Source organism: Flavobacteriales bacterium (genome assembly GCA_016779935.1).
GTDB lineage: Bacteria > Bacteroidota > Bacteroidia > Flavobacteriales > UBA7312.
Genome location: JADHMQ010000012.1, coordinates 1 through 57,548 on the forward strand (window position 1 = coordinate 1; position 57,548 = coordinate 57,548).

General features: G+C 36.3%; 46 protein-coding genes and 2 tRNA genes. 32 read left to right on the plus strand and 16 right to left on the minus strand.

All coding sequences use genetic code 11. The features are described 5' to 3' along the window. Positions 1 to 328 precede the first annotated feature (328 nt). The 4 genes from ISP73_06555 to ISP73_06570 all read left to right on the plus strand — a co-directional run bounded on the left by ISP73_06555 (position 329) and on the right by ISP73_06570 (position 5,556). The gene (locus ISP73_06555; GenBank protein ID MBL6658243.1) at positions 329 to 556 is read left to right on the plus strand and encodes a c-type cytochrome; all 228 of its coding nucleotides are present in this window, start codon (positions 329 to 331) and stop codon (positions 554 to 556) included. 976 nt (positions 557 to 1,532) lie between these two features. Continuing rightward, positions 1,533 to 3,653, plus strand: coding sequence for a ribonuclease R (gene rnr / locus ISP73_06560; protein ID MBL6658244.1), 2,121 nt, complete (start codon positions 1,533 to 1,535; stop codon positions 3,651 to 3,653). Positions 3,654 to 4,097: 444 nt separating this feature from the next. Then, on the plus strand, positions 4,098 to 4,532 hold the full coding sequence (gene rpiB, locus ISP73_06565; GenBank protein MBL6658245.1) for a ribose 5-phosphate isomerase B: 435 nt from the start codon (positions 4,098 to 4,100) through the stop codon (positions 4,530 to 4,532). Positions 4,533 to 4,542: 10 nt separating this feature from the next. Continuing rightward, positions 4,543 to 5,556 carry a M28 family peptidase gene (locus ISP73_06570; GenBank protein ID MBL6658246.1) on the plus strand — a complete coding sequence of 338 codons (1,014 nt, stop codon included), beginning with the start codon at positions 4,543 to 4,545 and terminating at the stop codon, positions 5,554 to 5,556. On the opposite strand, the gene ISP73_06575 is transcribed toward ISP73_06570, so the two are convergent. The 10 genes from ISP73_06575 to ISP73_06620 form a co-directional block, all read right to left on the minus strand. After that, positions 5,553 to 6,725 (minus strand): hypothetical protein, encoded by a 1,173-nt coding sequence (locus ISP73_06575; protein ID MBL6658247.1) that lies wholly within the window; start codon positions 6,723 to 6,725, stop codon positions 5,553 to 5,555. The genes ISP73_06570 and ISP73_06575 overlap by 4 nt on opposite strands. After that, positions 6,712 to 8,907 carry a T9SS type A sorting domain-containing protein gene (locus ISP73_06580; protein MBL6658248.1) on the minus strand — a complete coding sequence of 732 codons (2,196 nt, stop codon included), beginning with the start codon at positions 8,905 to 8,907 and terminating at the stop codon, positions 6,712 to 6,714. The genes ISP73_06575 and ISP73_06580 overlap by 14 nt, the downstream gene beginning before the upstream one ends. 87 nt (positions 8,908 to 8,994) lie before the next feature. Further along, on the minus strand, positions 8,995 to 9,774 hold the full coding sequence (locus ISP73_06585; protein MBL6658249.1) for a hypothetical protein: 780 nt from the start codon (positions 9,772 to 9,774) through the stop codon (positions 8,995 to 8,997). 13 nt (positions 9,775 to 9,787) lie between these two features. Beyond that, positions 9,788 to 10,627, minus strand: coding sequence for a hypothetical protein (locus ISP73_06590; protein ID MBL6658250.1), 840 nt, complete (start codon positions 10,625 to 10,627; stop codon positions 9,788 to 9,790). A gap of 23 nt (positions 10,628 to 10,650) precedes the next feature. Beyond that, on the minus strand, positions 10,651 to 11,037 hold the full coding sequence (locus ISP73_06595; protein ID MBL6658251.1) for a cytochrome c: 387 nt from the start codon (positions 11,035 to 11,037) through the stop codon (positions 10,651 to 10,653). A gap of 36 nt (positions 11,038 to 11,073) precedes the next feature. Then, positions 11,074 to 12,618 (minus strand): aldehyde dehydrogenase family protein, encoded by a 1,545-nt coding sequence (locus ISP73_06600; GenBank protein ID MBL6658252.1) that lies wholly within the window; start codon positions 12,616 to 12,618, stop codon positions 11,074 to 11,076. A 19-nt stretch (positions 12,619 to 12,637) separates the two neighbouring features. Next, on the minus strand, positions 12,638 to 13,963 hold the full coding sequence (gene rseP / locus ISP73_06605; protein MBL6658253.1) for an RIP metalloprotease RseP: 1,326 nt from the start codon (positions 13,961 to 13,963) through the stop codon (positions 12,638 to 12,640). Continuing rightward, the gene (locus ISP73_06610; GenBank protein MBL6658254.1) at positions 13,964 to 15,124 is read right to left on the minus strand and encodes a 1-deoxy-D-xylulose-5-phosphate reductoisomerase; all 1,161 of its coding nucleotides are present in this window, start codon (positions 15,122 to 15,124) and stop codon (positions 13,964 to 13,966) included. Then, a complete protein-coding gene (locus ISP73_06615; GenBank protein ID MBL6658255.1) occupies positions 15,117 to 16,616 on the minus strand; it encodes a GH3 auxin-responsive promoter family protein in 1,500 nt (499 codons plus the stop codon). The genes ISP73_06610 and ISP73_06615 overlap by 8 nt, the downstream gene beginning before the upstream one ends. 4 nt (positions 16,617 to 16,620) lie before the next feature. Next, a complete protein-coding gene (locus tag ISP73_06620; GenBank protein ID MBL6658256.1) occupies positions 16,621 to 17,487 on the minus strand; it encodes a M23 family metallopeptidase in 867 nt (288 codons plus the stop codon). 78 nt (positions 17,488 to 17,565) lie between these two features. Between ISP73_06620 and ISP73_06625 the strand changes: the two genes are divergently transcribed. From ISP73_06625 to ISP73_06715, 19 genes are all read left to right on the plus strand, one after another. Next, positions 17,566 to 20,163, plus strand: coding sequence for a tetratricopeptide repeat protein (locus tag ISP73_06625; GenBank protein MBL6658257.1), 2,598 nt, complete (start codon positions 17,566 to 17,568; stop codon positions 20,161 to 20,163). Positions 20,164 to 20,236: 73 nt separating this feature from the next. Continuing rightward, a complete protein-coding gene (locus ISP73_06630) occupies positions 20,237 to 20,629 on the plus strand; it encodes a polymer-forming cytoskeletal protein (GenBank protein ID MBL6658258.1) in 393 nt (130 codons plus the stop codon). Then, positions 20,592 to 20,828 carry an AtpZ/AtpI family protein gene (locus ISP73_06635; GenBank protein MBL6658259.1) on the plus strand — a complete coding sequence of 79 codons (237 nt, stop codon included), beginning with the start codon at positions 20,592 to 20,594 and terminating at the stop codon, positions 20,826 to 20,828. Before ISP73_06630 ends, ISP73_06635 begins: the two co-directional genes overlap by 38 nt. 498 nt (positions 20,829 to 21,326) lie before the next feature. After that, positions 21,327 to 22,493 (plus strand): F0F1 ATP synthase subunit A, encoded by a 1,167-nt coding sequence (gene atpB, locus ISP73_06640; GenBank protein MBL6658260.1) that lies wholly within the window; start codon positions 21,327 to 21,329, stop codon positions 22,491 to 22,493. Positions 22,494 to 22,528: 35 nt separating this feature from the next. After that, a complete protein-coding gene (atpE, locus tag ISP73_06645) occupies positions 22,529 to 22,720 on the plus strand; it encodes an ATP synthase F0 subunit C (GenBank protein MBL6658261.1) in 192 nt (63 codons plus the stop codon). Between the two features lie 79 nt (positions 22,721 to 22,799). Beyond that, entirely contained in the window at positions 22,800 to 23,297 is a 498-nt protein-coding gene (locus ISP73_06650; GenBank protein MBL6658262.1) for a F0F1 ATP synthase subunit B, read from the plus strand. 1 nt (position 23,298) lies between these two features. Continuing rightward, positions 23,299 to 23,853 (plus strand): ATP synthase F1 subunit delta, encoded by a 555-nt coding sequence (gene atpH / locus ISP73_06655; GenBank protein MBL6658263.1) that lies wholly within the window; start codon positions 23,299 to 23,301, stop codon positions 23,851 to 23,853. Positions 23,854 to 23,863: 10 nt separating this feature from the next. Then, positions 23,864 to 25,444, plus strand: a complete 1,581-nt coding sequence (locus ISP73_06660; GenBank protein ID MBL6658264.1) for a F0F1 ATP synthase subunit alpha — start codon at positions 23,864 to 23,866, stop codon at positions 25,442 to 25,444. Positions 25,445 to 25,447: 3 nt separating this feature from the next. Then, positions 25,448 to 26,302 (plus strand): ATP synthase F1 subunit gamma, encoded by an 855-nt coding sequence (gene atpG / locus ISP73_06665; protein ID MBL6658265.1) that lies wholly within the window; start codon positions 25,448 to 25,450, stop codon positions 26,300 to 26,302. 116 nt (positions 26,303 to 26,418) lie between these two features. Next, positions 26,419 to 27,195: an enoyl-CoA hydratase/isomerase family protein gene (locus ISP73_06670; GenBank protein MBL6658266.1), complete on the plus strand. Its 777-nt coding sequence runs from the start codon at positions 26,419 to 26,421 to the stop codon at positions 27,193 to 27,195. 3 nt (positions 27,196 to 27,198) lie between these two features. Beyond that, on the plus strand, positions 27,199 to 28,662 hold the full coding sequence (locus ISP73_06675; protein ID MBL6658267.1) for a polysaccharide biosynthesis protein: 1,464 nt from the start codon (positions 27,199 to 27,201) through the stop codon (positions 28,660 to 28,662). Positions 28,663 to 28,669: 7 nt separating this feature from the next. Continuing rightward, positions 28,670 to 29,104 carry a dUTP diphosphatase gene (dut, locus tag ISP73_06680; GenBank protein MBL6658268.1) on the plus strand — a complete coding sequence of 145 codons (435 nt, stop codon included), beginning with the start codon at positions 28,670 to 28,672 and terminating at the stop codon, positions 29,102 to 29,104. Positions 29,105 to 29,108: 4 nt separating this feature from the next. Continuing rightward, positions 29,109 to 30,842 (plus strand): tetratricopeptide repeat protein, encoded by a 1,734-nt coding sequence (locus ISP73_06685; GenBank protein MBL6658269.1) that lies wholly within the window; start codon positions 29,109 to 29,111, stop codon positions 30,840 to 30,842. Then, entirely contained in the window at positions 30,835 to 31,569 is a 735-nt protein-coding gene (locus ISP73_06690) for a DUF4292 domain-containing protein (GenBank protein ID MBL6658270.1), read from the plus strand. Before ISP73_06685 ends, ISP73_06690 begins: the two co-directional genes overlap by 8 nt. Then, positions 31,556 to 32,815 carry a peptidoglycan DD-metalloendopeptidase family protein gene (locus ISP73_06695; protein ID MBL6658271.1) on the plus strand — a complete coding sequence of 420 codons (1,260 nt, stop codon included), beginning with the start codon at positions 31,556 to 31,558 and terminating at the stop codon, positions 32,813 to 32,815. Before ISP73_06690 ends, ISP73_06695 begins: the two co-directional genes overlap by 14 nt. Before the next feature lie 44 nt (positions 32,816 to 32,859). Then, positions 32,860 to 33,039: a twin-arginine translocase TatA/TatE family subunit gene (gene tatA, locus ISP73_06700; GenBank protein ID MBL6658272.1), complete on the plus strand. Its 180-nt coding sequence runs from the start codon at positions 32,860 to 32,862 to the stop codon at positions 33,037 to 33,039. A 20-nt stretch (positions 33,040 to 33,059) separates the two neighbouring features. Next, positions 33,060 to 34,475: an Asp-tRNA(Asn)/Glu-tRNA(Gln) amidotransferase subunit GatA gene (gene gatA, locus ISP73_06705; GenBank protein MBL6658273.1), complete on the plus strand. Its 1,416-nt coding sequence runs from the start codon at positions 33,060 to 33,062 to the stop codon at positions 34,473 to 34,475. Between the two features lie 62 nt (positions 34,476 to 34,537). Then, a complete protein-coding gene (locus ISP73_06710; protein ID MBL6658274.1) occupies positions 34,538 to 35,995 on the plus strand; it encodes a LysM peptidoglycan-binding domain-containing protein in 1,458 nt (485 codons plus the stop codon). Continuing rightward, positions 35,996 to 36,958, plus strand: coding sequence for a DUF4837 family protein (locus tag ISP73_06715; protein MBL6658275.1), 963 nt, complete (start codon positions 35,996 to 35,998; stop codon positions 36,956 to 36,958). On the opposite strand, the gene ISP73_06720 is transcribed toward ISP73_06715, so the two are convergent. The 3 genes from ISP73_06720 to ISP73_06730 are packed head-to-tail and all read right to left on the minus strand — an operon-like array spanning position 36,930 to position 42,007. After that, complete coding sequence (locus ISP73_06720; GenBank protein ID MBL6658276.1) at positions 36,930 to 39,035, minus strand: TonB-dependent receptor; 2,106 nt, start codon at positions 39,033 to 39,035, stop codon at positions 36,930 to 36,932. The genes ISP73_06715 and ISP73_06720 overlap by 29 nt on opposite strands. Next, positions 39,032 to 39,715, minus strand: a complete 684-nt coding sequence (gene recO, locus ISP73_06725; protein ID MBL6658277.1) for a DNA repair protein RecO — start codon at positions 39,713 to 39,715, stop codon at positions 39,032 to 39,034. The genes ISP73_06720 and recO overlap by 4 nt, the downstream gene beginning before the upstream one ends. Next, positions 39,716 to 42,007 carry a hypothetical protein gene (locus ISP73_06730; protein MBL6658278.1) on the minus strand — a complete coding sequence of 764 codons (2,292 nt, stop codon included), beginning with the start codon at positions 42,005 to 42,007 and terminating at the stop codon, positions 39,716 to 39,718. It abuts the gene before it with no gap. Between the two features lie 80 nt (positions 42,008 to 42,087). On the opposite strand from ISP73_06730, the gene ISP73_06735 reads away from it, so the two are divergent. Beyond that, positions 42,088 to 42,161 (plus strand) — tRNA-Arg (locus ISP73_06735). Positions 42,162 to 42,635: 474 nt separating this feature from the next. Here the strand turns inward: ISP73_06735 and mnmG are convergent. From mnmG to ISP73_06750, 3 genes are read right to left on the minus strand one after another with little or no spacing between them, the layout of a single operon-like run. After that, the gene (gene mnmG, locus ISP73_06740; GenBank protein MBL6658279.1) at positions 42,636 to 44,498 is read right to left on the minus strand and encodes a tRNA uridine-5-carboxymethylaminomethyl(34) synthesis enzyme MnmG; all 1,863 of its coding nucleotides are present in this window, start codon (positions 44,496 to 44,498) and stop codon (positions 42,636 to 42,638) included. Between the two features lie 19 nt (positions 44,499 to 44,517). Next, positions 44,518 to 44,946 (minus strand): rRNA maturation RNase YbeY, encoded by a 429-nt coding sequence (ybeY, locus tag ISP73_06745; protein MBL6658280.1) that lies wholly within the window; start codon positions 44,944 to 44,946, stop codon positions 44,518 to 44,520. After that, positions 44,930 to 48,214 carry a hypothetical protein gene (locus tag ISP73_06750; GenBank protein ID MBL6658281.1) on the minus strand — a complete coding sequence of 1,095 codons (3,285 nt, stop codon included), beginning with the start codon at positions 48,212 to 48,214 and terminating at the stop codon, positions 44,930 to 44,932. Before ISP73_06750 ends, ybeY begins: the two co-directional genes overlap by 17 nt. 77 nt (positions 48,215 to 48,291) lie before the next feature. Here ISP73_06750 and ISP73_06755 point away from each other — a divergent pair, with 77 nt between their 5' ends. The 8 genes from ISP73_06755 to ISP73_06790 all read left to right on the plus strand — a co-directional run. Beyond that, the gene (locus tag ISP73_06755) at positions 48,292 to 49,815 is read left to right on the plus strand and encodes a glutamate--tRNA ligase (protein MBL6658282.1); all 1,524 of its coding nucleotides are present in this window, start codon (positions 48,292 to 48,294) and stop codon (positions 49,813 to 49,815) included. A 2-nt stretch (positions 49,816 to 49,817) separates the two neighbouring features. Next, positions 49,818 to 50,177: a dihydroneopterin aldolase gene (gene folB, locus ISP73_06760; protein ID MBL6658283.1), complete on the plus strand. Its 360-nt coding sequence runs from the start codon at positions 49,818 to 49,820 to the stop codon at positions 50,175 to 50,177. A 36-nt stretch (positions 50,178 to 50,213) separates the two neighbouring features. After that, positions 50,214 to 50,284, plus strand: a tRNA-Cys gene (locus ISP73_06765). Between the two features lie 106 nt (positions 50,285 to 50,390). Then, positions 50,391 to 53,954: a gliding motility-associated C-terminal domain-containing protein gene (locus ISP73_06770; protein ID MBL6658284.1), complete on the plus strand. Its 3,564-nt coding sequence runs from the start codon at positions 50,391 to 50,393 to the stop codon at positions 53,952 to 53,954. A gap of 9 nt (positions 53,955 to 53,963) precedes the next feature. Continuing rightward, positions 53,964 to 54,878: a type IX secretion system membrane protein PorP/SprF gene (locus tag ISP73_06775; protein ID MBL6658285.1), complete on the plus strand. Its 915-nt coding sequence runs from the start codon at positions 53,964 to 53,966 to the stop codon at positions 54,876 to 54,878. A gap of 42 nt (positions 54,879 to 54,920) precedes the next feature. After that, on the plus strand, positions 54,921 to 55,976 hold the full coding sequence (locus ISP73_06780; protein MBL6658286.1) for an FAD-binding oxidoreductase: 1,056 nt from the start codon (positions 54,921 to 54,923) through the stop codon (positions 55,974 to 55,976). Between the two features lie 129 nt (positions 55,977 to 56,105). Next, positions 56,106 to 57,158: a hypothetical protein gene (locus ISP73_06785; GenBank protein MBL6658287.1), complete on the plus strand. Its 1,053-nt coding sequence runs from the start codon at positions 56,106 to 56,108 to the stop codon at positions 57,156 to 57,158. 65 nt (positions 57,159 to 57,223) lie between these two features. After that, positions 57,224 to 57,548, plus strand: a 325-nt coding sequence (locus ISP73_06790) for a VOC family protein (GenBank protein MBL6658288.1), incomplete at its 3' end; no start/stop codon positions are given.

Genomic DNA, 57,548 nt, shown 5'->3' on the forward strand with positions numbered 1-57,548 from the left:
CCCGCAAGAGTTACTTGAAAATATAGGAAAATACGGACTCAATTGAGAGAGGTGATAGTTTCAACCCTCAATAAAATGGGTTCAGTTATGGTCCTGAAAATCCTGTTAATCAGAGGGTCCTTGGTTCGAGCCCAAGAGGAGGAGCAAAAGATAAAGCATCTACGAAAGTAGGTGCTTTTTTTGCTTTTAGCCATATCTCTTCAAAACCAAGCTCATTAATAAAGCTCATTTATCTTGTTACTAAAAGTATGAGCCAAATCATTTTTTATCCATCAAACTGTCACGATACTTGTAACGAGAAAAATGTATAGTAATAAAACGGTTGTTCATGAAAAAATTTGGTTCACCTTGGTTTACGGTAGTTTTTATGTTCTCTTCCCTGCTTTTTGTAAAAGGTCAAGATGGAGAGGTTATTTACAAACAAAACTGTACTGCATGTCACAAATTCGGACAAAAGCTAATTGGTCCTGATTTAACTGGGGTCAATGAAAAAAGAAGTGAGGGTTTTACAAGTTCATTGCCTGTTACTACTATTGAAATTATTGGTTTTTTATAAACCTCTACTTCTGTAACTCCTAAAGCTGAAAGAAAACCTATAGCTGCAGCATTTAGAGTTGTTCCTTTTTGTAATGCTCTTTGTTCTTTTTCTATTTGTTCACCAATTGGTCTTATATTCTGTTTTGGCTTTGGTAATGAATCAATTATAATTTTATTTCCATTAACACTTACATTTTCTTGCATTACAACAGCTATGGTCTTGCGTGGTATCATTGCTCCAGTAAAAATTCTAAAACACTCTCCATTTTGAAGTGTATGGTTGTGACTATCTCCTGTTTTTATTTCTCCAACTATGTTGAGCTCTGTGTGTTCTTCCGATTCTGAGAAATTAAGAGCATAACCATCCATAGCGGATTGGTTAAAGGATGGTAGGTTTATGGTACTGTAAATGTCCTGAGCTAAAGTATAACCTAAAGCCTTATTAATATCACACTTCGTTTTATTAAGAAAAGAGGTGTTGTTAATAATTATATTTTTTGCTTCTTCAATGGATGTCATAAATAAGTTTTTAAAGAATAGTTGGCTTTAAGGTATTTGGTTTTTAATTCTCTTTTTGGTCTTTTGTTTTACTCTTTCTAAGAAGTTTGTCTACACCAATCCAAATAAAAATTATTGGCCAGTACACTCGTATTAATTCTCCTATTGAAACTTGAATTAAATTGAGGTTGTTAGCTTAAAATAATAAGCCTAAGAGAATAAATAAAATACCGATACTTTTTCCTTTTTCCATAGTTTTCTGTTTTTATAAAATCCCTTTTTTGAATAGTCCTTGCTTGGGTTTTTTGTGTTTTTTCTTTAGTTGAGTTTTAGTAAAAAAACTTTCTTTCTTCTTTATTTTACTATCGGGTGTACATCCAACAGAGGTACAATTATACTGGCTTTTACACGATGTTAATATTACTATTAACAATAAATATTTAAAAGCTCTTTTCATGTCATACAAATTAAGTACAATAAATTCATACTTTCGTGAAATGCCAAAAAAAAAGAAAAGAAGGAAAGTAACTAAGCATAGTTTACAGTCTCAAACTTTGAATATTCTTAGAAAGAATCCTAAAAATTCTTTTAACTACAAACAGATTTCTAAACAATTAGGGTTAGGCGATGAATCCTCCAAATTATTGATACAAGTTGTGCTTAAAGAACTTGAAGAAAATGAAAAGATTATTTCTGTTAATAGAGGAAAATATAAATTAAAATCACAGTCTTCAGTAGTTGAAGGTATTGTAGATATTACAGCTTCTGGAAATGCATATGTGGCTATTGAAAATTTAAACGATGATATTTTTGTACACGGAAAATATCTTCCAAATATAGTTAGTGGAGATAGGGTAGAAGTTTTTGTTTTTTCTTCTTTTAACTCGAGACGATCAGAGGGTGAAATAATAGGAATTATCGAACGAAATACCCATCAATTTGTGGGTAAATTAGAAATATCTAAAAATTTTGCTTTCGTTAATATTAAAAATCCTAAAATACATTTTGATATTTATATAAATTCAAAAGAAATTACAAACCACAACTTAAAAAATGGTCAATTAGTGGTTTGTAATATTGATGATTGGGGCGATAAGCGAAACAATCCAAGTGGTACCATAAAAGAGGTGTTGGGTTATCCTGGAGAGCATCATGCCGAAATATATTCTATACTGGCAGAACATAATATTGATAAAACTTTTGATAAAAGTATAGAAGAAAAAGCTAAAAGTATTTCTCAAACTATTACAAAAGAAGAAATAAAAAATAGAAGAGATTTTAGATCTATCACTACATTTACTATAGACCCTTTTGATGCAAAAGATTTTGATGATGCCTTATCAATTCAAAAATTAGAAAATGGTAACTACGAAATTGGAATACATATAGCTGATGTTAGTCATTATGTATTAGAAAATGATAGTATTGATAAAGAAGCTCAAGAAAGAGCAACATCCGTATATCTTGTGGATAGAGTTATTCCTATGCTTCCAGAAATATTATCAAATAATTTATGTTCTCTCAGACCTAATGAGGAAAAATTATGTTTTTCTGCAGTTTTTGAAATAAGTATTGAAGGAAAAATTAAAAATGAATGGTTTGGTAAAACAGTTATACTATCTGATAGAAGATTTAACTATGAAGAGGCTCAGGAACGTATAGAAACTAAAGAAGGTGACTATTCTTCAGAGTTGTTAATATTAAACAACATAGCCAAACTATTTAGAAAAGAGAGAAAAAATAAAGGAGCTATATCATTCCATAAAGTAGAAACAAAATTTAAATTAGATGATGATAAAAATCCTATCTCTCTATTTATTAAAGAAAGTAAAGATGCTCATAAATTGATAGAAGAATTTATGCTTTTAGCTAACCGAAAAGTAGCTGAATTTATAGGTAAAAAATCACTTCCATTTGTTTATAGAATACACGATACTCCTAACCCAGAAAAATTAGAAACACTTAGTTTTTTCCTTAAGAGCTTTGGATATAAATTACAAACCGAAAACAAAAATAGCATTGCACAATCCATGAATAAAATACTTATGGATGTAAAAGGAAAAGATGAAGCCAGTATGATAGAAACTTTAACTATTAGAACAATGGCTAAAGCTATATATTCTACAGAAAATATTGGTCATTACGGATTAGCTTTTAATCATTATACCCATTTTACTTCACCAATTAGACGTTATCCAGATATATTGATTCATAGATTACTTTATCATTATCTAAATAATAACAGTAGAGTGGATAAAGAACGCATAGAAAAATTATGTAAACACTCTTCAGAAATGGAAATTATAGCTTCCAAAGCAGAACGTGATTCTATTAAGTATATGCAAACTGTATATATATCAAAGTTTGTTGGTGAAAAATTAGATGGTATAATATCTGGTGTAACAGACTTTGGAATTTTTGTAGAGGTCAGTAATACTAACTGTGAAGGATTAATACGACTAAAAGATATTCAAAGCGACTTTTACACTTACGATGAACAAAACTATTGCATAAAAGGTAATCAAACCAACACAGTTTATAGAATAGGAGATAAAGTAAATGTTAAAATAAGAAAAGTAAATATTGAGAAAAGAGAAATCAATCTTATATTATTATAATATATTTTATTAATTTAATTGTATATAATTATATATATAGTCTGTTAGTTTAGTTAACAATATTTTTGATAAAAATTTTACTTTCTACATTATTAATACTTTATAACAATCAATTAACAAAATAAATAGTTTATATAATTAATAATCAAATCTTTACAAAGATATTAACACGTAATATATTTTACAATTAACAAAATTTATTTGATAAAAATAGTTGATTAAAAAGCAAAATTTTTGTTAAAAACACTGACATAAAATATTCATATATTTAATAACAAATAGTTGCATAGATAATTGATTTACATAACAGAAAATAATAATTAAAAAGTCAATTAAAACTTATTAAAGTTTTTAACTCATTTTAACAAAAAATCAATTTTGTTTGTTAATTAAATATCTGTTATAGAAATTAGTATTTAAATATTATAAACATACCAATGATTTATGGATAAAAAAATAGGAATAGCATGTGATCATGCAGGTTTTGAATACAAAGAAAAGCTAGTTAAATTATTAGAAAATAAAGGATATTCAGTTACAGATTACGGCTGTTTTAATGAAGAAAGTGTAGATTATCCAGACTATGCTCACAGTCTAGCAAAATCACTAGAAAATAATGAAAATACAATAGGTATTCAATTTTGTGGTAGTGGAAATGGAATAAATATGAGTGCTAATAAACACCAAGCTATTCGCTCAGCTTTATGTTGGGAAACCGAAATAGCAGAACTTGCCCGCTTACATAATGATGCTAATGTATGTACTATGCCCGCTCGATTTATATCATATCAAAAAGCAGTAGAAATTGTTGAAGTATTTTTATCCACTGAATTCGAAGGCGGAAGACACCAAAGAAGAGTAGATAAAATAAGCTGTTAAATAAAAACAAATGAAAAAACTATTACTATTATTATTACCTATTAGTCTATTTGCTCAAACACCTACACTATTAAATGATTCTTCAAAGCTCAATTATGCTAATAGTATAACTGTAGAAGATTTAAAGGATTATTTATACGTCTTAGCTAGTGACTCTATGAAAGGTAGAGAAACCGGAACTATTGGACAAAGAAAAGCTGCAAACTATATTGCTGATTTTTTTAAAGAAATAGGAATACCTCCTTATAGATACAATACATACTTTCAAAAATTTAAAGTTAGGATTGTCAAGCGTTATGGAAAATGGAAAAAATCTTCTAATAAAAAGTACTTAAAGGGAGAAAATATAATAGGCTTTATAGAAGGAAGCGACTTAAAAGATGAAATAGTGGTTATTACTGCTCATTATGATCATTTAGGCATAAAAGAAGATTCACTTATTTATAACGGTGCAGATGATAATGGTTCAGGAACAAGTTCCATTATGGAAATAGCTCAAGCATTTATGTTGGCAAAAAAAGAAGGAAAAGGACCTAGAAGAAGTGTGTTAATAATGCCCGTTTCAGGAGAAGAGAAAGGCTTATTAGGATCAAAATACTATGCAGACAACCCAATTTATCCATTAGAAAATACCATAGCAAATTTAAATGTTGATATGATAGGCAGGATAGATGATTATCATGATAATGCAAACTATGTTTATTTAATAGGTTCAGATAGATTAAGCACTGAATTACATCAAATTAGTGAGGAAGTCAACCAAAAATACATCAATCTAGAATTAGATTATAAGTTTAATGAGGAAGATGATCCAAACAGATATTATTACCGTTCAGACCATTATAATTTTGCTAAAAATAATATTCCAGTCATTTTTTATTTTAATGGAGTACACGCTGATTATCACAAAGCTTCAGACACTGTAGAGAAAATAAATTTTGAAAAGATTGAGAAAATATCTAGGTATATATTCCTAACGGCTTGGGAGTTAGCCAATAGAGATGAACGACCAAAACTAGATTAAGGTTTTAGAATTAGAGAGCGTTCGTTATCTATAGAAGCTACATAAAAGCCTTTTGAAAAACCATCAAAAGAAAGCTTACTACAGCTGTCTTTACTTAACAGTTTTTTACCATCTATTGAAAAAATAATAATACTTGAAGGCTTTTCAGTTCTTAAAATAGTTCCATCGAAAGAAAATACAGATTTTATTTTATAATTATCTACGCTGGAAGTTTCGCCCCAATAAACTAAGCCGCCTTCTGTTCCTATCCAAAAACCCTCATTTTCTTTTCTAATACACAGAACACCATTATTAATTAAACCGCTGTTAGATGTATTATAAATGGTTGTGTTTTGAACACCATTTTCATAGTTTAAACTAAACATTCCAGCCTCATTAGTCCCTATATAATATAAACCATCATCTTCAATTATACAGTTTAAACTATTACTTGGCCAGCTTTCAAAAAAACCAGTGTTAAAGACTATAAATGAGCCTGTATTCAAATGAGTAATTAAGCCGCCATATGGAGCTGTAATCCATACATTTTCATCAGAAACCAATAAATCTGTGGCACTATTATCAACCAATCCATTACTACCGTTATACCATGAAATACTGTCGTTATAATAATAAGCCAACCCCCCATTTACAGTACCAATACACAGCGAATCACCCTTCATTTCTAAACACCTTACATTAATGAATGTTGGCTCTAAAGAAGAAGAATCTAAAACAAGACTAATCGTTTCATCATCAAGCTTATAAAGTCCATCAATAGTGCCTATATAAGCTATATTATCACTATTGAATACAATTGCATTTATATGTCCAGGCAAGATGCTTTTATCAGGGGTTATTGTATACCAATCATTCCCATCAAAAACAGCAATACCGTTTAATGTGCCAACATATAAAACCCCATTATTATCTAATGTAAGCGAGCGAACTTGAGGATTGGGTAAGTGTTCAGAATAATCTATCCAAGTAGAATTATCATATGTATATAATCCCCAGCTCGTACCAATCCACTTTACCCCATCAACAATCAAAATATCATTGATTTGATTATCAACCAGAATAGTATTTTCGGTAGTATAGCTTATCCAATTATCTTGTGCAAAAAGAGCCCCTAAGGGCCCTAATTGAAATAAAATTACCGATATGAGGGCTATTCTATTGTAAAACAATTTTTTCAAATGTTTTTTGATTATTAATTTCTAAACAAACGGTGTATATACCTTTTGGTAGCAACGACCAATCGTATGTATTATTAAACGAACTAGTAGTACCAATAGTTTCACTGTACATAACTTGACCAAGCGAATTGGTTAACGATAACGCTATAAAGCTTTCTTTTTCTAAAGAAGCCGTTACATAAATAAGACCCTCTGTTGGATTAGGATATACAGCCATTTCTATAAGAAGCTCATCTATTGAGCTACAATCTTCAACGATAATTGGCACAGGAACAACCCCGCAATCAACAGTGTCAGCACTAACTACCCAATCATACAAATAGTAGTAGTAAGTGGTGTAATCGTCACCACCGGAATCGTCAAGACCATTTCCATAATAAACCGCCTTATTGATAGAGGCTTTGCCGTCTAAAACATAAGGATAAGATAAGTTGCCGTTTGTGCCAGTTCTTTTAAGCAGAGGGTTTTGACCACCCACATTATTTTCGTTTACAGAAGCGTCAGTTCCTAATAAATAATCGTTTCCTTGAGGAACATTGAAGTTCAACATTATTGTTTGTGGCTCATCATCAGCAAAACCAACAAATTCGGTGTGCTCAGCGATTACATTACCATCAGAGTTCATAAGAATAAACGATCTCTCAGCGGGTTCGTTGGTGTAAACATTTACACTAAAAAGAGTGAAATCATTAATAGCATCAAAAGATAAAAACCCAATAGAATTTTCACCCCCGCTATAGTTAGAATCGCCATTATGCTCTTCTGGGCCTACCTTATTGTCTATAAAGCTGTTTGACACATAATAAGTAGTACTCACATCCAGATTTGGGGTAGAGTAAGAATTACCACCACCAACGGCATTCATATTTTCATCATACCATGTTACAGAGTAGTCGGATTCAATAGAAAGTTCAGCAGGGTTGTTTTTACATATAATTACCTCATCAACTACAGGAGCATCAATTCCGCTTAATGTTATATTTCTTGTCGCCGGACATTCCGAATCAGGCGTGTTAACAGTAACAGAGTACGTACCTAGGCTATTTACTGTAATAATTTCATCTGATGAGCCGTTTGACCACAATACAGTAGCGTTTTCAGGAGCTTCTATAGATAAACTAATTTCATCGCCTTCACAAACCAAACCTTCAATAGAAGAAGTAATGTTTGGAACGTTAGGTGTTTCGGTTTGCATCGTTAATGTAATTGGAAACCAAGTATAGTTGTTGTCAAGATTAGCCTCAACCATTACCTGAGGAACCTCTAATACCACCGCATATTCGCCATTACATGTGCCTAGAGGAATATTTAAAAACATTCCATCTAAATAAGAACCATAAGTATCATTGTATCCTGAAGATATTCCTTGTTCAACCGGACTACAGCCGTACGAACCCCCACCAAGACCGTAGTTTGGAAAATCATCTTCACTTAATAAGTTACCCTCATTATAAACACTTTCATCGTCTCTACAACCAGCGTTTTCACTACTGCAGTTACCCAAGTCCATTACACAAAAACCAACCTTAGCCCCATCACCAATAGTTTCCCATTCTAATGGATTATCCATATTATTTGGATCTGGAATTCTTAAAGTCATTATTGTCCACTCATCAAAGTGCATATGGCCGTGTGTTGGGTGATATTCCATGGTTCCCACCATCTCTTCGTAAAAGCTCATAGACCCGTCAGAATTCTTATGATAAATTCTTTGCCATGAAATATGTTTAGGGTTTGTGCCGTCAGGACATACATCCGTAGAAATTTGCCATTCAGGGTCATACACAGTAAAAGTATCCGCCACACCATCATTATAGCACACCATATGGCGGTAACCATATTGGTCAGCACCCCTTAGCGTTAAAGGACCAACACCAATATTTGGTGTTCTTGCAGAAATACGAATTCTTCCCATTTCTTGTACTTCGGGGGTAATCTCAAACCAATTTTCAGGATAGTTTATTTCACCATTTTGTAAACCTTCACCAGGAGCATATTCCTGAGAGCCGTTTATACCTGTTTGCCAGCAAACTGTAATATCAGGCAAAAGATCGCAATCGTTTTGATCTGAATCAGCACATTCACAATCAATCGCATTGTCTACCGTACACTGTGCGTTAGCGACAGCATAAGAAAATAAACCAAGGATAAAAAAGATACCGAATTTCTTCATAAATAAAGGTTGTTTAGGTTTTAGTGGGAACAAAAATAGCAAAATTCTTGCAATGGAACTAATGTGTACGTATACGAGTCTTAGATATTAATTGTTCTGTGCCCCTTGAGCAATCCATAATAGGATGGTTTCAATTTCGAAAGGAGTGAGTTCCGAGTTAGGCGGCATAGCGTATTCAACATTGTCGTTTGTAATTAGCCTGTATAGATAGCTTTCTTCAGCTTGAACTGTATTGATGTACGTTACGCCACCATCGTTATTACTCACACCATTGATAAGCTCACTATAAGCCAAACTAGAAGGGACAAGTAGCATTTGACCCCCATCATCGTTATGACAAGGCATACATCTACCCTCTCCATTGTTGTAAAAAATAGGCTCGTAAATATCGTTTTTAAAACTAACCATTGGAGCTTCCGCATTAATGTCCAAAAGCTGATAATAATCCCTGTACTCTCTTAGGTATTCACCATTAAGTATAGAGGTTTCTAAAACTAACAGAGAATCTTCTTTTACTACAACCCTATGTTTTAAGGTGTCAACATCATATAAATACAAGCTATCCGTATCAAAAGAAAAAGTGCCAGCTGTAGAACCAAGGCTCGCACTACCTTTGTTTTCTTCTAAAAAAGTAAGTTCAAAAGAGTTTGTTTCATAAGTTAGGGTAAGAGTATCAGGGGAAGCAATACCATAGGCTGTTACTTGTCTATTAAGCTTAATACCTCCTTGATAAAGGGTATACACTAGAGAATCTTTTTTCCAATACTCAATCGGGTAAACAATAGGGGTTATATCTATTATTCTATCTTTTGTGCAAGACAGAAAAAAGAACGTTAAAACCAGAAGAAACAAGCTATATTTTCTCATAAATTATTAGTTTCTAAAACCACCAAACACGCCTAATGTTAAAACCTAAAACAAAATCATTAGGGGAATTTAAAAAATCATACGGTTCTTCAGTGTAAATGTTCGCTTCTCTCAAGTAATAGCTATTACTCATAAAAACCTGAAAAACGTGACCGGCAGTACCAAACTCAAAACCCAAAGAAAACGGGTTATTCAAGGTTGACTCTGAACGGTTGTTAAGTTTGTGTGCATATTCGAACAGAATAGCACTACCAAATGAATATTGGTATCGTCCGCTAAATGGTAAGACAAATGTAAAGTGATCCTCATCTACACCGAGCACAAGGTTTTTGTAGATAAATGTTGGACTAAGTTGAAGCGATATTCTTTCGCTAAACTTTTTTGATAAAATGAGTTCAGTTGTATATGTAATTCGGTGTGCAAACTTACTTTTATAAGGGCTAAGACTATCACCAAAAAAGGCATTAGGCCCATAGTTTTTGTCTTCCTCAGTGTTTATGCCAGTATTATTAAATAAAGCAATACTTAACGGGTTTGAGTTGTCGCTAGTTTGTTTTAGAAGAATGTATTTACCTTCTACATCAATAGTTTTTCCAATTTTTGTTCTTCCAACCCCAACATAGGCTCTATCGTTTAGTTTGTAAGAAAGCGAAAAACGAACATTTGCCGGACTATCAAAACCTAAAAAATCCTTATAAATTCTATCGTCAAGTCCAATTTTACCAAAACGGTGCATGATAGTAAAATCAAAACCTTCGGGTATTACAGCCGTTTGGGCATTTATAAGTTGTTTGTTTTTAAAAGCATTGACGTACTCTTTCTCTTGAGCGTTTAAGCCAAGAAAACAAACCATCAAACATAAAAGTGTGATACACCTCATTTTTCTGCTTTTAATGTTCTAATATAATTGATGAGTTGCCAACGCTTCTCTTTATCTAACGAATGCTTGTAAGGAACCATCATCCCTTTGCCGTTTGACAGTTTCCAGAACAACTCTCCGTCTGTTTGGTTTTGCACGCCCTTATCAGAAAAACTCTTAGGTTTTGGGTTTAAGCCTGCGCCCGCAGGACCATCGCCTAATCCACCTTTACCATGACACGTCCAGCACAATTTAGAGTATAATGCTTGACCTTTTTGTGTGGCAATATTATTTCCTTCGTAAGGGTTAAGCACTTCCTTAGCTTCGGCTGGAGCCACCCAAACTTCTTGAGCATAGCTAACGTTTACGATTAAAAATAGAACAAGCAAAGCAAAGACTCTCATAAGAAAAGGTTAAAGTGCAAAGATACGACCTAAATACTATAAATCGAATTTAATTCCTTGAGCAAGAGGAAGTTCATCCGAATAATTTATAGTATTAGTTTGTCTACGCATATATATTTTCCATGCATCAGAGCCAGATTCTCTACCGCCTCCAGTTTCTTTTTCTCCACCAAAAGCACCGCCAATTTCCGCTCCGGACGTACCAATATTTACATTAGCAATACCGCAGTCAGAACCAGCATATGACAAGAATTTTTCAGCATCTTTAATGGTTGAGGTCATAATTGATGATGACAAACCTTGTGGAACATCGTTTTGTATTTCAATTGCATTTTCAACATCACCCTTGTATTTTATAAGGTATAATATAGGCGCAAATGTTTCGTGTTGAACAATTTCAAAACTGTTTTTTGCCTCTACAATAGCAGGTTTAACGTAACAACCGCTTTCATATTCGTTGCCTTTTAAGACCTCGCCTTCAACCAAGACTTTACCACCCTCTTTAATAGCGTGTTCAAGCGCGGACAAATACATGTTTACAGCATCCTTATCAATTAACGGACCAACGTGATTATTTTCATCTAAGGGGTTACCAATTTTAATCTGTTCGTAAGCACCCACAACAGCGTCTTTGACTTTATCATATACGGATTCATGAATAATCAAACGACGCGTTGATGTGCATCTTTGACCACACGTTCCAACAGCACCAAATACAGCGCCAGGAACAACAATTTTAAGGTCAGCAGTTGGCGTAATTATTATTGCGTTGTTTCCGCCAAGCTCTAAGAGTGATTTTCCAAATCGCTCTGCTACTCTAGACCCTACAATTTTACCCATTCTAGAAGAGCCTGTTGCAGAAACAAGAGGTATACGTTTGTCTGAGGTCATCATTTCACCAACCTTATTGTCTCCAGTAACGATACACGAAATACCCTCTGGTAAATCATTTTTTTCTAGCACTTCGGCTATTAAATTTTGACAAGCTACCGAGCAAAGCGGGGTTTTTTCAGACCCTTTCCACACGCAAACATCTCCACATATCCAGGCTAAAGCCGTATTCCAACACCATACCGCAACAGGAAAGTTAAATGCAGAAATTATACCAACAACCCCAAGCGGGTGATATTGTTCGTACATTCTGTGGTTTGGACGTTCTGAATGCATTGTAAGGCCATGAAGCTGTCGTGAAAGACCAACAGCAAAGTCACAAATGTCAATCATCTCTTGAACCTCACCCAACCCCTCTTGATAGGATTTTCCCATTTCGAAAGAAACCAGCTTTCCCAAAGCCTCTTTATGTTCTCTTAATTTATCTCCAAATTGACGAACTATTTCACCTCTTTTTGGGGCAGGAATAGTTCTCCAATACTTAAAGGCAGATGTGGCAGACGCCATTACCCTTTCATAATCGCTTTCTGAAGTGCATTTCACACTCCCGATAAGCTCACCAGTAACGGGTGAATAAGATTTAATCACATCACCATTTGAAAAGCAGTTTTTTCCAGTTGAGCTTCCCTCATTAATCTCGTTTAATCCTAACTCTTTTAAAGCCTTAGTTATTCCAAAAGTATCGTTCATAAATTTGTTTGTCAATTAGTTATGATAAAAGTTTAAAAATATCGTTTCCGTTAGCGTAGAGAACAAGCCCAAGCAATAAAATAATACCTACCGTTTGAGCATATTCCATTACCTTTTCATTTGGTTGGCGACCTGTTAACACTTCGTACAGAAGGAAAACTACATGACCACCGTCTAATGCGGGTATTGGAAGTAAATTAAGTACGGCCAACATAATAGATAAAAAAGCCGTTAGACTCCAAAAACGCTGCCAATCCCATACAGAAGGGAAAATATTTCCTATAGAAATAAAACCCCCTACAGATTCTGGAGATTGTTTTATTAACTTAAACTGTTTTAAGTAATTAGCGATTTCATCTCCTGTTTTTGTTAGTGCAGCCGGAATTACACTTATAGCGTTATATTGCTCTTTCTCAAGCTCGTAAAGGGCGGAAAAAGGCCTTAATTGAACCCCCATTACTCCCTCCTCAAGAAAAACGTTAAATGAAACTTCTTCTCCACCTCTGTCCACCACAATAGTGGCGCTATCACCTTTTAAAGTTGGGGTGTATTGCATTACATCTCCAGCATAACCCATATTCTCATTATTAATTCTAAGGATTTTATCCCCAACCTCAGCGCCAGCCAATTGCATTACTGATGTTTCTGAAAAACCATCAATGATGAAAGGGATGTTTGGTGTAAATAATTTTGTTTTTGCCAATACTAAGCTTTTAACCTCTTCGGTAAAAGGAACATCTACTTTAACGCCCCCTCTAGTTACGGTAACCAATTTAGCATCATCTAGTATTAATCGTTCAATAACCTCTGGATGAAGAGCACCGCTTTCGCTTGCAAATCGATTTACAAGCATATTGTCAATGGAGTAAATCATATCTCCCTCTTGAAAACCAGCCGCTAAAGCTAAAGAGTCGCAATGAATTCCGTATGTAGCTTTTTCGCTTGGCAAGTATTTTTCACCCCAAATAACCAAACTAAAAGAATATATAACGAAAGCTAAAATGACATTTACAGTAACACCGCCAAGCATAATAATAAGCCTTTGCCAAGCAGGCTTAGAACGAAACTCCCATGGCTGTGGTTCTTTTTTCATTTGCTCCTTGTCCATTGATTCATCAATCATACCAGAGATTTTCACATAGCCACCAAGGGGTAACCAGCCGACACCATATTCGGTACCGCCAACTTTCTTTTTAAACAAAGAAAACCAGGGGTCAAAAAACAAGTAAAACTTCTCTACTCTTGTTTTAAATAGTTTTGCAGGAATAAAGTGACCTAACTCATGTAAAATCACAAGGATTGATAAACTCAAAAGAAGTTGACCAGCTTTTACTAGTATTTCCATTTATTTTATTAATTCATTAGCAAACATTCGACTTTGCTCGTTTGTTGACACAAAATCATCGTATGTAGGAGTGGCCACAAAAGTACTCTTTTCCATACAATTTTCTATGACATCTGACATTTCTAAAAAACCAATTTTGTCTTTCAAGAAGGCATCTACCACAACTTCGTTAGCGGCATTTAAAATACAAGCCATATTACCTCCTTTTGCCATTGCCTTATAAGCTAAAGATAAGTTTCTAAAGGTTTCAACATCAGGCTTTTCAAAAGTCAAACTCGGGTACTCCATGAAATCGAAACGCGGGAAGCTTGATTTTATTCTTTGTGGGTAACCCAAAGCGTATTGAATGGGCAACTTCATGTCTGGCAGACCCATTTGTGCTTTCATAGAGCCGTCTTCAAACTGCACTATTGAGTGAATTATAGATTGGGGGTGAACAACAACATCAATTTGCTCTTCTTTTAGTCCAAACAGCCATTTTGCTTCAATTACTTCTAACCCTTTATTCATTAAACTAGCAGAGTCAACAGTTATTTTTGCTCCCATTTCCCAGTTTGGATGTTTCAAGGCTTGCTGTTTGCTCACTCTAGTGAGCCTATCTTTTTCCCATCCTCTAAACGGACCGCCAGAAGCGGTGAGATATATTTTTTCAATAGGGTTGTGAAATTCACCTACTAAACATTGAAATATGGCAGAGTGCTCAGAGTCTACAGGATAAATATTTACCCCATTTTCTTTAGCCAAAGCGGTTATTAAAGAGCCAGCAACGACTAAGGTTTCTTTGTTGGCAAGCGCAATGTTTTTCTTAGCTTTTATGGCGTTAATGGTTGGCTTCAAGCCAGAATAACCTACTAATGCTGTTAGAACAACATCTATTGTTTCCATTTCAACAACTTGAGATAAAGATTCAACACCAGCATAAACTTTTATCTTTGCAGACGCCAACGCGTCTTTAACCTCATCATACTTATGCTCATTGGCAATTACCACTGCGTTTGGCTTATATTTTAAAGCTTGTTGAATGAGTAGCTCACTATTAGAATTAGCGGTAAGAACCTCAACTTCAAATAAATGCTGATTAGCTTCGATTACATCAAGCGCTTGTGTTCCAATTGAGCCGGTTGAGCCTAATATCGCCACGTGTTTTTTTGTTTTATCCATTTTTAAAATCGGTTAAACCGTCTGCAAGTTTACGATTATTTGACAAACGAGGGGGTTTGTTTTGACCACCCAATTTACCAATAGATTTCATGTAGTTATAAAATCCACCTTCACATATTTTGCTTATAAATAAAGGCCTTAAGACATTACCCCTGACTAAGTCGCTATAGTAGCTGTTCTGTGAGCACATAAAATCGTCAAGGTTTTTACTGAAACTCTCCATGTCTTTTGGCTCTGATTTAAACTCTATAAACCACTCATGATAAGGCAACCCTTCTTCAGGGTTCACTTGAGGGGCAACATGAAACTCATTTATTATTGTTTCAGGGTGCATCTCTAATGTTTGCTGAACCGCTTTTTCAACCTCTTTTCCTATAACGTGTTCACCAAAAGCTGAGGTGAAGTGTTTGATACGCCCACTTACAACTATTCTGTACGGCTTTTTAGAAACAAATTGTACTGTATCACCAATATTATAACCCCAAAGACCCGCGTTCGTATTTAATATAACCACATAATCCTTTCCAAGCTTAACCTCTTTTAAGGATATTCGCCTTCTGTTTTCTTCAAAAAACTGACTTGCCTCAATGAACTCAAAAAAGATACCGTGGTTAACACATAAAAGCAAACCCTCTTCTTTTTGACTGTCTTGATAAGCGATAAACCCCTCAGATGATGGGTACGTTTCAACACTTGGCAGCTGTTTGCCAACCAACTCCAAGAACTTGCTTTTGTAGGGGTCGAAATTAACGCCGCCAAACACAAACAAAGAAAATTTAGGAAAGACCTCAGAAATAGTCCTGCCAGTTTTTTTATGAATCCTTTCGAAATACATTTGAACCCAGGGAGGTATACCACTAATTAAACTCATTGGTTGCTCAATAGTTTCATCTACAATACCATCTATTTTTTTCTCCCAATCCTCAACACAGTTGGTTTTAAACGACGGTAGATTATTGAGTTTCAAGTACCACGGCATGTGATGTGCCACAATTCCAGAGAGCCTACCTGTTGGTATTCCACTAATATAATCTAAGTGCGGGCTTCCTTGAATAAAGATCGTTTTACCCTCTAAAAAGGAGGCGTCTTTCGTTTCCTTGATGTAGCATAACAAGGCTTCTCTTGCCCCCTTTAAATGATAAGGCATAGATGATTTGGAAATGGGTATATATTTTGTACCTGAGGTTGTTCCAGATGTTTTTGTGAAATAAAGCGGTTTACCACTCCATAAGACGTTTTTTTCTCCATCAAGAACCCTATTTATATAGGGTTTTAGTGCTTCATAATCCCTTATAGGCACCTGATTTTTGAAGTCATTATAAGAGTTTATTTTATCAAAAGAATGGTCTATTCCAAAGCGAGTGTTCTTGGCTGATTTTAAGAGCGAACGCAGTATTTTTTCTTGATGTTCAACGGGGTTTTCAATCCATTTTTTATTCCTTTTACTAACCCATTTTGCATAAGGAAGACTTAAAAAAGAAAGAATGCTCATACTATTAAAAAAGAATGTAATTTTCTGGATTTACGGCTTGGTTGTTGTGCCACAACTCAAAGTGAAGGTGAGGGCCGCTTGACCACTTTCCTGAGTTTCCAATAATAGCTATTGACTCGCCAACCTCAACCATTTCCCCTTGTTGTTTTAATAATGCTGAATTATGCTTATATACGGAAACGAAATTATTGGCGTGTTGAATAGCAATGACGTTTCCAGTCTCTGAGGTCCAAGAGGAAAAAACAACTATTCCGCTCAAAGTGCTTTTTATTAATTCATTTTCTTTAGAAACCACATCAACACCATAGTGTTCTTCATCAGCGTTAAATGACTGGGTAACCAAGCCATCTACAGGCTTAAAAAACAAAAGTTTTTCAACGGATAAGTTTTCTGTGTTTTCAGAACTAAAGAAATTAAAACGATCTTCAGATTCAATTCGTTCCCTCAACAAAGAGTCTTCATACACTCTACCTACCGCCCCATCGTTTTGAACGCTTATTTTTTCAGGAATATAAAACGTGCTTGTGTCAACAGGAACACCCTCAATTATATTTCTAATGTTTTGTAAGTAGCGCCCCCTACTGTCAAGTTCTGATTTTAAGGAGTCGGACAACTGATTAAGAGACACCATTTGACGCCTAATATTTGTACTAGTATAACCAGGAATATATTCTCGTAACGGGCTAAACGCTATTATTAAGGTTGTACCGCCAATTAGCAAGGTTATGGAAACACAAGTCAATAAAAAAACGTTTAACCGTGACATATTAAATGATAAACGCTCTTCAAAGGTTTCGCTATTTAAAATAACGAAACGGTATTTAAAGCGCCACTTTTTCCAAAACGATTGTTTTTTATTTCCAATTGACATAATCGCTGCAAATATCCTAAATTTTTAACTTACATCACTTAAATACTATTATTCAGAAAATTAAAATAATTTTGCCGATTGAAAGTTATTGCAATAATGTTTAACAAAGGTGTTCATTCTGTTCGATTAATTGTGCTGGTGTTTTTGCTAGTACTGCTGGGCTCATGCAAAACCACCAAAAACACCTTTCTCAATAGAAACTTTCACAATACCACAACAAGATACAATTGGTATTTTAACGCTAATGAAAGTTACAAATCGGGGGTTAAAAAATTACAAGAGCAAAACAAGGACGACTTCAATCAACTGCTAAGTGTGTATCCGTTAGGCACTAAAAAAGAAGCCCAAAGCGTATCGCCACAGATGGATAAAGCACTAAAAAAGTGTGCCACAGCCATTAATAAGCACTCGATGTTAATCAAGGGAAAAGAATATAACCGTTGGATTGACAACTCCTATCTGCTTATTGGAAAATCGTATTTCTATAAGCGGGAATACATCAAAGCAGTTGAAGCTTTTCGTTTAGTAAGCCGTCAATTTCTAGGTGATATTACCTCTTATGAAGCCTTTATTTGGCTCATCAACACCTACGTTGAAATGAAGGACTACGGTTCAGCAGACTTAGTTATCGAAAACGTTTTAATGGACGAAACATTTCCTCAAGAGCTTAGCCAACAACTTTCGCTAGCTCTTGCCCATTACCATATTGCCATTGAGGATTATGATTTAGCCATTGAGGAGTTGAACACTGCTGTTTCTTTGACAAAAAAGAAAAGAGAAAAATCTAGATACCTATATATTTTAGCTCAACTGTATTCCATGCAGGATAACTACAGCTTTGCAACAGACTACCTCACCAAGGTTATTCGTACCAGTCCCGATTATGAAATGGTCTTTAACGCAAAAATTAATAGAGCGCGTTCTTTCGACACATCTACAGGGGGGTCGGATGTCATTATTGCCGAACTTCAAAAAATGCTGAAGGACGACAAAAACAAAGAGTTTTTAGACGTTATTTATTTTGGTTTGGCGGAACTTAGTAGTCGACAGAACAAGCTTAATGAAGCCATCCCCCTTTACAAACTGTCTGTTTCAGCAAGTGTAAAAAACGATGCTCAAAAAGCCCTTTCAAGTGTAACCTTAGCAGATATTTATTACGACAAGCAAAACTACCGACCAGCTCAAGCGTATTACGATACAACTGTAGCCTTCATGAACACAAACCACCAAAGCTTTAAAAATGCTCAACAAAAACAACTAACTCTAACTGAGCTTATTTCAAATCTAGACATCATTTCAAATCAAGATAGCCTTCAACGTGTAGCACTTATGCCGGAAAAAGAAAGGCTAGCCTTTATTGATGATTTGATAAAAAAAATTGAGGAGGAAGAACGTCAAGAAAAAGAGTTAGAAAATCAAAGACGCTCTGAAAATAGTTTCTTTACAGACCGTTCACAAACATTAAACAAGTTTAACACCAATCAAAATCGAGGTGGAGGTTGGTATTTTGATAATCCAAACACATTAAGTTTTGGTTTTTCTGAATTTAAAAGAAAGTGGGGGAAAAGAAAATTAGAAGATAATTGGCGACGTTCAAACAAGAAAACATTAAGTGTTGAAGAGGCTTTGGCAGATACAATAGACGAAGATGTTTTTGACCCTAAAAATAGAGATTCATACGTCAAAAACCTTCCGTTAACCATAGAGGCTATAAAAGAGTCAAACAATATGATTATTGAGGCGTATTTTGACGCTGGGGTTATCTACAAAGAGCAATTAGAAGACATTCCACAAGCGATTAAAACCTTCGAAACGCTCAACGATAGATTTCCTTACAGTGAAAACAGAGTAATGGTTTTGTATTTCTTACATCGCCTTCACGATGAAAAAGGAAATATTGACTTTGCTGATGATTATAGAGACATGCTTGTTAAAGAGTTTCCAAATAGCGACTACGCAAAACTAGTTATGGACGCTTCTTATATGGAAGAGTTGTCAGAAGCGAACTCTAGTCTTCAATCACAATATGAACAGGCGTTTAATTTATACAATCGTTCAAAATATAAAGAGTGTTCCGCCATATGTAAGCGCGTTAATACCAAGAACCCAAACAACCTGTTGTATCCAAACTTTGACTTTTTAAACACACAGGCAAGCGCACACAAATCCAATAAAACCACATACATGGCGAAGTTGGAGCAAATCATTAAAAAGTATCCAAAACACAGTGTTGCAGAGTCTGCTAAACAAATATTATCTCTACTCAAATTGGAGGCTGAATCTGAAGAGACGCCATCTTTAATGGGCGACAGCCCGTATGTGGTAAAGCCTGAAGCAGCACATTATTTTATCTTGCTTTTTAATGACTATGACCTTGAGTTAAGCATTGCTAAATCAACACTATCGGATTATCATTCTGAGTATTATAGGCTAAGCAGACTAAACATTAGCAGCCTATTGTTTAAAGAGCACACCCACCTTATAACAATTAGAGAATTTAGCAATCAAGCAAAAGCAATGGAATATTTTCAAGCCTTCCAAACTGGAGATGTTCGTGGAGTGTTTGGCGGCGACTATACGGCATTTGTAATAGCAGGACCAAATTTCCCCTATTTTTTCAAGAATAAAGACATAGAAGGATACACCGAAATGTTTAAGGAGAATTACAAAAACTAATCTAGATTAGTTTTTATATATTTGTTGAACCAAAAACAAATTCAAAATGTTTTCAAATAATAAAGACAAAAGCATGGCAAAACAATTAGACAACACAGGAGTAGTTAACTTAATCGGAGTAGGAACAACTATTGACGGAGAAGTAACATCTTCTGGCGACATTCGAGTTGACGGTAGACTGTCTGGCTCAATTAATACTAAAGGAAAAGTTGTAATAGGTTCAACTGGAATTGTTGAGGGTAATGTTATTGCCTCAAATGCTGATATTTCTGGAGAGTTAAAAGGAGCAATCTCTGTTGCCGAATTATTATCTCTTAAATCTACAGCTAAACTAGATGGAGATATTGTCACTAACAAATTAGCCATAGAGCCAGGGGCAGCCTTCACGGGTTCTTGTAGCATGGGTGCAGTAATTAAAGATATTAGCCATGCCGGAAAACAAGAAAAACAAGAGAAAACAGCCTAACCGACTACTTACTCTAACTATGGTTGCCACCCAAATGGGTGTCACCATTTTTTTAGGAGCCTCACTCGGAAAATATCTAGACCAAAGGTATTCTACACCAAAACCGTGGTTTACTATATCTTTAACCCTATTTTCTTTGCTCGTTTCCCTATATTCAGTCCTCAAGCAAGTCAATAAGTTAAATGATGACGAGCATTAAGTTTATTATCAACTTTAGTTGGAGCTTAGCATTGGCGCTTGCTGTTACCTTTGCCCTACAAGCCTTCGTTTACCATCAATTAGAGCTTATCTTGTATTTTAACGCTCTTCTATTCTCCAATATATTTAACTTTTTTATGGCGATGTTTGCTGTGATTTTGATATACCAACTTCGTCATTCTCACACCCAAAGTTTGGGATATATATTTTTACTTTCAACTCTATTCAAATTTTTAGGTTTTTATTTATTGCTTTACCCTCTATTGAGCGAATTCTATTCTGAAGCTAATAAGTTAAGTGGTTTTATGTTGTTTTTCATCTCATACGTAGTGGCTTTAATAATGGAAGTTCGGTGTTTATTAAAGCTTTTAAACAGCTTTTAAATCGAAGATTTTACCCTCCAAAAAAAAGACGAAAATTATTTCTCAATTTTATTTTTAGAATAAACATTAATATTTAGTTTTGCAGCGAACTCTTTAACAGCAATTTGTTGCCTACAATGAGAAGAAAATTAAGTTTAATAGCCTTACTTTTTACACTTTCAATTGGAAGTGTAGCATTTGCTCACGACGACCACTCTCATGCAGGCGAGCATTCTGAGGCTCACACAAAAAAGGACACTCCTGAAAAAGTAAAAAGCTTTATCAAGCACCACCTAAAAGACGCCCATTATTTCGAGCTCTTTCATGGTGCAAAAATGCCCCTACCAATTATCATATGGGATGAGGGTATTAAAGTCTTTTCGTCAGGCGACTTTAAGAAAGTTGAAGTGAAAGAGATAAGTGCTGCCGATTCAACGATTACCTTTGAAAAACTTAATGCAACCGATTCTGTCGACAAAGACGCTAAAGATTATCTGTACGAGTCTGTAAATTCAGAATACTCCATATTTCATGGAAAAATTTTAGCAGCTAAACATGCTGACATTCAACTTAAACGTAACAAAGAGGGCAAGAAAAAGCTAATCAGCCATTCTGCTCTAATTGACTTTTCCGTTACAAAAACCGTCTTAATGACGTTTTTAATTTGTGTTTTGTTGTTCTTGGCCTTTAGAGGTTTGTCAAGCTCTTACAGAAAAGGACCGATTCCAAGCGGTTTTGGTAGACTACTAGAGCCTTTGGTTTTATTTATTAGAGATGACATTGCTATTCCTAACATTGGAGAAAAGCACTATAAAAAATACATGAGCTATTTACTAACCGTATTCTTTTTCATATGGTTTGTAAATCTAGCGGGAATGACTCCTCTAGGAATTAATATAACAGGTAATATAGCCATCACGCTTTCATTGGCTTTGATTACTTATTTGATTACACAATTTACAGCTAACAAAAACTATTGGGGACACATCTTTTGGATGCCAGGCGTGCCTGTACCCATGAAGTTTGTTCTAATGCCAATAGAGCTTTTAGGAACTATTATTAAGCCTTTCTCACTAATGATTCGTTTGTATGCAAACATTACAGCGGGTCACGTGGTGTTGATGTCTCTTATTGGTTTAGTATTTTTTGCTTCTAATCTATTTTCATTTGGAGCGTTTTTTGGATTAACATTATTCTTAGGGGTAATAGAACTGCTTGTAGCATTTTTACAAGCATACATATTTACGATGCTAACGGCTTTATATTTTGGAGCTGCAGTAGAAGAGCATCACGATGAACATTAATATATTAACTGAGTATTAACTTTAAATTTTTTATTATGACTATTCCAAATATTGTAGGAGCGGGATTAATTGTAATCGGAGCAGGTTTAGGTATTGGTAAAATCGGTGGTTCTGCCATGGATGCTATCGCTAGACAGCCTGAAGCGACTTCAAAAATCCAAACAGCAATGATTATTGCTGCTGCACTTATTGAAGGTATTGGATTTGCTGCATTATTTGCTGCATAATCTATAAACAACAATCAAAACTGTAAGGGTTGCTTACAGTTTTGATTTTAGCATTTTAAAAGAAAAATGAAGATATAATATGGATTTATTTAACGATTTTTCAATTGGTCTGTTTGTTTGGCAAACCGTTTTGTTTTTGGCCTTATTGTTTTTACTAAGAAAGTACGCTTGGAAGCCCATTCTCAGTGCAGTAGAAGAAAGAGAAGAAGGCATCAAAAGCGCTTTAGACGCTGCGGACAACGCCAAGAAAGAAATGGAAACCCTTAATGCAGACAACGAGCGCATTTTACGCGAAGCAAAAGCAGAAAGAGATTCTATACTAAAAGAAGCAAGAGAAATAAAAGACGGCATTATTGCTGAGGCTAAAACCCAAGCTACGGAAGAAGCAGATAAGGTTTTAGCGTCCGCAAGAGAGCAAATCAACAATGAGAAAATGGCAGCTATTACTGAGCTAAAAAATCAAGTAGCTTCATTATCAGTCGATATTGCAGAAAAAATATTGAAGTCAGAATTGAAGGACGACAATAAGCAAAAAGAAATGGTGAACAGTGCTTTAGAAGAAGCAAGCATAAACTAATATGAAAAACACCAGAGCAACATACAGATACGCCAAGGCGCTATTAGAATTAGCCAAAGAGCAAGGTACCTTAGAGGTTTGCAAAACCGATATGGAAACCGTTGTTTCTATTTGTAAAGACTCTAGAGAATTAATGCTTTTATTAAAAAGCCCGGTAGTTAAGACGGATAAAAAACAAGCCATTTTTTCTGAAATATTTAATTCTTGTTCAGCATTAACAATGAGTTTTATTCAACTCATCACTAAAAAGAAAAGAGAGTCATTATTATTTGATATAGCCGAACGTTTTCTATTGGTTTACAAAGAAAGCTTAGGCATTGGAACTGCTGTTCTTACAACAGCCACATCCATCGATGAAGATACAAGACAAAATGTTCTTGACTTCATTAAAAAACAAGGTATTAGTCAAGTAGACTTAACCGAAAAAGTAGATATAAGCCTAATAGGTGGAGCAGTTCTTCGACTTGGCGACAAACAACTTGACGTAAGTGTAGCGCGTCAGATTAAAGACTTAAAACAATCGTTTAATAAAAACCTTTATATAAAGGACTTCTAAATTAATAAACATGGCAGAAGTAAAACCAGCTGAGGTATCAGCAATTTTAAGACAACAACTAGCAGGTTTCAAATCAGAATCGGATTTACAAGAAGTAGGAACCGTATTACAAGTAGGTGATGGTATCGCTCGTATATATGGACTTACCAACGTACAGTCTGGTGAGCTTATTGAATTCGAAAGTGGACTGCAAGGTATCGTTCTTAACCTAGAGGAAGATAATATTGGTGCAGTACTATTAGGGCCATCAAAAGGTATCAAAGAAGGAGATGTTGTAAAAAGAACTAACCGCATTGCCTCAATTAATGTTGGGGAAGGTATGTTGGGTCGTGTTGTAGATACTTTAGGAAACCCTATTGATGGTAAAGGACCTATTCAAGGCGAAACATTTGAGATGCCAATTGAAAGAAAAGCTCCTGGTGTAATATATCGTCAGCCAGTAAACGAGCCATTACAAACAGGCATTAAGGCTATTGACGCTATGATTCCTGTAGGTAGAGGACAAAGAGAGCTTATTATTGGTGACCGTCAGACAGGAAAAACAGCTGTAGCGATTGATACTATTATTAACCAGAAAGAGTTTTACGATAAAGGCGAGCCAGTATTTTGTATTTACGTTGCTGTAGGTCAAAAAGGATCAACAGTAGCTTCTATTGCAAAAACGTTAGAAGATGCAGGAGCACTAGCTTATACGGTTATTGTTGCCTCAAACGCTTCTGATCCAGCTCCTATGCAGTTCTACGCTCCATTAGCCGGTGCAGCGATTGGTGAATACTTTAGAGATACAGGTAGACCAGCACTTATCGTATTTGATGATTTATCAAAACAAGCGGTAGCATATCGTGAGGTATCCTTGTTATTAAGAAGACCTCCAGGTCGTGAGGCTTACCCGGGAGATGTATTCTACCTTCACTCAAGATTACTAGAAAGAGCAGCAAAAGTGATTAATGATGATGCTATTGCGTCTCAAATGAACGATTTGCCAGACTCTTTAAAAGGAAAAGTAAAAGGCGGTGGTTCATTAACGGCATTGCCAATTATTGAAACGCAAGCAGGTGATGTATCGGCTTATATTCCAACAAATGTAATTTCAATTACAGATGGACAGATTTTCCTTGATGGTGACTTATTCAACTCGGGTGTTCGTCCAGCGATTAATGTAGGTATTTCAGTATCTCGTGTGGGCGGTTCTGCTCAGATTAAATCAATGAAAAAGATTTCAGGTACATTAAAGCTTGACCAAGCACAGTACCGTGAACTTGAAGCCTTTGCTAAGTTTGGTTCTGACCTTGATGCAGCAACAACTGCTGTAATTGAGAAAGGACAACGAAACGTGGAAATTTTGAAGCAAGGTCAATATTCACCTCTAAGAGTAGAAGAGCAAGCCGCTATCATTTTCTGTGGTACTAACGGATTATTGATGGATGTTCCTACCAATAAGGTTAAAGAATTTGAGCAAGAGTTTATCGCTTTCTTACACAACAAACACCAAGATACTCTCGACGCTTTAGCAGCAGGTAAATTGAACGACGATATCACAGACACACTACGCTCTGTATGTGCAGATCTATCTAAAAAATACGCAGCATAAAGGATGGCTAACTTAAAAGAAATACGGGCAAGAATTACTTCTGTAGGTTCTACTATGCAAATCACTAGTGCCATGAAAATGGTATCGGCGGCTAAACTCAAAAGAGCTCAGGATGCCATTACTCAGATGCGTCCGTATGCCAATAAGTTGCGTGAATTATTAGTTAACCTAAGCTCTACATTAGAGTCTTCGGATGGCGGTGCGTATTCAGATGCTCGTCCAGTGAAGAAACAATTAGTAGTTGCTATTACCTCAAATAGAGGTTTGTGTGGTGCCTTCAACAACAATGTTATCAAACAAGCTAAAGTACTAGCTAAGGACTGTGATAACACCTCATTTCTGACTATTGGTAAAAAAGCCTCAGAGCACTTTACTAAAAATGGTTTTGATGTTGTCTCTACACATGATGAGCTTTATTCTGATTTAACTTTTGCCAACACTTCAGCAATTGCTCAAGATTTAATGAATCATTTTACTGAGGGAAGATACGACAAGGTCGTATTGGTATATAATCAGTTCAAAAATGCAGCTTCGCAGATTTTAATGTCTGAACCCTTCTTACCAGTAGAAACACCTTCTGATGATTCGGCAACCATTGGGGACTACATATTTGAACCAGAAAAAGAGGAGATTGTAGCAGACCTTATCCCTAAATCATTGAAAATACAATTGTTTAAGGCTGTTTTAGACTCTCAAGCTTCAGAACATGGCGCTAGGATGACTGCTATGCATAAAGCTACAGATAACGCAGGAGAACTCAAAAGAGAACTAACCCTTACCTATAACAAAGCTAGACAAGCAGCTATTACTGGTGAAATTCTAGAAATTGTAGGCGGAGCAGAGGCGTTAAACTCTTAACTAATCATATAAATAGAAATTTGAAAAGACCGATTAATTCGGTCTTTTTTCATTTAGAAAGCGTTAATTCTCTCTAATAGAAAAAACTATCTTTGTCCAAATAACAAATTACAAAGATGTCCTACCAACTTATTTTATCAGAACACCTTAATGGTTTAGCAAGAATAACTATAAATCGACCACAACAACTTAATGCCTTAAATAAGGAGACAATTGAGGAGTTAAACGATGCCATTTTAAAAGCAGATAGAGATAGTGGCGTGAGGTGTATCCTCATTACAGGCTCAGGAACAAAAGCGTTTGTGGCAGGTGCTGATATCAAAGAGTTTGCTCACTTCAACGCTGAAGAAGGCACAAACTTATCAACTGATGGACAGTACATGTTGTTTGATTTATTGGACAACTTATCTACACCAAGTATTGCAGCAATCAATGGTTTTGCTCTTGGCGGAGGATTAGAGTTAGCCATGTCTTGTCATATTCGAGTAGCATCTACTAATGCCAAAATGGGTTTACCCGAAGTGTCTTTAGGGGTTATTCCTGGCTATGGAGGCACCCAACGTTTGCGAGAGCTTGTAGGCAAAGGAAAGGCTTTGGAAATGATTACCACCGCAGCTATGCTAAGCGCTGAAGAAGCTAAAGAATGGGGTTTAGTTAATCACGTTTGTGAACAAGACGAACTAATAGCTTTCTGTGAAAAGATTGCTGGTCGAATAATTAAAAACTCTCCCATAGCCATAGCCAAAGCAATAAAATCCGTTAATGCCGGTTGTAATACAGACGGTTATGAAGTAGAGAAACAATCCTTCGGCGAATGCTGTTCTACCGACGACTTTAAAGAAGGAACAAGTGCTTTTATGGAAAAAAGAAAACCAAATTTCACAGGCAAATAAACAGTGAACCCTCTCAAAAAACTACTAGGACAAACGGCTATTTATGGGCTGAGTAGTATTGTTGGGCGTTTACTCAACTACCTATTAGTACCCCTTTATACTCGTTATTTTACAACATCAGAATATGGAGACGTTACCCTTCTATACGCCTATGTTGCCTTCCTGCTTATTGTTCTTACCTATGGAATGGAGACTGCTTTTTTTAGATTCTCACAGCGCCACCCCAATAAAAGCGCAGTATATAGCACCTCATTAATCTCTTTACTTATCAGTTCTGTTGTATTTGTGGTGCTAATGTTCAGCAACGCTCAGTCTATCGCCGACTTTCTTTCTTTTTCTTCCAAACCTGAATATGTTCAGTATTTTGCGTTAATCCTTGGCTTAGACGCTTTAAGCGCCATTAGTTTTGCCAAACTAAGAGAACAAAACCGAGCCGTTCGTTTTGCCAGTATTCGACTCTTCAACATTTTCGTAAATATTGGTCTAAATCTCTTTTTCATAGTGTATTGTCCTCTAGCGCTATCAAATAACCTTCTGGGTGCAGAATTTATACAAACCATCTATTCAGAAGATATAGGAATCGGTTATATATTTATAGCAAACCTAGTTGCTAGCGTCCTTACATTGTTGTTATTCGTTCCTGAAATGGTAAAATCTACCTGGCGATTTGATGTAGCACTATGGCGAAAAATGATGATTTATGCCCTACCACTAATGCTTGCTGGTCTAGCGGGAATTACTAATGAAACGATTGATAGAATTCTTTTAAAACACCTTTTACCAGCTGATATCTCAGCCTCGGAAATAGGTTTATATAGCGCATTTTATAAATTATCTATCATAATGACGCTTTTTGTTCAAACCTTTCGATTTGCTGCAGAGCCTTTCTTTTTTGCTCAAGAAAAAGAACAAAATGCTAAAGAAGTCTATGCATTGGTAATGAAATACTTTACCATTGTTACCGCCTTAATATTCTTGACTGTAACCATATACTACGATATTGTAAAGCAATTTATAGGCTCAGATTTTCATGACGATAGAGGAGCAATCATTGTGCCTATCTTGTTGCTAGCAAATCTATTTTTGGGGCTGTATTATAATTTATCAGTATGGTATAAGCTCACCGAAAAAACACTTTTTGGAGCCTACATGTCTCTTTTTGGAGCAGGAGTTACTATTGTTTTAAATCTTCTTTTAATACCAAAACTAGGCTTCGTTGGTTCTGCATGGGCAACCTTATGTTGTTATTTACTTATGGTATTATGCTCATATTTCTTGGGAAGAAAGTACTACCCTATCCCTTATCCATTACAAAGAATGGGGCTTTATTTTGTCCTTATGTTCGCCTTATATTTTCTCAGCATAAATTGGTCTTTAGGGATGCTAAATAATACCCTTTATCTTCTTATATTTATAGCGGTAGCTTTTGTACTAGAGCGACCTAAAAAATCAAGTCTTAATATTTGATAAAACGATGCAAGTAAACGTAATAAACCGCTCAAAACACCCTTTGCCTCAATACGAAACTATAGCGTCAGCAGGTATGGATGTACGCGCCAATATTGATGAACCTATAGAGCTTGCTCCCTTACAACGCCAACTGATAAAAACTGGATTGTTTGTGGAAATACCCGTTGGTTACGAAATACAAGTTCGTCCTCGAAGCGGACTAGCTTACAAAAAAGGAATAACGGTTTTAAATAGCCCTGGCACTATCGATGCAGACTATAGGGGTGAAATCGGCGTTCTATTAGTGAACCTGTCCTCCGAAACCTTTGTGGTGAATGATGGTGAGCGAATAGCACAGCTTGTATTAGCCGCACACGAACAAGCCCAATGGCAAGAGGTCAGCGCTTTAGAAGAATCAAATCGAGGTCAAGGAGGCTTCGGTAGTACTGGAACAAAATAAACTCATGAGAATAGCCATTATTTTTTGTTTATCATTTGTGTTGCTTGAAACAAAGGCACAAGACCACCCGTTTTATTCTGCTGATGACCCCATCATTAAAAAAGCACTTAATGCAGTAGACCCAGTAGAATATCAAAACGCCTACTTTAGGGGGCTCAAGTATAAAATATTGGGCGATAATGAAAAAGCGTTAGAGGCCTTCAAGAATTGCATACGACTAGATGGAAGCGAGCCTACACCTATGTACGAATCGGCACTAATTTATTTTGATGCAGGACAACTTGACCAAGCCTTATTTTTCATAGAAAGTGCTTGCGAAATAGAAAAGGATAATAAATGGTTTCAACAGCTACTCGCAACAACCTATCTAGAGATAGGTAAATACAGTAAAGCCATCATAGCGTTTAAAAAACTATTGGAAATTGAGCCTGGAAATGAAGACTGGCATTTTGAATTAGCATCAGCTTACCTAATGAATAATCAAGGTAGAAGCGCTATAAAAGTATACGATGACCTTGAAAAATATATTGGTCCATATAGCATGTTGTACCAACAAAAAAAGCGGATTTACAATGAAATTGGTGACAAAAATTCAGCTATTTCCGAAATAGAAAAATGGGTAAAGTCTGAGCCAGGAAATATTGAAGCCCTAAACGAATTAGCAGAACTTTATCTTCTTAGTGGTAAACAAGAAAAAGCGATTTCTACACTTGAAAAGGTCTTTGAAATCAATGAAAATGATGCTAGAGCTTTTATCATTTTATCAGAACTCTATCGCAACATCAAACAAGCAGACAAGTCCTTCGAATACACTAAAAAAGCCTTTGCTTCACAAGATTTAAGCATTGACACAAAGATGCGCACCCTCCTTACTTATTACGATTTCACTGATAAGGACACTATGCTTTTATCAAAAACATATGAGCTCATAGAGGTTCTGAAGCTTGCGCATCCCGACAATGCAAAACCCTACACTATTGCAGGTGACTTTTATTATAGAGACGGGAAAATTGACCAAGCACAATCAAACTTTAGAGCCGCTGTAGAACTTGACGCAAGCCGTTACCCCATCTGGCAGCAACTTATGATTATTGCTTTTGATAAAAAAGAGTATGAAGAGGTGGTTCAATTAGGAGAAGCATCACAAGAGTTATTTCCAAGTCAGCCTACAAGCTATTATTTTTCTGGGCTTGCCTATTTGCAACAAAAGAAATATTCCTCAGCAATAGATCAATTCAATACTGGTAAACTCATGGTCATTGCCAACGACAATTTATTAGCTCAGTTTTATGCTTCTTTAGGCGATGCTTACCATGCTATTGAAAACTATAAGGATTCCGATAAGGCTTATGACAGATCGTTGGAGCTGTTCCCAGAGAACACCTATGTTTTAAATAATTTCAGCTACTATTTGTCGCTTAGAAATACCAAGCTTGATCAGGCCGAAGATATGATGAGTTCTTGCGTAAAATTACAGCCGAACCAATCCTCATACGAAGATACTTATGCTTGGATTTTCTACCAGAAGGGAGACTATAAAAACGCTTTATTATGGTTAGAAAAATCCATTAAAAACGGCGGGGGCTCTAGCGCTACTATTATTGAACATTATGGCGATGTTCTCTTTCAACTTGGCAGAAACAGCGAAGCCCTGGAGCAGTGGATGAAAGCTAAGGAGCTTGGCTCTGACTCGGAGTGGATTGATAAAAAAATAGCAGACAAAACTCTTTATGAATAGATTAAGCCTTTTCATAGTTATATTGTTTTTGTCATCATGTGTGGGTACTAAATGGGCAACTAAAACAACCACTCAGTCCGCAAAATCAGTATTAAAAAAAGCGGAATACAACACAAACGATATTCAATGGTTCACCACAAACATTAAAGGCAAAGCCGATTTTGATAAAACAAGCGTGCCTATTAGCGCTCAATTACGCATGAGAAAAGACAGTGTTATTTGGATGTCTATGTCTGCCCTAATGGGTATTGAAGCAGTGCGCGTTCACATAACCCCTGATAGTGTAAAATTTATTAATCGATTGAATTCCACTTATTTTGTAGGTGGGATAGAGTCTCTTTCTGTAAAATACAATTTACCCCTTTCCTTTTATGAGTTACAAGACGTTTTACTAGCGTCTATCAGTCCAAAAGAAAATAGTTCATACACTTTAGATGTTACGCCAGAGGCATATACCCTGTTTTCTTCTAGTAATCAAAACGTTATTAAGCTAAACACAAGCTATTTGCCTGTGGAGGTTTTTCATAGCCGTTCGGATAGTCAGTTTGTCAAAATTAATTATCAAAACTACCTTCAAACAGACTCTATTTGGCTACCTAAATCAGTAAGTATTGACGCACAATCTTCTGAAAAGACGGCTAAAGCAACGCTTAACTATTCTAAAGCGACTGTAAATAGACCCAAAAAAGTAAAATTCTCCATACCTTCGTCATATGCACCGATGTAGTTCATACCTCCTGACTATAGTATTTGTTTTTGGAATTTGCTTATTTGCCCATTCGCAATCCAAAGAGGTTTTACAATCCAAGAAAGCACAAATACAAAAGGAGATTCAATTGACTAATAAGTTGATTAAAAAGGCAAAAAAGGAAAAGAATCAATCCATAAATATTTTATCTACACTCAATAAGCAGATAGAATCTCGAAGCGAAATCGTTAAAACTTTAGACTTAGAAATTAAGATGACTATTATTCAAATAGACAATCTTAAGTCCGAAATAAAAGATACTAAGCAGTCCATACAAGACCAGCAAAACTTACTTGACACACTCAAAAAAGAATATGCTTTAATGATTCGCCACGCCTATCACAATCGAAATTCTTACGACCGCTTAGCGTTTGTTTTTTCAGCACAAAGCTATAATCAAGCCTTCAAGAGAATAAGATACTTACAAGAATATAGCCGTTTTAGACAAAAGCAAGTAGAAGAAATAAAACAAGTAGAACAACAATTATCAGAAGAGTTGTTAAGTTTAAAACGTCAAAAAGCCTTACTTACCGTAGCCATGAACGAACGGAACGCTATGCTTGGAGAATCCCAAATAGAAATAAATCTTCTTACAACAGAAAAGCAATCGCAAAACACCTTCTTATCTAGCCTCAGGAAAAAAGAAAAGAAATTAAAGAAAGACTTATCCAAACAGCAACAACTTGCCAAAACACTTGATGATAAAATCAAAAAAATTATTGCTGAAGAAATTCGTAAGGCCAAAGAAAAAGCCAATACTGCAGGTGGGGTGAAATTGTCACTAACCCCTGAAGAACAACTATTATCCGATAATTTCAGTTCAAACAAAGGTAAACTCCCTTGGCCGGTTGAACGTGGGGTTATAATTGAGCGTTTTGGAATACAGCCCCATCCGGTTTTAAGAGGCATAGAAACACTTAACAACGGTGTAAAAATTACCACTGAAGAGGGCTCTTTCGTTCGAGCAATTTTTGAAGGAAAGGTTTCGCGAATTATTGATATTCCAGGCTCAGGAAAAGCAGTCATTATAAGTCATGGCGATTATTTTACAGTTTATTCAAACCTTATAGAGGTTTTTGTAAAGCGAGGTCAGACTGTAGCTTTAAAAGAAGATATCGCTAGAGTTTTTACAAAATCATCAAACAAAGAATCCATTACCGAGCTTCAAATATGGAAGGGCAGCGAAAAGCTTGACCCATCCTCATGGCTTTATAAAGCTTACTAGTAAAAAAATCTGTACTTTTGCTAGCATCAAATACCTTATTAATTATGACATCATCTACATTACTTGTAATAGGTTGGCCTCAAATCGTTCTTATAGTAGTTATTGTTTTAATCCTTTTTGGAGGAAAAAAACTTCCTGAATTAATGAAAGGCCTAGGAAAAGGCATGAAAGAATTTAAGGACGCTACAAAGGAACTAAACGAAGACAATAAAGAGGAAAAATAAAAAATACTCTTTAAAAATATATGAACACTTACCGCTCTTTAGACGCTATTCAGCAGGATATACTATCAGGAAAAACCAGCTGTCTTTCTATTACAGAATCTTATCTAAGTCGTATTTCTGAACACAAAAACCTCAACGCCTTTCTTGAAGTTTATACAGACGAGGCATTAGATAATGCTCGACGTATAGATGAAAAAATGAAAGCTGGCAATGCTGGAAAGCTTGCCGGAATGGTTATCGGCATTAAAGATAACATCTGTTACAAAGACCATAAAGTTTCAGCCGCTTCTAAGATATTAGGCAATTTTGAAAGCCTGTTTAGCGCAACCGTTGTTGAGCGATTAATAGATGAAGACGCTATAATAATTGGCAGACTAAATTGCGATGAATTTGCAATGGGCAGCACCAATGAGAACTCGGCTTATGGGCCTGTTTTAAACCCACTAAACACCGATTATGTTCCTGGTGGATCTTCAGGAGGTTCTGCTGCTGCCGTTGCTGCAGATTTATGCTTAGCAAGCCTAGGTAGCGATACTGGTGGATCAATCAGACAGCCAGCTAGTTTTTGTGGCGTTGTTGGTTATAAACCTTCATATGGACGCGTAAGCCGTTGGGGCCTTATCGCCTACGCTTCTTCTTTTGACCAAATAGGGCCTCTAACTCATAATGTCAAAGATGCCGCCTTAATTATGGAGGTGATTTCTGGAAATGACGATTTTGATAGCACTTCTTCAACCAAGGAAGTCCCTAGTTTTGAATTAGAACCCATCAAAAAAGCAAAAGTTGGATACTTAAAAAGCACTATTGAAAGTCCCGCACTTGATCCAGAAATTAAGCAACACATTTTAAACACGATTGATACTCTAAAAGAGGAAGGGCATGAGGTTTTAGAAATTGATTTCCCATACCTGGATTATGTTGTGCCTACCTATTATGTATTAACTACTGCAGAAGCATCTTCCAACCTTTCTAGATATGACGGAATACATTTTGGTTACAGAAGCGATGACGCTAAGGACATCCCGTCAGCCTATCAAAAATCCAGGTCGGAGGGTTTTGGTAAAGAAGTACAGCGACGAATTATGTTGGGTACATTTGTCTTAAGTGCGGGTTATTATGATGCATATTATACCAAAGCGCAAAAAGTAAGGCGATTGTTATCAGAGAAAACCCAGTCCATTTTTGACAGCTGTGATTTTATATTATCACCAACATCGCCAAATACAGCACTTAAAATAGGTCAAACCTATGATGAACCAACACAACTTTATTTAGAAGACATATTTACTGTTCATGCTAATATTGTAGGTATACCAGCAGTGTCTTTGCCAACAGGAAAACACAGCAACGGTATGCCTTTTGGTATACAGCTAATGGCGCCCGCTTTCAAAGATGCAGAGCTAATGGCTTTTGCCAATCAGATAATGAACAAATAAGCGTTAATAATTATACTGTCAACACCTCTTACTATAGTGTAATTATTTTGAATTTTGTAGCTATGAAAAGAATACACATCTCTTTTTTTATTTTCACAGCAGTCGTGCTTTCAGTTTTTTCAGCTAAATCAAACACTTCTGATACTCTTAGCGTTGACTCTGTTTCTCTACATTTTGTAGTAGAAAACCCAACACATTCAAAAATGGACTCTTTGTGGGTGAATGAGCAACTATCATCACAGCAAATCGAAACCGACACGAATATTCTGAACAAATGGTCTTATGAGCCGGATAGTATCCCCAGCTTTCACGACAGTATCATTGCCGGTCGTTTGGCTTTTTTGGACGAGCACACTCCATTTCGTTTGGACTATAATAAAGCTGTACAGCGTCAAATAAATATTTATGCCAACACTTATCGAAGGCACGTTTCTAATATGCTCGGTAAATCAAATTATTACTTTCCATTGTTTGAGTCTGTCTTAGATCAATTTGACTTACCTCTAGAGTTTAAATACTTAGCTATAGTAGAGTCTGCCTTAAAACCTCATGCACGTTCACGCTCAGCTGCTACAGGTCTTTGGCAATTTATGTACACAACAGGAAAAATTTACGACCTAAAAGTTACTTCATATATCGATGAACGAAGTGACCCCTTACAATCTACGATTGCTGCTTGTGAGTACTTTACATTTTTATATAAGATGTTTAACGACTGGGAGTTAGTATTAGCTGCTTATAATGGTGGTCCTGGCTACGTTTCAAGAGCAATGCGACAACATGGCGTTAATGATTATTGGTCTTTACGCCCTTATCTAAGGAAGGAAACACAGAATTATGTGCCAAAATTTATTGCGGTAAATTACATCATGAATTACGCTTCACATCATAATATTTACCCTACACCCTATCGTTTTACTCAGGCAGAAACAGATACTATAAGCATTAGTCAGTCGGTTACTTTTGAGGCGCTTTCAGACCTGCTTGATATTGAAATCGATGTACTTAAAGAGTTAAACCCCATCTACAAAACCAATTTATTACCGGTTTCAAAAGGAAAAACAGCATCCCTCAAATTGCCTGTTAAAAAAATGGCTTTGTTTGTAAATAATATGGATAGCATATACGCTTATGCTGAACGCTCTCAAGAACGTTTTGTAAGTGTTGACGAACCCATAGTACACCGAGTTAAAGATGGTGAATACTTAGGTAAAATAGCTAGTGATTATAATACTACCGTCGGTCGGATAAAAAACTGGAACAAACTATCATCTAATAACCTTAAAATAGGTCAAAAGCTGATTATTTATATCAATCCTGATGCAGCACCAAAAGCTTCTAATGCAACTAAGGTTAATAGTAAAGGGGAAAGGCTTTATACTGTACAAGTCGGTGACACCTTATGGGATATAGCGCGTAAATATTCGGGTGTTTCAGTAGCTCAAATCGAACGAATGAATAATATTAGTTATCGTGATATTAAGCCTGGAATCACCTTAAAGATTCCAAACACTGGATAGATGAATCGTCTTTTTTTATTTGTTATTATTTTCTTTAATGCTTGTCAAAATACGAGCGTTTTACCCTCGTATAGCGGCGCAATAAATGAAGTCGTTGTAGTGGTGGAAGACAACATTTGGGAGAGTAATGCGGTTGACACCCTTCGCCAATCTCTATTTGCAGAGGTTGAGGGCTTGGCATGGAAAGAGCCCATTTTTGATGTTATACAAATACCTAAAGCGGCATTTAGTCGTTTTTTTGAAACACACAGAAACATTATTATTATTCAGAAAGGAGTTCAGTCCAAAATAGCCTTTGAGCCCCAACCTTTTTCAGAAGACCAATGGCTGTGTATAATCGAATACAAGACTAAAAAAGAGCTCACCCAATTACTAAATCAGTATTCGCCTGTAATTGCTTATAAAATTAACCAAAAGGAAAAGGACCGATACCGTTCTTCTTCTGCAGGTCTATCACTTTCTCAAGCCATAAAGGATAGGTTCAACGCCTCTTTGAGCTTACCAAAACCCTTTTCTTTAGTGTTAGACACTACCAATTTTATTTGGTACGAATACAACCCGAAAGACCTAGAGTTAATAAAAGGTGTTTTTGTATACAGCTTCCCTCTGACCGAATCACTAAGCGTTGAAAGTGTTTTAAGCGCGCGAGATAGTCTTTTGAAGCAATTTGTTCCGGGACTGTTAGAGGGTAGTTATATGACAACAGAGCGGCTTTATTTACCTTATGTTAGTACTTTTGAAGCTAATGGCGCCACTTCTTTTACAATTAAAGGTCTATGGAAGATGGAAAATGCATTTATGGGAGGCCCATTCGTTTCATATATTTTTCAGGACACCCTTCGAAATGAGGTTGTCGTTACTGAGGGTTTTTTGTTTAGCCCAGGAGAAGATAAGCGAAATGCTCTTCAGGAGTTGTCGTGGTTAATTTCAGAGACTAAAATCCAGCAGCAAGCGACAAGATAATGTTTCTTCCTGGGGCACTTATTCCGCTTGAGTAGGTCTTATAGTGCACGTCAAATATGTTTTCAATATTTAGTTGAGCAGTTATTTTATCGTTTAGAGGAACACTATAATTTAAGTTTAAGGTCCACCATGAGGGCGTTCCGTCAACGGTCGCTTCTTCAGGGTTATCGCTTCCATTAGGACTATAATCTTCCGCCATCTTCCAGGCGTTGTAATGAACGATTATGCTTGTCTTGCTTTTTGTTTTTGGCGAGTTGAGCTCTATTTGGCTTTTGCCATAGAATGGAGGTATATGATCAAGTAATACGCTCTCGGTATTGTCTTTTCCAAAGGTGTAAGAACAGGAATGAGTTGTTGACCATTTATCGTTAATTTCAAGGAAAGCTTGTAGATTATATCCAAATAAATAAGCGTCTTGGGAGTTGGTATTGGCATACAAAGGAAGCAGTTCACCATCATATATAAGACTATCTTGACCGTTTAAAGAAAACGGTTTTTTGATTATTGCATCTTTCAATTGAGTATAAAAATATGTTCCACTGACGTAGCTATTACCAAAACGCTTAGTCAAACCAAACTCATAATTAGTAGAGAATTCTGGTGTTAAATCTTTGTTCGGAACGGTAAGCTTGCCAGACTTTGCGAATACTTTGGTAACATCATCAACATTAGGGCTTCTAAAACCAGTTGCGAATGATAATCTTCCCTCCCATCCTTTTTTCAAACCAATAAATACACCTGCACTTGAAGTTAAAGCACTGTTTTCAATCGTGATTTCTTCAAATGGAAAATTATAGTTTTGAACCTCTATGAATGTAGCATTGAGTGAAGACATATTATATCTTAATCCACCACTGAAGAACGACCGTTTGCCAAATGGATGTTTGTATTGAGAGTATACCCCAAGAGAACTAAGTTCACTACCCCCGTCTGCATATCTTGTGCTAGTACCTTCAGACGCTGTTGATTCTACAATATTGTGCTGAAGGTCAAGGCCATAATTTAGGCTTTTATACCCCCATTTTTTTATAAAATCTGAAGTGTTTGCAAAAACAGATACTTTTTCGAAACGTTGAATTAAGTTGCTATTTGATTTTTTACTGTTTCGGCTTTCATGTATTTCTTGAAAGGACACAGTATTATTAAAACTATCGTATAAAGGTGTTTTTTTCTGGTGTTCAGAGCCTAAACCTATTAAAAGCCGTTTTTGAGGACCGTAATACCATTCTTCATATTTTGGCACATCATCATTAATATCATTGAGCTGATCAAAGCGATTGATGTTTGTACTTGTGGAGAGTTGAAGGTTCAACTTGAAGCCCAAATACTCATTAGCATTAAAGCGTATTTTTTGAATAAAATCAGCTTGGTCATAAGCTGTTTTAAGTTGTTCGTTCCCATCAACAATATGCTCTTCAGTCCCCCAGTCGTCGTAGCCATGAAGTCTATTGCCTCCCATTTTAAGGTTGCCAAACCTATTGAGGTTGATGGCTTGAAAGAACCCCCATTTTTCACTTCCCCACTTTTGATCAAAATAAAGGTTGACACCATTATTCACGCTACTATAACGCTGCAAAATATTTCCTTTCCAGCCTTTGCCAACACTAGCATTTTTAGTGTGATAGTGAATGACACCTCCAAGAGCATCGCTTCCATACTTCACCGAGGACGGTCCAAAAATGATATCTACCCTGTCTAAAGTAAGAGGGCTAATACTGATACTGTTTTGCAAGTGTCCAGACCTATAAATGGCATTGTTTAGACGAACACCATCCACTACAAGAAGGACCCTGTTTGCTTCGAAACCTCTGATGATGGGGCTACCTCCACCGGATTGACTCATTTGCACCATTACAGCCCCTGTTTTTTGCAGTAAATCTGCCGAAGTTGTTGGGGCGTTATAGTTTATTTTTTTACCATCAATTTTTTCTATTTGTGAGGGGCTAAATACACGTTCATCTTCTTCTTTGTCTTCAATAAATATTATTTCTGGAAGGCTTTTGAATAGCAGGGTGTCTTGACCAAAACTAAATAATGGTAATCCAAATCCTAGGAGTATATAAATGTATCTTTTCATGAGTTTAATACTTTTTCTAAAACGTCTTTTGACTTTATAGTATTGAACCCCTCAATATGTAGTTTGTAATACTCTAGTAAAATGTTCAATGTTTCTCTTTTGTTTTTCACCTTGTCATGCTTAAACGCCAAGAACACATCTTTCGTATTTTCGGTATAATGTTTGTGTTGATTATTGTCGTTTGTGAATTGACCGTTAAGAAGGTCAAAATATGCAAGTTCATGATTGTCGATGTTAGGGGATATTCCTAAATATTGACTCAAAGCGACAAGAAACTTAATGTGAAATTGACTATCAAAATCTTTGTTGTCTAAATCGATTAGAGCGGTCTCTAAAAACCCAAATAAATCCGAATTACTTACCTCTTCTTTTAAGCATTTACTAAGAATTTCTGCTATGAATAAAGCAATTGAACTTTTATAAACATCGAAAGGGATACTAGAATAAATGGCTGACATTTTAACCTCTTTTATCCTGTGAAGCTCTTTACCGTTTTTGTTGTAAACGTTGAGCTCTAGTTGATTCAGGACTTGATAGTAACCACTATTTCCTTTCTTTTTTCTTACTCCATTTACAATGTAAGATTGAGTGCCAAACTCAGATGTATATATTTTACATATTATACTGCTTTCAGCATATTTAACCTTACTCAACACGATTCCCTTTGTCTGCTGATGCATCTATTTTATGAATAAAATTTTGGCAACATTGGTTTCTGTTCCTGTTGGATTAGTGGTAAAAACGAGATAGACCCCAGTGCTTGGGCGCTCTCCAAATTGATTTTTACCATCCCAAACTGCCTGACCGCCTAGCGCAGTAAACGATGAGATAAGATTGCCATTGATATCCGTAATTTTCACACTTGCATTTTCCACTACATTCTTGACGGCAATTGGACCGTAGTAGTCTTCTCTAACTGGGTTAGGATATACCAGTACATTTTGACTGGAGCTTGTTGATTCTATTGCTCCGTTTAAGTATGAGATAAGACCTTTTTCAGTGGCTATATAGACTTCTCCTGTTTTCTGATTTATTTTTATGTCGTTTATATTATCTGAAAATATAGGGCTGTTTTTAGTATTAAAGTGATGTATTTGTTCCGTCCCGTCATCTGAGTATACAAACACGCCTGAGCTTTGTGTTCCAAACCACTTTCTATTGGCGCCATCAATAGCAATTGCTTTTACAGTCTCATTGGCAATTATAGGCTCTACATAGCCATCATTTTCTACTAAAATTAGCTGTGCGTCATTGTTTAGGTCAAATATATTTTCTGGGCTGTAGAATACCGCTACACCCTTATCTGTTCCTACCCATATTTCTCCATCTCTATCTTTTGCTATGGAATGGACAAAGTTTGACGGTAACCCTCCGCTTCCAGCTGTAGTGCTTAGCCTTTTGTCTTTATCGTCTGACGTTAAATCAGGCGTGCCATTATCGTCATATACAATGATACCTCCACCCCTTCCAATATAAAACCATTTTTGACCACTTTCATCAATAGTGATGTCGCCAAGGTTGCTATTTGTGGTATTGTAGCTTTTTATCTCTAAAGACTGCCACTCCTCATTGGTATTCATAAAGGCTAATCCTTTTTCTGTCATGGAATTTGTAATCCATAATAGACCGTTTTCGTCAAAGACCATTCCTCTTATTCTTAACCAGCCATAGTTATCAGCGTTTGGACCGTTTTCTAATGTTTCTAGGCCTCCGCCTGTTGTTATATGGTTATATTCTTTGTAAAGAATGTAGTTGTTTATTTCTTCGCTATATTTTAAATGTAAAACGCCATCATTCCAGGTGCCTAAAAAAAGATCGCCATTTGATGCTCCTACTATTTTAGTAACATCTCTTGTTCCTGCTAAGCTTGTATAAGGCACATTATTCCAGTCGTAGCCATTCGCCCAATAAAACCCTTCATAAGTAAAATTATTACCCCAAACTACGGATAAGCCGCCTGGAGAAATAAACAATTTATCGTCTGAAAAGTTAATGGTGTAGGCCAAGTTTGTTACGGGCCCTTGTGGATGATAGAATTTAACCTGCTCTGTGTTTGATATTGAAACCAGAGACCTCTTTTCTTCCGCCGCCCAATAATACTCTTCATCGAAATAAATGTCTGTAATATATTCTATCGAAGAGCTTTCAGTTATATTTATTAATTGGTTGTATTGATTTAGTTCGTCTATTTTGCCGGTTGACCCAGCAAATAACCTGCCTTCTACTGTCTCTATAAATCTCAAGCCTTCTACTCTAACAAGGTTTGTGATGCTATCCTCGTAGGTAAAAATACTATCTGAATTTTCTATGGTTAAGTAAAGTCTACCAAATGCAGTTTCTAAGTCGTTAATCCCTGTCTTTTCTGCGATCAACGACCAGCTATTAAAGTCTGACAAATTGCTGTTCATCTCAGCTAAATATATCCCTTGTGGTGTTGCAGCATATATTATTTCGTTTTTAAACTCTACGTCTATAATGTTTAGGTTTCCCATAGGGCTTAGATAAAATGTGTTCAATATTTCTCTTTTAATAACATCTAGTTCTATAACCCCAAATGAGCATGAGAGATAAGCGTTGTTGTTGTAAAAGGTAATATTGTTTATCTTTTTTTGTCCAATAATATTTTCTCTTTCAATATCTTTTATGCTAAATACCGAGTCGTCTTTAAGAATATCTATAATTGCACTTTCATAGGCGACCAAAATTATATTGTTGTTCGGGTCTTTTTCCATACAACTAATACCTACATCTGACATTCCATTGATTTTGTTTAGCCTTTCAATGCTCTTGTTGTCTGTATCAACATAAAACAAGCTGTTTTCTGTAGCCGTATAGATTCTGTTATCTATTTTACAGACAGAAATAGAGTTGTTGTACGGTAAATAATCTTTCCATTCCCCTATTCCAATATCTTGTGCTTTAGAATTTAATAAACACACCAAAATAACTGTAAGTGATAAAATTTTTTTCATTAATGTAAAATTACTAAACTTCTAACTATTGTGCCCCCAAATTATTGTTTGATTAAAAACTAGCTATATCTTTGTTTTTTGGCTTCGTAGTTCAACTGGATAGAATATCAGATTTCGGCTCTGACGGTTGGGGGTTCGAATCCCTCCGGAGCCACTATTCTTCAAGAAAAACCATAAAACTCTGACTATCAAGACTTTATAGTTTTTTTCATATATTCTTTTTTAAGGGCCTTTTTCTTGGTTTTGATGTTCTGGGCTCAAAACAGGCTGCACGGTCTTTAAATCGCTTTAAAAGGGGCGGTTTTGTGGGTTTACAGCTGTTTTTTTGAATGTTTATTGTTTGTGCTACATCTTCGGTCAAACTGTCTTGCAAATAATGTCCGTCTAATTTTTATAATCGCCTTGCGTATGTATAAATTTTAGGGATGAACTTCATTAAGTGTCCCAATTCAAACAGCTATCATTTGTTTAGTTCAGCATATAAACCTCATTAAATATTTACTGTTTAGGCTTAAGTTTTTACTTGTTTTTGGAAAAACTAATGTGAGTGTTCTTTTGTGTTCCACGTGGAACATTGTTGTTCCACGCTGATGTTGAGATGGTAAGAAGAGTGTGCTTTAAGCCGTTTTCATCGTCCCATAAATACTAACAAGACGTTAATGTCAGAGGGAGAAACGCCACTTATTCTGGATGCTTGGCCTATCGTATCTGGCTTAACTTGATTTAGCTTTTCACGAGATTCAGCAGAGATTGCGTGAAGTTTACCGTAGTCAAACTTATTGGGAATTCGTATTCCTTCTAGTTTATTTGTTTTCATTACGGTTTCTCGCTCTCGTTCTATATAGCCGTTGTATTTAATTTGTATTTCAGCTTGTTCTAAAACGTCTAGTTTTATTTCTTTTGTTTTTTCTTTTACGCTTTTTAACTTTAATAAGTCGTCAAGTTTAATTTGTGGTCTGCTTAAAATTTTACCAAGCTTTGTTTTTTGTTTTATTAGGCTGCTATTATTGTTTTCAAGAATTGGATTCATTTCATCAGGGCTAATGCTTTCTTTTTGAAATAATGAAAGTGCATTTTCAATATTATGCTTCTTTTTGTCAAGCTCTGACATTCTCAAATCACTGACCAAACCTATGTCTCTTCCAATTTTCGTTAATCTCAGGTCGGCATTATCCTGTCTTAGAAGTATTCGATATTCAGCTCTTGAGGTAAACATTCTGTATGGCTCATCTGTTCCTTTTGTAACTAAATCATCAATTAACACACCAATGTAAGCTTCTGAACGCTTCAGTACTATTGGTTCCAATTCATTAGTTCTTCTGCTTGCATTAATACCAGCCATTAAGCCTTGACAGGCAGCTTCTTCGTAGCCTGTTGTTCCATTGATTTGTCCTGCAAAATACAGCCCATTAACCAGTTTTGTTTCAAGGCTTCTTTGCAATTGAGTGGGCGGAAAGTAATCGTATTCAATAGCGTAGCCTGGTCTGAATATCTTAGCATTTTCAAAGCCAACAATTTGTTGAATGGCTTCATGTTGTACGTTTTCTGGTAAGGATGTCGAAAATCCATTTACGTATACTTCAACAGTATCCCACCCTTCTGGTTCTACAAAAATTTGATGACGATCTCTTTCAGCAAAGCGTTCAATTTTATCTTCTATTGATGGGCAATACCTTGGTCCTAAGCCTTGTATTCGCCCTGTAAACATAGGCGATTTTTCAAAGCCTGTTTTCAGGATTTCGTGTACTCTGGGATTGGTGTATGTGATGTGACAGCTTCTTTGATTTTTTAATGGCGGCGTATCCATAAATGAGAATTTTGAGGGGTTTATATCACCCGCTTGCTCCTCCATTTTTGAATAGTCTAACGACCTACCGTCTACCCTTGGCGGCGTTCCTGTTTTCATTCTGCCACTTTCAAAGCCTAGTCGGTTTAAGCATTCGGTTAGCCCAACGGCAGCTCTTTCGCCAGTTCTTCCACCACCAAATTGCTTTTCTCCAATATGTATGGTTCCGTTTAAAAAGGTTCCGTTTGTTAGAATGACTGTTTTACTTTTGACATTTATTCCCATTGCGGTTTTTACTCCTTTTATTTCGCCCTTTTCTATTAATAGATCAGTAACCATATCTTGCCAAAAATCTACATTTGGAATGCTTTCTAGTGTCAATCGCCATTCTTCAGCAAACCTCATCCTATCGCTTTGTGCTCTGGGACTCCACATAGCTGGTCCTTTTGAACGGTTTAGCATTCTAAACTGTATCATTGTTTTATCGGTGATTATTCCAGAATAACCTCCTAAAGCATCTATTTCTCTTACAATCTGACCTTTAGCCACCCCTCCCATTGCTGGGTTACAAGACATTTGAGCGATGGTCTGCATGTTCATAGTTATTAGCAATACAGAAGATCCTAAATTTGCTGCTGCCGCTGCTGCTTCGCAACCCGAGTGTCCTCCTCCAACTACAATTACGTCATATTCTTGTTTAAACATATAAAATACTGATATACAGTTACTTGTGTTTTTGTTTGAGATAAAAATCTTCTTTTTCTCTCATTAATTCTTTTTCTTCGTCTGACTTGTCATTATAGCCGATCAAGTGTAGTACACCGTGAATCATAACTCGTCTAAGTTCAGTATCAAAAGGAACTGCAAATTTACGAGCATTTTCTTTTACTCGATCAATACTTATGAAAATATCCCCCCCTATACCGTTTTCATCTGAATAGTCAAATGTGATAATGTCTGTTAATGTATCGTGATTTAAGAAGGTTTGGTTTTTTTCTAAAAGGTAATCGTCGTCGCAGAAAATATAGTTGATTTCTCCCAATGTTTTTTTCTCACTAACAATTGTGTTTTTAATCCACGAATCCAAATGAGATATGGAGTTGGTTTCAAAATTACATTCTGAATGAAGGAAAATTTTACTGTCCGTTTTCATTGAAATATTCTTTGACTTTTTGTTTGTAAAAAGGCGTGAAAGAGGGCGGCATAGTTCTGAGCAACTCTTGCTGTTTTTCTTTCTCTTTTTGGTATTCCTCATACGGATTTACCAATCGTTTGGACAAATCATTCATCCATTCTGTTGACTCTCTTTTTTCTTCCTCATCTCTTTCTCTCTCAGCCTTTTCGGCTTCAAGTAAACGACTCATTATTGTTTCTTGTCGCCTGATGCTTTCCAAGGTTATATTATCGTTTATAATATCAACCTCATTTTCTTCCATTTGATTGATGAGTTGATCAAGGTTGTTTTTTCCGTTTTTGTCATTGCCTAATTCATCTCTTAGTTCGCTCATCCGGTTTCGAATCATTTCTTGTTGGGCGGCGAGTTTTGCAAGCCCTTTATTTGATTTTCCGTTTTTGCCATCTTTGGATTGAAGCATTTGTTTCATCTGCTCTTTCACTTGCTTTTGCTTTTGCTTCATTTCTTTCATGCCCTCCCCTCCTGAAGAATTTGGTTTATTGCACATTTTACTGCTAGGCTTACTTTCCATATTAGCCATTTCTTTTTGCATTTGCTCAAGCGTTTCAGAAAGTATAAGCGCTAGGTTGTTTGCTGAAGTCATGGCGAATTGTTGTCGTTCACTCGCTTTTGCTGAGCGTCTTTCGGCCATCTCTTCAAGTGCTTTTTCTGTACTTAAGTTAATGGTATTGATTTCTTTATTAACGATAGACTCAATTTGAGGTTGCCTTTTACTAAGGGCAAAGAGGCTGTCTTCGATAATTTGTGCGTCTGTTTGAAGCTTTTTTTGCAGTTGTAAATAGTCTAAATAAAGAGGGCTGTTGATGTTAATTTGTGGGATAGTTTTAAGGATGTTTTCTTGATCAACGGAAAGGACAATCAGGTTTTCAAGAATTTGCCTTAAGGTTTGCATGTCTTCAGCTACTTGCTCTTGTTCAGCTGATTGCATGGCAGACTGTAAGGACTGACTCATTTCTTCCATTTTCTCAGCGGCACTTTTTTGACTTTTACCCGCTTGTTTTTTCATGTTTTTCTCTAGCTGATCTACACTTTTTTGCATGTCATTTTTTATCTCTTCTTCAGCAGGTTTTGTGTTTGGGATGTCTTGTTTATACTCCAGCTTATCATTCATTTCTTTAGCTTTTTCTAAATCTTTTTGGATATCCTCAAATTCTTTTTGGAGATTTTCTTGCTCTTGTTTCAAAGCCTCTTTATCGTCTTTTTTCTCTGAAAGTTCTTTTTGTTTTTCGGCTAGCTTCTTTAAGTTGTCAATGTTTTTTTCTAGCTTTTGTTCAACCTCCATTTGCTTAAAAAGTTCTAGTGTTCTATCTAATTCTTTTTCGATGTCTTCATCACTTTTTTGCATGTCCTCAAGAGCTTTTTGGAGGTCTTCTTTTTTGATATCGTCCATCATGTCTTTAAGCTCGTCCATCATCTTCTCCATCTCCTCATCCATCAGGCTTTCAAAAAGGCGTTGAATTTCTTCTTGTTTTTTAAGGAGCTCGTTTTTAGGGCTTTTATACTGTTTTTCTTGAAGGCTGTTTTTCTTTTGCTGTTTTTGAATCTTATCAATTTTATTTTTTAACTCATTTTGCTTTTCAAGTAGAGCATTAGTTTTTTGTTTGTCTTCCCAGCTTAGTTCTTTACTCTTTAGGAGTTGTTTTTGAAGCTCCTCAAGCTCTTTTTGTATTTCTTCTGCCAATTTTTTTGATTCACTGATGTCAGCCTTTAGTTCATTGTTTTTGCTGTCAGATTGTTGTTCCAACTCTTTAATACTTGCGGCTTGGAAAGTTGCGACACTAGATTTTGTTGATTTATTTCCGTTTATACCGTCATTATCCCACACTTCAAAATAATAGTTCATCCCTTGACCAAAAGCCAAACCCAAGTCAGCAAAGTTGTAATTAACAAAAAAACGCTCTTCATTATTTGATGGGTTTACAACGATATCTACCTGTTGCCATTTGCTACTATCGCCTTCAATTAGTTGGTAATTAAATGTTAGTTTCAGAATGCCATAATCATCTTGAACTACACCATCAAAATAGTGTAGCATTTCGTTGATACTATCTACAGTTGTTTCAACAGAAATATTTGGGTATTCATCTGCAAAAACGCTAATCTGGTATGATATACTGTCCCCTTTTACGAAGTTGTTTTTTGTGAAAAGACTATAAGCTGTATTTTCTACAAATCGCTTTTGAAAACTAAAGGCGCTTTCTGAAGTTCGTTCACACGCTTCACTTTCATTGAATTGCATAAAAACCTCATCTGAGTTTTCCGTGTAGAACAACCATTTAACCCGTGTTCCTTCTGGAATATTAAGGTTACCCGTATTCTCAAGGGTTTCGTTTGTCTTCTTGATGTAAGTTGGAAACACTAGTTCTGTAGTGAAGCGTACCACAAAGGGTTTTGGCACTACGGTTAGTGTCTTTGAGCTTGATGTAAACCCATTAGATGTAAACCTAAAATCTGAGCTGTTTTGGGGGTTTTTGAAGAGGTAGGAAAACTCTCCTTGTGCTTCTTTTTTCATGTCAAACACATTATCTCCAACCATTATTTGGCTAGATTTGGGTATTTCAGAGCCTTCATAATGCATATAAAGTTGAAAATCGTCACCTTTTACCACTTGTAATGAAGTGTTGTCAATTATAAAATCAAAAGGAGCAACAGGCAGGTATTCGGTATTATAAGAGATGATTCTTGAAGAGCTTTCCAAAACCATATTTTTATTTCCCGAAAGGAAAAGAATAATCAATACTGCAATTGGTGCTATGGCGTATTTCAGATATACCTTGTTGGCTCTTAAATCAATAGCCTTTGTAAAAGGTATTGGCTTAAGCTGATTTATTTTTTGTTGTATGCTGGCTTCAATGAGGGCGTTATCATCTTCCGATAATTCTTGTAGCTGCAGAAGATTTACTAATTTATCTTCAACACTAGAGAAATGATTACCAATTATTTTAGCGGCTTCAAAGTAATCCAAAGATTGCCCAATCCTGTAAAGACCTATCAAAGGAATAACCACCCATTTCCATAAAACGAATAGATTAAAAACACTAAATGCCCAGAATAAAAACGTTCTAATTAGTGTGTTGAATTGACCGTAGTATTCGCCAACAGAAAACAGAATGAAGAAACCTACAAAAACAGAAAAGAAGTAGATTACCCCTTTAAGGAGAAGGTTTTTATAATACTTACTAATAAACTCCTCAAGTTTTTCAAACAATTCGCTACGACCACTCATACCACAAAGGTAAGATATTTAGCACCATCACAAAACAGTCAATATAGAAGAAAACGTATCTTTGTTGGCTTAATTAAATGACATTGATGGATAAAGTAAGAGTAAGATTTGCCCCAAGTCCGACAGGACCATTGCATATGGGAGGTGTGAGAACAGCCTTATACAACTATCTTTTTGCAAAAAAACACAATGGAGACTTTTTGTTGAGACTAGAAGATACGGATCAAACACGCTTAGTTCCTGGAGCGGAACAATACATTTTAGACGCTCTGTCGTGGTGTAAGATAAATATTGACGAAGGCTTGGGTCATGGTGGCGATTTAGGGCCATACAGGCAGTCGGACCGCAAGCCAATGTACAGGCAGTATGCTGATATATTACTAGAAAAAGGGCACGCCTATTATGCTTTTGATACTGCGGAAGATCTTGACGAAATGCGCCAGCGCATGAAAAATGCTGGAGTGCCATCACCACAATATAATTCTGTAGTGAGGGATAGCATGCAGAATTCGATATCTCTTTCTGAAGACGAGGTTAAAGAAAGACTAGACAGGGGAGATTCTTATGTTATTCGTGTTAAAATGCCTAGAAATGAAGAGGTAAAAATAAACGACACTATACGCGGTTGGGTGGTTGTCAATACAAACAATCTCGATGACAAAGTCCTTTTTAAATCAGACGGTATGCCTACTTACCATTTAGCGAATGTTGTGGATGACCATTTGATGAAAATAACTCATGTTATTAGAGGGGAGGAGTGGTTGCCATCAGCGCCTTTGCATGTTCTGTTGTATCGCTTTTTTGATTGGGAATGCCCAGCATTTGCTCACTTGCCTTTGATATTAAAGCCTGATGGTAACGGAAAACTCAGCAAAAGAGACGGTGATAGATTAGGCTTTCCTGTTTTTCCAACTGAATGGACCAATCCTGAAACAGACGAAGTTTCATCAGGCTATAGAGAAGAGGGTTATTTCCCAGAAGCCTTTACAAATATGTTAGCTTTTTTAGGCTGGAACCCTGGAACTGCTCAAGAAATATTTTCAATGGATGAACTTGTTGAATCCTTTTCGTTGCAAAGGGTTGGAAAAGCTGGCGCAAAATTTGATTTTGACAAAACCAAGTGGTTTAATCAGCAGTATTTAAGAAGCAAAAGCGGTGATGAACTGGCCCAATTGATGCACTCTAAAATAACAGATTCAAAATCAGTTGACAGCGGTCTTTTGGCTAATGTTTGTGAGTTGATGAAAGAGCGAGCTACTTTTGTTGAAGACATTTGGGAAAGCAGCCAATTCTTTTTTGAACCCCCTTCTAAATATGACGAAAAAACCCATCGAAAAAAATGGAAAGAACATACGCCTGACATACTCAAAAAGGTAATGGATTTATTCAGCGGAATGTCGGATTTTTCTTCTGAGAATATTGAAAAAGAGTTTAAATCCTTGCTAGAAGTAAATGAGTGGGCTTTAGGAATGGTGTTGCCAACCTTTAGGCTAGCCGTAACGGGAAAAGGCATGGGCCCGTCAATGTTTGAGATTTCAGCTTTGCTGGGCAAAGACGAAGTTGTTAAAAGGATTGAAACGGCTATTCAAAAGCTATCGTAGATATGGGTGTAATTTCAGTAAAAGGCATAAAGGCATACGCCTATCACGGCTGCCTAGATGAAGAGCGTAAAATAGGGTCTGACTACGAGGTTAATGTAACCGTTGAAACAGATTTACAAACATCTTCAATTTCTGATAAACTTGCTGATACTGTTGATTATGTCTCTATCAATAGCATTGTTAAGACTGAAATGTCTATCCCAAGCAATTTACTGGAACATGTCGTAAAAAGAATCATCGATGCAATAGTTTTAAATCATACAATGATTGAAACAGTTGAGGTTTCAGTTTCTAAGATAAACCCACCTATAAATGGCGACGTTGAAAGCGTTTTAGTTAAAGAGAAATTCTTTAATGTGTAAATTATAAAAAAAAGATTAAGTTTGTTTCCCAATTTTGGTTTCGTGGCCGAGTGGCTAGGCAGTGGTCTGCAACACCATCTACAGCGGTTCGAATCCGCTCGAAACCTCTTTTAAAACCGTAAGATTTTTACGGTTTTTTTTTGCTTATTTGTTAACTAAATAGGAATTATATAGTTAAGTTTGTAGAACTACTTAACTTAACACAACGCCTAAATGAACAAGTTTTTTATGTTTTTTATCTGCGTGCTTTTTGGGCACACCTCAGTGTTTTCTCAAGGAGCAAGCTTTTACGGCGACGAATTAGTTTCAAGAGTTTATTTTGGCACACCGCCTTATGGCGCAGATGATATTATGAGTCCCCCCGTAGGCAATTACAGTAGTCCTTGTGCGGTATATAGTAATTACATGATTGTAAACTCCACTATTGGCGATGGTAATACCGCAGGGTTCGTATATACCATGAGTGTGTCAAAAGATTCTACCTATCAATTTGAAATTGAAGGAGGAACATGTAATTCGGATGAAATTATAGGCACTAGGGCCGCTAGAGTTTACATTGATTTTAATGGAAATAGTGATTTTTCAGATGCTGGCGAACTTGTATTTACTTCTGCCCAATCCAGTTCAATGTACCCTGTTTTTAGCGGTTCGGTTACTATCCCTAGCGATGCTGTCGAAGGTGAAATAGCGATGAGAGTAGTATATGCTAGGGTTGGTGGTGTTGACGGAGCCGGTTCACTTTGGGATTTTGATTTTATAGACTGGTCAACCTGGGGTTACTTTCATGGTGAAACAGAAGATTATTCACTAGTTATAGCCGCTTATATAGATACAGTTGAAGCAATAAACACTTCGTGTAGTAACACTAATGATGGTCAAATTATAATTACTCCTGCATCTTTAGCCAGTCCAGATATTGAGTATTCTATTAATGGCTTAGCAGGACCATGGCTAACGGATGTTTTATATCAGAACTTAGCGCCAGGAAATTATTCAGTATTCGCTAGAGACCCCATTTTAGCACCTAATTATGCTTACGAACAATTCGATGTTACTATTAGCCCTGCTTCAGCAGTTACAATTGACGCTCAAATAACATCCGATTACAATGGTGAAGTAATAAGTTGTTCAGGTGTTTCTGATGGCGAAGTAAGCGTGGTCGCAACAGGAGGAGAAGGCGTATCGTATTCCTATGAATATTTCAGTGATATAGAACCCCTGTCAGTTCCTTCAGCCAATATTGTTACAGGCTTAAATGCTGATAATTATTCATTTTATGCAATTGATGATTTAGGCTGTTTTTCAGATACAGTTCAATTAACCCTCACGGATCCTGCACCCATCAGTATTGATAATGTTGAAACTACCAGTGAGGTCAGTTGTACTGACGAATGCGATGCTGTTTTAACGATTATAACTTCAGGCGGAACAGCGCCATTTAATTATGAAGTGGACGGAGTAGACTATGGGAATACAAATGTTGTGGATAATATTTGTTCCGGGTCACCCTCGGTAACTGTTTCAGACGCAAATGATTGTAGTTTGTCTCTTAACACATTTTTAGCTAACCCAACACCTGTTAACTTATCTCTAACTTCTTTGTTGAATTATTCTGGTTTTGACGTCAGTTGTGCAGACTCAACAAATGGGGCGGTTAGTTTTATAGCATCAGGAGGTACACCTTCTTATGAATTCAGTATTGACGGTGGATTAACATTCCCATATTCTGCTACAGAAGGGGATAGCGTCTATGGATTGCCAGCAGGCAATTACACTCTTATTGCTCGTGATACTAATTTATGTTTATCTACTGCAGAGGGAATTAACCTTCAATCCCCACAACCCTTATCCCAAGACCCGGTATTAGTAAGTTCACCGATAAGCTGTAATGGGGCTGCGGATGGAGAGATTACTATTCAAGTTGTGGGTGGCGCTGGAGGGTATGCTTATTCTATCGACAATGGCACAACATATCAAGCCTCCCCGGTTTTTGCAAATTTATCAGCTTCAACACTTAATATTTCCATTGAAGATATTAATGGTTGTTCATTCCAAGAGAATTACGATTTAAACGAACCTACAGTATTATCCTTAACTGCGATTTCTGTTGTTTCCGATTATAATGGATCCCAATTAAGCTGCCCATCATCATCTGATGCTACTATTGAAATTGAAGCAAATGGTGGAACAGGCGCCTATAGTTATTCGTTACCGCCCAATCCGATATTAATTAATCTTCCTGCTAACAATCAGGTTACGGGATTTTCCGCAGGAACTCAATCTTTCTCTTTGTATGACGTCAATGGTTGCGTTTCGAACAGCTTAAATTTTGATGTAATACCACCTAATGAGGTGCTTATTACAAACATTACTATTGATTCCGTTAGTTGTTTTGGACTAGCAGATGGTGAAGTAACTATTGAAGGAACAGGCGGAACAGGCAATTACTCCTATTTTGTTGATGCTGTTTACCAATCTACTAATCAAGCACCATATACTATTTCTGGACTTGCTGAAAACAATTATGGAGTGCTCATTACAGATGCCAATGGTTGTATTTCTAGTGTTACAAATGTATTTGTTCCTCAGCCCGCTACTATAGTGTCGAACCTAAGCATTTCAAACCTTGGATGTTCTGGTGACGTAAATGGTTCAGCATCTGCCAATCCATCTGGTGGAAGCCCAAACTTCACCTATTTATGGTCAAACGGCTCTACGCAAAGTTCTGCTACTCAATTGCTTGCGGGTAATTATTCGGTAACAATCACTGATGCCAATGGATGTCAGCTTAATGAAAGTTTTGAGGTTACTCAACCGACAATTACCCTTAATGTTACCCCAATTAATTGTAATATCCCTAACTCAGGAGAAATACAAGCTGTTTTAAATAATTCAAATCCAAGTTCAAATTTTTCTGTATTGTGGAATGATGCTAATGCACAAACAACTTTAACGGCTGTATCTTTAGCTCCTGGCGATTATACAGTAACGATGACTGATCAGTTTGGTTGTGTATTAAGTGCTTCTGAAAGCCTTGAACAGCCCGACTCTATCTTTGCTTTTGTAGAGCACACTCACATTTGTGAAGAAAATCCGGTTGCATCGGCATTGGTATTAACTTCTGGCGGACAAGTGCCTTATTCTTATCTTTGGACGAACAATGAAACTACAGAGTTAGTTCAAATTACAGACCCGGGCTCTTATTCTGTTGTGGTTACTGACTTTGGCGGATGTGAAAGAGAAGTATCATTTACTATTGACCCCATCATTCCACTACAGATTGATTATCTTATTCAAGAACCATCTTGTGCTGATAATAATGACGCTAGTGCTGAGGCTGTAGTTTCTGGCGGATATCCTCCATATACTTTTATGTGGGATAATTTCACAGAAAACCCAATAAACGACAATATTCAATCAGGTGCTTATTCGCTTGTGGTTACAGATGCCAATGGTTGTATTTCAGAGACAGATGCACTTGTGCCAGAAGGGGTGGGCACATGTATTAATGCGTATTCTGCATTTTCGCCTAATGGAGATCAAAATAATGATTATTGGCATATTGATAATATTGAATTATACCCTGATGGATTAGTCGAAGTATTCAACCGATGGGGCGATAGGGTTTACTCTACAAAAGCTTACATAAATGCTTGGGACGGTGCTTGGCAAGGAATGTATAATAACGAGCCATTGCCTTCAGCGACCTATTATTATGTGATAACCCTAAACAATGGCGAAGAGCCAACGGTAGGAACTGTAACTATTGTTCGATAAAAAAGATATATGAGACGACTACTAATTTTATTGATGTTATCTGCTACAGCTGTCCAATCGCAGCAGTTGCCGATGTTTAGTCAATATATCTCTAATGATTTTATTCTTAATCCAGCAGTTGCGGGTTCAAAACCGTATTTTCCTATCAAAATTAGCTCGAGGACTCAATGGTCTTCTTTCGGCTCAATAGCTCCTCAAACAAACATATTAAGTTATCATATGCCTGTAGCTTTTGATGAAATTGGTGTTGGTGCAATTATCATGCAAGACCAGACAGGACCATACAGTCATTTGTCAGTAAACCTAGCGTTTGCTTATCATTTACAGCTAGAGAATGATAATGACACTCGACTTTCATTAGGCTTAAGCGGTCAGTTGAGCCAACATAGCTTAAAAATGGATGAGCTTGAATTTAACAACCCAGACCCAGAGTTTCAAGGCGGAAAGTATTCTAAGATAGTGCCAGATGCTAATGTGGGGGCGTATTTGTATTCAGAAAATTACTTTTTATCCGTTGCTGCTCATCAATTATTTGAATCTACTTTTAAGGAAGCAATATCTCCAATATTTGGCGATAACGATGAGGTCAGGCACTATTATGCCAATGCAGGATATATCTTTAATGTGTACTACGATTTACAGATAGAACCTTCTGTTTTAGTTAAAGGTACGGAAGTCGGTCCTGTACAAGTTGATTTTAACACTCGCTTTCTATTTAACAACTCCTATTGGGCGGGCTTATCACTTAGAAGCTCACAAGCCTTAGTTGTCATAGCCGGTGTAAGAGCAGGCTCAATGAATTTATCGTATTCCTATGATTACGGCATTAGTTCAATTAGCACTTTTTCTTCTGGTTCACATGAAATCTGTTTAGGCTTCAATATAAACGATAAGCGAAACAGACGCCATTCTTACTACTGGTAAAAACAACTTTATTAATTACCTTTGGGGCCTATTCAAACTTCAATGAAAAAGGTCGACTTCTTAATAATAGGTCAGGGTATTGCTGGCACGCTTTTAGCTCACGACCTTTTAGAAAAAGAATATTCTATTGCAATTATTGATAAAAACTTTAGAGCTTCCGCTAGCCGAGTTGCTGCAGGAATTATCAATCCTGTAGGGATGAAACGCTGTATCCCCTCATTTAATGTTCATAATTTTTTACCTAAGGCGATTGAACGTTATCAGGAGCTGGAGAAAAAGCTAGGCACCTCCTTTTTTCATTTAAAGCCTATCCTGAGGTTGTTTTCGAATGAGGAGGTCAAACACCAATGGCAAGTTAAATATAGCAATACGGATATGCAGGAGTATATTCAGGCTTTCCATAAGGCTAAGCATTCTAGCCCTTTAAAAGATGATTTTGGTTCTGCTAGCATAAGCCCCTCTGGATACCTTGATACTAATGTGTTTTTGGATTCATCACGAGCATACTTTAAAACAACCTGCAATTTGCTAGAAGAGGAGTTTGATTTTTCTGCTTTTATAACTGAAAATAACACCTATAAAGATATTGAAGCTAAAACCATTATTTTCTGTGAAGGCTTTAGGGTAATGCATAACCCTTTGTTTAGTAAACTGCCGATTACACCTACAAAAGGAGAGGTTTTGACTATACGCATACCAGAAGTTGATCATTTTGATAGTATAATAAGTAAGGGTGTGTACATTCTTCCTCTAGGAAATCACTTTTATACGGTAGGAGCGACCTATAATCACACAGATTTTACAGATGAGCTTACTAGGGAGGGACAAGAGTTCCTTAGGACTAAGTTGCAAGAGATCTTAGAGGTGGATTTTGAGGTAGTTACTAGTGAAGCGGGGGTTCGTCCAACGGTAAAAGATCGTCGATTTTTGATAGGTTTGCACCCAAAATACGACAGAATTGGCGTATTTAATGGTCTTGGCACTAGAGGAGTACTCCAGGGACCCTTATTATCGTATGATTTTAGTGTCTTTTTGACACAACCAAAACATGATGTTCAAAATGCTGAAAATCAACGAATTAGAAGATTTTTGTCCTAATACATAAACTCTATATACCCCCTATTATCAACACTAGCGTGTTAAGAAGAACAAATTGATTTTTTTTGGTGGTTATAGAATAAATTTGCATCTTGCGCTCGTTATTAACCAATTTTAACTAAATTTATTATGAAAAAGAATTTGCATTTTGTTCTAGCTTTAACGTTAGGACTAGCAACAACAGTTTCTGCACAAGATTGGTCTGTTGACTCTAGAACAAGAGTTAATTCGACTGAAGATGCTACGAGTACGGAGCAAAGAGTAAGAGCTGCTGTTGAATTCGGAGGAGAGGCAGTAAGCGTTTACGCTGAAGTTAACTCGTTTACTACTTTAGGTGCCCTTGCTAATCAAGGCATTACTAACTCATTACGTCAGGCTTATGCTACGACTAACTTAATGGATTTTGCTTCATTAAAAGCTGGTCGTATGGCATTAACTTTTGGAAGCGGCCGTATCATGGGAGATAATGACTGGGTACAAGAAAACGGTAACACATGGGACGGTTTCTTATTCGGAATCAACAACGATTTCGCTGATGTACATGTAGGTTATTCTACTGCAGATAACACTGAAGCAACTGACATGATTCCTTTTGCACACGATGCATCAAGAATGTTTGCTAATATTTCTAAAGATATGGGCAACATGGGCTTCAACTTATTTTACACGTCAACTCAGTCAGAAGATATGCTTAATATGGATGATGTTTCTATGGGTCTAGATGCAACTTATGCAATGGATAATGGAGCAGAACTATCTTTAGGTTACTACACAAATGACAACAACGGTACAGAAATGGACCTTACTTCATTAGGTGTATCTTATGCTGTTAATGATGACTTAACTGTTCACGCTGGATACGATATGTACGGAGAGAATGGTTTTTACATGGCATCAGGTAGTTTCGGTGACTTCTACGGTTCTGGTATGGAATACTCTACTATGACTTATGAAGGTACTGATATGACTTTCGGTGGTTCTTATGCAATGGGTGACTTCATGATTGGAGCTACTATGCACACAATTAAATCTGAAAACGAGACTATCGATTATTCTGTAATGGATCTTTCATTAGGATACTCTTTATCTGACAATTCAGGCGTATCTGTAAACTACGCTACTACTGATAGAACAGGAGAAGACGTTACAAAAACTTGGATTTCTCTAAACGTTGGATTCTAATAAACTAGAATATAATATTTGGAAGGGCGGTGTTTTTCACCGCCCTTTTTTTTTAGTTTTGTTTTATGAAGAAAGTTGAACACATCGGAATAGCCGTAAAAGATCTTACTAATGCCAACGCCTTATTTGAGAAGCTATTCAATCAAGCCCACTACAAAGTTGAGGAGGTGGAATCGGAAGGTGTTTCTACATCTTTCTTTAGAGTAGGGGAGACCAAAATTGAACTCCTTCAGGCTCTTCATCCAAATAGTCCCATTGCTAAGTTTATAGAAAAACGAGGAGAGGGCATTCACCACATAGCTTTTGAGGTTGATGATATTCAATCGGAGATGAAGCGCTTACAAGCCGAAGGCTTTGAACTTATACATAGTGAAGCCAAAGAGGGTGCCG

What these genes read in the sequence shown, in the direction of transcription:
- ISP73_06555 (MBL6658243.1), top strand. Translation starts at nt 329, where the DNA reads ATGAAAAAATTTGGTTCACCTTGGTTTACGGTAGTTTTTATGTTCTCT.
- rnr (MBL6658244.1), top strand. Translation starts at nt 1,533, where the DNA reads ATGCCAAAAAAAAAGAAAAGAAGGAAAGTAACTAAGCATAGTTTACAG.
- rpiB (MBL6658245.1), top strand. Translation starts at nt 4,098, where the DNA reads ATGGATAAAAAAATAGGAATAGCATGTGATCATGCAGGTTTTGAATAC.
- ISP73_06570 (MBL6658246.1), top strand. Translation starts at nt 4,543, where the DNA reads ATGAAAAAACTATTACTATTATTATTACCTATTAGTCTATTTGCTCAA.
- ISP73_06580 (MBL6658248.1), bottom strand. Translation starts at nt 8,907, where the DNA reads ATGAAGAAATTCGGTATCTTTTTTATCCTTGGTTTATTTTCTTATGCT.
- ISP73_06585 (MBL6658249.1), bottom strand. Translation starts at nt 9,774, where the DNA reads ATGAGAAAATATAGCTTGTTTCTTCTGGTTTTAACGTTCTTTTTTCTG.
- ISP73_06590 (MBL6658250.1), bottom strand. Translation starts at nt 10,627, where the DNA reads ATGGTTTGTTTTCTTGGCTTAAACGCTCAAGAGAAAGAGTACGTCAAT.
- ISP73_06595 (MBL6658251.1), bottom strand. Translation starts at nt 11,037, where the DNA reads ATGAGAGTCTTTGCTTTGCTTGTTCTATTTTTAATCGTAAACGTTAGC.
- ISP73_06600 (MBL6658252.1), bottom strand. Translation starts at nt 12,618, where the DNA reads ATGAACGATACTTTTGGAATAACTAAGGCTTTAAAAGAGTTAGGATTA.
- rseP (MBL6658253.1), bottom strand. Translation starts at nt 13,963, where the DNA reads ATGGAAATACTAGTAAAAGCTGGTCAACTTCTTTTGAGTTTATCAATC.
- ISP73_06610 (MBL6658254.1), bottom strand. Translation starts at nt 15,124, where the DNA reads ATGGATAAAACAAAAAAACACGTGGCGATATTAGGCTCAACCGGCTCA.
- ISP73_06615 (MBL6658255.1), bottom strand. Translation starts at nt 16,616, where the DNA reads ATGAGCATTCTTTCTTTTTTAAGTCTTCCTTATGCAAAATGGGTTAGT.
- ISP73_06620 (MBL6658256.1), bottom strand. Translation starts at nt 17,487, where the DNA reads ATGTCAATTGGAAATAAAAAACAATCGTTTTGGAAAAAGTGGCGCTTT.
- ISP73_06630 (MBL6658258.1), top strand. Translation starts at nt 20,237, where the DNA reads ATGGCAAAACAATTAGACAACACAGGAGTAGTTAACTTAATCGGAGTA.
- ISP73_06635 (MBL6658259.1), top strand. Translation starts at nt 20,592, where the DNA reads ATGCCGGAAAACAAGAAAAACAAGAGAAAACAGCCTAACCGACTACTT.
- atpB (MBL6658260.1), top strand. Translation starts at nt 21,327, where the DNA reads ATGAGAAGAAAATTAAGTTTAATAGCCTTACTTTTTACACTTTCAATT.
- atpE (MBL6658261.1), top strand. Translation starts at nt 22,529, where the DNA reads ATGACTATTCCAAATATTGTAGGAGCGGGATTAATTGTAATCGGAGCA.
- ISP73_06650 (MBL6658262.1), top strand. Translation starts at nt 22,800, where the DNA reads ATGGATTTATTTAACGATTTTTCAATTGGTCTGTTTGTTTGGCAAACC.
- atpH (MBL6658263.1), top strand. Translation starts at nt 23,299, where the DNA reads ATGAAAAACACCAGAGCAACATACAGATACGCCAAGGCGCTATTAGAA.
- ISP73_06660 (MBL6658264.1), top strand. Translation starts at nt 23,864, where the DNA reads ATGGCAGAAGTAAAACCAGCTGAGGTATCAGCAATTTTAAGACAACAA.
- atpG (MBL6658265.1), top strand. Translation starts at nt 25,448, where the DNA reads ATGGCTAACTTAAAAGAAATACGGGCAAGAATTACTTCTGTAGGTTCT.
- ISP73_06670 (MBL6658266.1), top strand. Translation starts at nt 26,419, where the DNA reads ATGTCCTACCAACTTATTTTATCAGAACACCTTAATGGTTTAGCAAGA.
- dut (MBL6658268.1), top strand. Translation starts at nt 28,670, where the DNA reads ATGCAAGTAAACGTAATAAACCGCTCAAAACACCCTTTGCCTCAATAC.
- ISP73_06685 (MBL6658269.1), top strand. Translation starts at nt 29,109, where the DNA reads ATGAGAATAGCCATTATTTTTTGTTTATCATTTGTGTTGCTTGAAACA.
- ISP73_06690 (MBL6658270.1), top strand. Translation starts at nt 30,835, where the DNA reads ATGAATAGATTAAGCCTTTTCATAGTTATATTGTTTTTGTCATCATGT.
- ISP73_06695 (MBL6658271.1), top strand. Translation starts at nt 31,556, where the DNA reads ATGCACCGATGTAGTTCATACCTCCTGACTATAGTATTTGTTTTTGGA.
- tatA (MBL6658272.1), top strand. Translation starts at nt 32,860, where the DNA reads ATGACATCATCTACATTACTTGTAATAGGTTGGCCTCAAATCGTTCTT.
- gatA (MBL6658273.1), top strand. Translation starts at nt 33,060, where the DNA reads ATGAACACTTACCGCTCTTTAGACGCTATTCAGCAGGATATACTATCA.
- ISP73_06710 (MBL6658274.1), top strand. Translation starts at nt 34,538, where the DNA reads ATGAAAAGAATACACATCTCTTTTTTTATTTTCACAGCAGTCGTGCTT.
- ISP73_06715 (MBL6658275.1), top strand. Translation starts at nt 35,996, where the DNA reads ATGAATCGTCTTTTTTTATTTGTTATTATTTTCTTTAATGCTTGTCAA.
- ISP73_06720 (MBL6658276.1), bottom strand. Translation starts at nt 39,035, where the DNA reads ATGAAAAGATACATTTATATACTCCTAGGATTTGGATTACCATTATTT.
- recO (MBL6658277.1), bottom strand. Translation starts at nt 39,715, where the DNA reads ATGCATCAGCAGACAAAGGGAATCGTGTTGAGTAAGGTTAAATATGCT.
- ISP73_06730 (MBL6658278.1), bottom strand. Translation starts at nt 42,007, where the DNA reads ATGAAAAAAATTTTATCACTTACAGTTATTTTGGTGTGTTTATTAAAT.
- mnmG (MBL6658279.1), bottom strand. Translation starts at nt 44,498, where the DNA reads ATGTTTAAACAAGAATATGACGTAATTGTAGTTGGAGGAGGACACTCG.
- ybeY (MBL6658280.1), bottom strand. Translation starts at nt 44,946, where the DNA reads ATGAAAACGGACAGTAAAATTTTCCTTCATTCAGAATGTAATTTTGAA.
- ISP73_06750 (MBL6658281.1), bottom strand. Translation starts at nt 48,214, where the DNA reads ATGAGTGGTCGTAGCGAATTGTTTGAAAAACTTGAGGAGTTTATTAGT.
- ISP73_06755 (MBL6658282.1), top strand. Translation starts at nt 48,292, where the DNA reads ATGACATTGATGGATAAAGTAAGAGTAAGATTTGCCCCAAGTCCGACA.
- folB (MBL6658283.1), top strand. Translation starts at nt 49,818, where the DNA reads ATGGGTGTAATTTCAGTAAAAGGCATAAAGGCATACGCCTATCACGGC.
- ISP73_06770 (MBL6658284.1), top strand. Translation starts at nt 50,391, where the DNA reads ATGAACAAGTTTTTTATGTTTTTTATCTGCGTGCTTTTTGGGCACACC.
- ISP73_06775 (MBL6658285.1), top strand. Translation starts at nt 53,964, where the DNA reads ATGAGACGACTACTAATTTTATTGATGTTATCTGCTACAGCTGTCCAA.
- ISP73_06780 (MBL6658286.1), top strand. Translation starts at nt 54,921, where the DNA reads ATGAAAAAGGTCGACTTCTTAATAATAGGTCAGGGTATTGCTGGCACG.
- ISP73_06785 (MBL6658287.1), top strand. Translation starts at nt 56,106, where the DNA reads ATGAAAAAGAATTTGCATTTTGTTCTAGCTTTAACGTTAGGACTAGCA.